Annotated in this window: 52 protein-coding genes (2 of these 52 running past the window's edge); 15 read left to right on the top strand and 37 right to left on the bottom strand. The window is 49.4% G+C overall.

Features of this window, described 5'->3' with window-relative positions:
• Positions 1–481, top strand: the final stretch of a protein-coding gene (locus IE064_RS12055; protein ID WP_189618034.1) for a DEAD/DEAH box helicase. 926 nt of this gene lie to the left of the window's left edge; the window shows 481 of its 1,407 coding nt (coding positions 927–1,407); the start codon falls outside the window, past its left edge; it ends in the stop codon at positions 479–481.
• A gap of 72 nt (positions 482–553) precedes the next feature.
• On the opposite strand, the gene IE064_RS12050 is transcribed toward IE064_RS12055, so the two are convergent.
• The 6 genes from IE064_RS12050 to IE064_RS12025 all read right to left on the bottom strand — a co-directional run bounded on the left by IE064_RS12050 (position 554) and on the right by IE064_RS12025 (position 8,364).
• On the bottom strand, positions 554–1,240 hold the full coding sequence (locus tag IE064_RS12050; RefSeq protein WP_189618033.1) for a 2'-5' RNA ligase family protein: 687 nt from the start codon (positions 1,238–1,240) through the stop codon (positions 554–556).
• Between the two features lie 35 nt (positions 1,241–1,275).
• Positions 1,276–2,157, bottom strand: coding sequence for a VIT1/CCC1 transporter family protein (locus IE064_RS12045; protein WP_189618032.1), 882 nt, complete (start codon positions 2,155–2,157; stop codon positions 1,276–1,278).
• A 146-nt stretch (positions 2,158–2,303) separates the two neighbouring features.
• Positions 2,304–4,985, bottom strand: coding sequence for a M16 family metallopeptidase (locus IE064_RS12040; RefSeq protein ID WP_189618031.1), 2,682 nt, complete (start codon positions 4,983–4,985; stop codon positions 2,304–2,306).
• A 391-nt stretch (positions 4,986–5,376) separates the two neighbouring features.
• Positions 5,377–7,161: a gamma-glutamyltransferase gene (gene ggt / locus IE064_RS12035; RefSeq protein WP_189618030.1), complete on the bottom strand. Its 1,785-nt coding sequence runs from the start codon at positions 7,159–7,161 to the stop codon at positions 5,377–5,379.
• Positions 7,162–7,393: 232 nt separating this feature from the next.
• On the bottom strand, positions 7,394–7,816 hold the full coding sequence (locus IE064_RS12030; protein WP_189618029.1) for an organic hydroperoxide resistance protein: 423 nt from the start codon (positions 7,814–7,816) through the stop codon (positions 7,394–7,396).
• Positions 7,817–7,920: 104 nt separating this feature from the next.
• Complete coding sequence (locus tag IE064_RS12025; RefSeq protein WP_189618028.1) at positions 7,921–8,364, bottom strand: MarR family winged helix-turn-helix transcriptional regulator; 444 nt, start codon at positions 8,362–8,364, stop codon at positions 7,921–7,923.
• 182 nt (positions 8,365–8,546) lie between these two features.
• Between IE064_RS12025 and IE064_RS12020 the strand changes: the two genes are divergently transcribed.
• On the top strand, positions 8,547–9,059 hold the full coding sequence (locus IE064_RS12020) for a GFA family protein (protein WP_189618027.1): 513 nt from the start codon (positions 8,547–8,549) through the stop codon (positions 9,057–9,059).
• A gap of 18 nt (positions 9,060–9,077) precedes the next feature.
• On the opposite strand, the gene IE064_RS12015 is transcribed toward IE064_RS12020, so the two are convergent.
• Entirely contained in the window at positions 9,078–9,782 is a 705-nt protein-coding gene (locus IE064_RS12015; protein ID WP_189618026.1) for a DUF3581 domain-containing protein, read from the bottom strand.
• A gap of 119 nt (positions 9,783–9,901) precedes the next feature.
• Entirely contained in the window at positions 9,902–11,713 is a 1,812-nt protein-coding gene (locus IE064_RS12010; protein ID WP_283166122.1) for an ABC transporter transmembrane domain-containing protein, read from the bottom strand.
• Positions 11,714–11,834: 121 nt separating this feature from the next.
• Here IE064_RS12010 and IE064_RS12005 point away from each other — a divergent pair, with 121 nt between their 5' ends.
• Positions 11,835–12,161 carry a DUF2956 domain-containing protein gene (locus IE064_RS12005; RefSeq protein ID WP_189618025.1) on the top strand — a complete coding sequence of 109 codons (327 nt, stop codon included), beginning with the start codon at positions 11,835–11,837 and terminating at the stop codon, positions 12,159–12,161.
• Here IE064_RS12005 and IE064_RS12000 read toward each other — a convergent pair.
• From IE064_RS12000 to IE064_RS11990, 3 genes are all read right to left on the bottom strand, one after another.
• Positions 12,158–12,466 (bottom strand): winged helix-turn-helix domain-containing protein, encoded by a 309-nt coding sequence (locus IE064_RS12000; RefSeq protein WP_189618024.1) that lies wholly within the window; start codon positions 12,464–12,466, stop codon positions 12,158–12,160. The two genes, IE064_RS12005 and IE064_RS12000, sit on opposite strands and share 4 nt — an antisense overlap.
• A gap of 231 nt (positions 12,467–12,697) precedes the next feature.
• Positions 12,698–13,129, bottom strand: coding sequence for a universal stress protein (locus IE064_RS11995; RefSeq protein ID WP_133037986.1), 432 nt, complete (start codon positions 13,127–13,129; stop codon positions 12,698–12,700).
• A 94-nt stretch (positions 13,130–13,223) separates the two neighbouring features.
• Complete coding sequence (locus IE064_RS11990) at positions 13,224–13,607, bottom strand: SpoIIAA family protein (RefSeq protein ID WP_133037892.1); 384 nt, start codon at positions 13,605–13,607, stop codon at positions 13,224–13,226.
• A 163-nt stretch (positions 13,608–13,770) separates the two neighbouring features.
• On the opposite strand from IE064_RS11990, the gene IE064_RS11985 reads away from it, so the two are divergent.
• Both IE064_RS11985 and IE064_RS11980 read left to right on the top strand, forming a co-directional pair.
• Complete coding sequence (locus tag IE064_RS11985) at positions 13,771–15,204, top strand: coniferyl aldehyde dehydrogenase (RefSeq protein ID WP_189618045.1); 1,434 nt, start codon at positions 13,771–13,773, stop codon at positions 15,202–15,204.
• A 169-nt stretch (positions 15,205–15,373) separates the two neighbouring features.
• Positions 15,374–15,589, top strand: coding sequence for a hypothetical protein (locus IE064_RS11980; RefSeq protein ID WP_133037893.1), 216 nt, complete (start codon positions 15,374–15,376; stop codon positions 15,587–15,589).
• A gap of 62 nt (positions 15,590–15,651) precedes the next feature.
• Here the strand turns inward: IE064_RS11980 and IE064_RS11975 are convergent, their stop codons facing one another.
• The 9 genes from IE064_RS11975 to IE064_RS11935 form a co-directional block, all read right to left on the bottom strand.
• Entirely contained in the window at positions 15,652–17,532 is a 1,881-nt protein-coding gene (locus IE064_RS11975; protein WP_189618023.1) for a methyl-accepting chemotaxis protein, read from the bottom strand.
• Between the two features lie 272 nt (positions 17,533–17,804).
• Complete coding sequence (locus IE064_RS11970) at positions 17,805–18,668, bottom strand: cobalamin-binding protein (RefSeq protein WP_189618022.1); 864 nt, start codon at positions 18,666–18,668, stop codon at positions 17,805–17,807.
• A gap of 139 nt (positions 18,669–18,807) precedes the next feature.
• Complete coding sequence (locus tag IE064_RS11965; RefSeq protein ID WP_189618021.1) at positions 18,808–20,721, bottom strand: methyl-accepting chemotaxis protein; 1,914 nt, start codon at positions 20,719–20,721, stop codon at positions 18,808–18,810.
• Positions 20,722–21,393: 672 nt separating this feature from the next.
• The gene (locus IE064_RS11960; protein WP_189618020.1) at positions 21,394–22,713 is read right to left on the bottom strand and encodes a sensor histidine kinase; all 1,320 of its coding nucleotides are present in this window, start codon (positions 22,711–22,713) and stop codon (positions 21,394–21,396) included.
• The gene (locus IE064_RS11955; protein WP_189618019.1) at positions 22,710–24,041 is read right to left on the bottom strand and encodes a sigma-54-dependent transcriptional regulator; all 1,332 of its coding nucleotides are present in this window, start codon (positions 24,039–24,041) and stop codon (positions 22,710–22,712) included. The genes IE064_RS11960 and IE064_RS11955 overlap by 4 nt, the downstream gene beginning before the upstream one ends.
• A gap of 14 nt (positions 24,042–24,055) precedes the next feature.
• Complete coding sequence (locus IE064_RS11950; protein WP_133037899.1) at positions 24,056–25,261, bottom strand: ABC transporter permease; 1,206 nt, start codon at positions 25,259–25,261, stop codon at positions 24,056–24,058.
• Positions 25,262–25,270: 9 nt separating this feature from the next.
• A complete protein-coding gene (locus tag IE064_RS11945; RefSeq protein WP_189618018.1) occupies positions 25,271–26,629 on the bottom strand; it encodes an ABC transporter permease in 1,359 nt (452 codons plus the stop codon).
• A gap of 9 nt (positions 26,630–26,638) precedes the next feature.
• Positions 26,639–27,334, bottom strand: a complete 696-nt coding sequence (locus IE064_RS11940) for an ABC transporter ATP-binding protein (protein WP_189618017.1) — start codon at positions 27,332–27,334, stop codon at positions 26,639–26,641.
• Positions 27,335–27,452: 118 nt separating this feature from the next.
• Positions 27,453–28,721, bottom strand: a complete 1,269-nt coding sequence (locus IE064_RS11935; RefSeq protein ID WP_189618016.1) for an efflux RND transporter periplasmic adaptor subunit — start codon at positions 28,719–28,721, stop codon at positions 27,453–27,455.
• Positions 28,722–28,924: 203 nt separating this feature from the next.
• Here IE064_RS11935 and IE064_RS11930 point away from each other — a divergent pair, with 203 nt between their 5' ends.
• Positions 28,925–30,580, top strand: a complete 1,656-nt coding sequence (locus tag IE064_RS11930; RefSeq protein ID WP_189618015.1) for a methyl-accepting chemotaxis protein — start codon at positions 28,925–28,927, stop codon at positions 30,578–30,580.
• A gap of 32 nt (positions 30,581–30,612) precedes the next feature.
• Here IE064_RS11930 and IE064_RS11925 read toward each other — a convergent pair whose 3' ends face one another.
• From IE064_RS11925 to IE064_RS11915, 3 genes are read right to left on the bottom strand one after another with little or no spacing between them, the layout of a single operon-like run.
• Positions 30,613–31,317, bottom strand: a complete 705-nt coding sequence (locus IE064_RS11925) for an LrgB family protein (RefSeq protein WP_189618014.1) — start codon at positions 31,315–31,317, stop codon at positions 30,613–30,615.
• A complete protein-coding gene (locus tag IE064_RS11920) occupies positions 31,310–31,675 on the bottom strand; it encodes a CidA/LrgA family protein (RefSeq protein ID WP_189618013.1) in 366 nt (121 codons plus the stop codon). The genes IE064_RS11925 and IE064_RS11920 overlap by 8 nt, the downstream gene beginning before the upstream one ends.
• Positions 31,665–31,808 carry a hypothetical protein gene (locus IE064_RS11915; RefSeq protein WP_189618012.1) on the bottom strand — a complete coding sequence of 48 codons (144 nt, stop codon included), beginning with the start codon at positions 31,806–31,808 and terminating at the stop codon, positions 31,665–31,667. Before IE064_RS11915 ends, IE064_RS11920 begins: the two co-directional genes overlap by 11 nt.
• Positions 31,809–31,887: 79 nt before the next feature.
• Here IE064_RS11915 and IE064_RS11910 point away from each other — a divergent pair, with 79 nt between their 5' ends.
• Positions 31,888–32,430: a glutathione peroxidase gene (locus tag IE064_RS11910; protein ID WP_189618011.1), complete on the top strand. Its 543-nt coding sequence runs from the start codon at positions 31,888–31,890 to the stop codon at positions 32,428–32,430.
• A 217-nt stretch (positions 32,431–32,647) separates the two neighbouring features.
• Here the strand turns inward: IE064_RS11910 and cobO are convergent, their stop codons facing one another.
• The 6 genes from cobO to IE064_RS11880 all read right to left on the bottom strand — a co-directional run bounded on the left by cobO (position 32,648) and on the right by IE064_RS11880 (position 37,776).
• Positions 32,648–33,253: a cob(I)yrinic acid a,c-diamide adenosyltransferase gene (gene cobO / locus IE064_RS11905; RefSeq protein WP_229800012.1), complete on the bottom strand. Its 606-nt coding sequence runs from the start codon at positions 33,251–33,253 to the stop codon at positions 32,648–32,650.
• 21 nt (positions 33,254–33,274) lie between these two features.
• The gene (locus IE064_RS11900; RefSeq protein WP_189618010.1) at positions 33,275–34,066 is read right to left on the bottom strand and encodes an adenosylcobinamide-GDP ribazoletransferase; all 792 of its coding nucleotides are present in this window, start codon (positions 34,064–34,066) and stop codon (positions 33,275–33,277) included.
• Positions 34,066–35,121, bottom strand: coding sequence for a nicotinate-nucleotide--dimethylbenzimidazole phosphoribosyltransferase (cobT, locus tag IE064_RS11895; protein ID WP_133037909.1), 1,056 nt, complete (start codon positions 35,119–35,121; stop codon positions 34,066–34,068). Before cobT ends, IE064_RS11900 begins: the two co-directional genes overlap by 1 nt.
• 22 nt (positions 35,122–35,143) lie before the next feature.
• A complete protein-coding gene (locus tag IE064_RS11890) occupies positions 35,144–36,184 on the bottom strand; it encodes a FecCD family ABC transporter permease (RefSeq protein WP_133037910.1) in 1,041 nt (346 codons plus the stop codon).
• A complete protein-coding gene (locus IE064_RS11885; protein WP_189618009.1) occupies positions 36,171–37,016 on the bottom strand; it encodes an ABC transporter ATP-binding protein in 846 nt (281 codons plus the stop codon). Before IE064_RS11885 ends, IE064_RS11890 begins: the two co-directional genes overlap by 14 nt.
• Positions 37,017–37,113: 97 nt before the next feature.
• Positions 37,114–37,776 carry a histidine phosphatase family protein gene (locus IE064_RS11880; RefSeq protein WP_189618008.1) on the bottom strand — a complete coding sequence of 221 codons (663 nt, stop codon included), beginning with the start codon at positions 37,774–37,776 and terminating at the stop codon, positions 37,114–37,116.
• Between the two features lie 246 nt (positions 37,777–38,022).
• Between IE064_RS11880 and metH the strand changes: the two genes are divergently transcribed.
• On the top strand, positions 38,023–41,736 hold the full coding sequence (metH, locus tag IE064_RS11875) for a methionine synthase (RefSeq protein WP_189618007.1): 3,714 nt from the start codon (positions 38,023–38,025) through the stop codon (positions 41,734–41,736).
• Positions 41,737–41,878: 142 nt separating this feature from the next.
• On the opposite strand, the gene IE064_RS11870 is transcribed toward metH, so the two are convergent.
• From IE064_RS11870 to IE064_RS11855, 4 genes are all read right to left on the bottom strand, one after another.
• On the bottom strand, positions 41,879–42,199 hold the full coding sequence (locus tag IE064_RS11870) for a YceK/YidQ family lipoprotein (RefSeq protein WP_189618006.1): 321 nt from the start codon (positions 42,197–42,199) through the stop codon (positions 41,879–41,881).
• 139 nt (positions 42,200–42,338) lie between these two features.
• Entirely contained in the window at positions 42,339–43,493 is a 1,155-nt protein-coding gene (locus IE064_RS11865; RefSeq protein ID WP_189618005.1) for an energy transducer TonB, read from the bottom strand.
• A 108-nt stretch (positions 43,494–43,601) separates the two neighbouring features.
• A complete protein-coding gene (locus IE064_RS11860; RefSeq protein ID WP_189618004.1) occupies positions 43,602–43,952 on the bottom strand; it encodes a diacylglycerol kinase in 351 nt (116 codons plus the stop codon).
• Positions 43,953–43,979: 27 nt separating this feature from the next.
• Complete coding sequence (locus tag IE064_RS11855; protein WP_189618003.1) at positions 43,980–44,522, bottom strand: phosphatase PAP2 family protein; 543 nt, start codon at positions 44,520–44,522, stop codon at positions 43,980–43,982.
• A 346-nt stretch (positions 44,523–44,868) separates the two neighbouring features.
• Here IE064_RS11855 and IE064_RS11850 point away from each other — a divergent pair, with 346 nt between their 5' ends.
• Together IE064_RS11850 and IE064_RS11845 are read left to right on the top strand one after the other, a co-directional pair.
• Entirely contained in the window at positions 44,869–46,140 is a 1,272-nt protein-coding gene (locus tag IE064_RS11850; protein WP_189618002.1) for an MFS transporter, read from the top strand.
• Positions 46,141–46,269: 129 nt separating this feature from the next.
• A complete protein-coding gene (locus tag IE064_RS11845) occupies positions 46,270–48,300 on the top strand; it encodes a dipeptidyl-peptidase 5 (RefSeq protein WP_189618001.1) in 2,031 nt (676 codons plus the stop codon).
• A gap of 53 nt (positions 48,301–48,353) precedes the next feature.
• Here the strand turns inward: IE064_RS11845 and IE064_RS11840 are convergent, their stop codons facing one another.
• Positions 48,354–48,926: a TetR/AcrR family transcriptional regulator gene (locus IE064_RS11840; protein ID WP_189618000.1), complete on the bottom strand. Its 573-nt coding sequence runs from the start codon at positions 48,924–48,926 to the stop codon at positions 48,354–48,356.
• 88 nt (positions 48,927–49,014) lie between these two features.
• On the opposite strand from IE064_RS11840, the gene IE064_RS11835 reads away from it, so the two are divergent.
• The 3 genes from IE064_RS11835 (at position 49,015) to IE064_RS11825 (ending at position 52,540) form a co-directional block, all read left to right on the top strand.
• Positions 49,015–49,626: a glutathione S-transferase family protein gene (locus tag IE064_RS11835; protein ID WP_189617999.1), complete on the top strand. Its 612-nt coding sequence runs from the start codon at positions 49,015–49,017 to the stop codon at positions 49,624–49,626.
• Between the two features lie 16 nt (positions 49,627–49,642).
• Entirely contained in the window at positions 49,643–50,311 is a 669-nt protein-coding gene (locus IE064_RS11830) for a glutathione S-transferase family protein (protein ID WP_189617998.1), read from the top strand.
• 336 nt (positions 50,312–50,647) lie between these two features.
• Positions 50,648–52,540: a methyl-accepting chemotaxis protein gene (locus IE064_RS11825; protein ID WP_189617997.1), complete on the top strand. Its 1,893-nt coding sequence runs from the start codon at positions 50,648–50,650 to the stop codon at positions 52,538–52,540.
• A 53-nt stretch (positions 52,541–52,593) separates the two neighbouring features.
• On the opposite strand, the gene mtgA is transcribed toward IE064_RS11825, so the two are convergent.
• From mtgA to IE064_RS11810, 3 genes are all read right to left on the bottom strand, one after another.
• Positions 52,594–53,301, bottom strand: a complete 708-nt coding sequence (gene mtgA, locus IE064_RS11820; RefSeq protein ID WP_189617996.1) for a monofunctional biosynthetic peptidoglycan transglycosylase — start codon at positions 53,299–53,301, stop codon at positions 52,594–52,596.
• Positions 53,302–53,401: 100 nt separating this feature from the next.
• Entirely contained in the window at positions 53,402–54,061 is a 660-nt protein-coding gene (locus IE064_RS11815) for a response regulator transcription factor (RefSeq protein WP_165900074.1), read from the bottom strand.
• Positions 54,051–55,487, bottom strand: a complete 1,437-nt coding sequence (locus IE064_RS11810; RefSeq protein WP_189617995.1) for a PAS domain-containing sensor histidine kinase — start codon at positions 55,485–55,487, stop codon at positions 54,051–54,053. Before IE064_RS11810 ends, IE064_RS11815 begins: the two co-directional genes overlap by 11 nt.
• 377 nt (positions 55,488–55,864) lie before the next feature.
• On the opposite strand from IE064_RS11810, the gene IE064_RS11805 reads away from it, so the two are divergent.
• Together IE064_RS11805 and IE064_RS11800 are read left to right on the top strand one after the other, a co-directional pair.
• Positions 55,865–56,224, top strand: a complete 360-nt coding sequence (locus IE064_RS11805; protein ID WP_133037926.1) for a cytochrome c3 family protein — start codon at positions 55,865–55,867, stop codon at positions 56,222–56,224.
• Between the two features lie 24 nt (positions 56,225–56,248).
• Positions 56,249–57,671, top strand: the 5' portion of a protein-coding gene (locus tag IE064_RS11800) for an FAD-dependent oxidoreductase (protein ID WP_189617994.1). 104 nt of this gene lie beyond the right edge of the window; the window shows 1,423 of its 1,527 coding nt (coding positions 1–1,423); it begins with the start codon at positions 56,249–56,251; its stop codon lies off the right edge, out of view.

The following is a 57,671-nucleotide window of genomic DNA, read 5'->3' as shown; positions in this document are numbered from 1 at the left end:
TGACCTGTTGCCACAGGTGGTGAATTTTGACTTGCCCAACGTCGCCGAAGACTATGTCCACCGTATCGGTCGTACCGGTCGCGCTGGCGCTTCTGGACATGCCGTATCGCTGGTGAGCGACGACGAGCAGAAACAACTGGCTGACATCGAAAATCTGATTGGACAGCATATTCTGCGGGAAACTATGGCAGGATTTGAGCCCAACAAACCGCTGCAAGAAACGCGCTTGCGCGCCGATGGGCCGAAAAAACCCAAGAAGCCGAAGCAACCCAAACAGCCAAGAGAAGTGCAAACCGGTGAAACCACGGCTGAACGCCATGCAAAAACTAAGGCACCACGGCGCAAACCCAGCGCTGACGGACAACAACGTCCGCCCGCTAATAAGCCGAGAAAACCCGGAGAGCAACAAAGCCGACCTGCGGCAGCCCATCGCAATGGTAATAATCCCCGCCGCGGTAATCACACACCATCACGTGGCTGATGACTGACGCAAAACGTGTTGCGCTGATTTACAGGGCAACACGTTAATTCGCGATGCCACAGATGACGATACTCAGCGTAACGGCACGGTAGCCAACAGCCTCGAATGTTGCTGCTGTTGATACCAATTATTGAATACCAATGACAGTTGCGTCACCGCATGCCGACCAAAATCATAGTCACGATACTGTGCCAGATAATTCAACAGCCGCTGAGGTTGCTGCAGCGGCGCATTAAAACGAACTAAAGTGGCATGAGCCGTGGCAATTTTATAGCGACTGTCGATACTGCAAAGCAAACCTGAGTCTCGATACGCTTGGCGTAAACATTCACGCAGCGCCGATAATTGTCGCGCATCAGCCACAAAGCCCTGCAACAAAATGCAACTCGGCGATGCGGTAATGCCGTGAAACGCTACCTCAAAACTATCAACCTCAACCAATACCCGCTGAAACACCTCACAATAAGCCTCAACATTAAGATCTTGTAGCTGCAATCCTGAAATACAAGAGATTATCGACAGCATGGTCACATGCAAATCTGCGACGGGTTGCCGGTATTGCTGTGGTTCAAGCTCGCTCACACCCTGTAAAAAGCCATTAATCTCATTGACCAGTGGCTGACTCGCTTGCAGATAAGACAGTACAGTAACCCCACGCCTGTCATCGGCGGGATTGTTGATTAATGTATCGGTTTGATACTTGCCGTGGTCAATGGCAGCGGTAGCCTGTTGCCATAGGCGTTGATAAATTGCCTGCATCTAGCCCTGTTTTACTGCAATGATTAAGGTTGACGCTATACCTCAACCCCGAGGAAATACTTCACCGCGTAACCGATAAAGAACGAGATAATCGCCACCCCAAAGGTGATCGATGACATCTCCAACACGCGACTTTTGAAACTCAGGTCTTTGGCAACCGAGATGTAAAAGGTGTACAACACAATAGCAATCAGTGCTAAGACAAACATCAGCGCTAATGCCGCCACCATCGAGTGCAATACAAAAAATGGCAACACCAATACTGCGGTGGTGATGATGTACGCCCCCCCCGTATACGCTGAATAAGACAGCGCGCTGATATCTGGATTAGGATTTTCTTTAGACTCAAGATAAGCCGATCCGGCCATCGACAGCGAGGCGGCGATCCCCATGATCAAACCGGTCGCTCCAACCACTAGCGTTTTATCAAATGCCAGCGCAATACCACTAAGTGTCCCGGTCAGTTCCACCAGCGCGTCATTCATCCCCAAGACGATAGCTCCGGTATACAGCAGCTTTTTATCGTGGAGCATATCAATAAGCTCCAGCTCATGACTAACTTCTTGGTGATAAATGGCCTTCGCCTGCGGGTAGAGATCAAATAGCTCTTTGTAAAACGCTTCAGCGCCGCACTCTTTTTTCTCCAGACTTTTCAGCGCAAAAGAAGTACCGAGCAATTTCACCAGCAACACATACCACATCACCAGCCAGTTCTGTGGTGCCAACTGCCGTTGCGTAATGCCAACCCAGAACTGGTAATGCTGCTGTTCTTCTCTGGCAATTTTTTCAAAGATTTTCTTGTTTTTATCTTCGCGCTGCAGTGCCGCCAGTATGCTGTAGATGGTGAAATCATTAATTTCATTCTGCTGTTGTCGCAAGGCTTTTTTGAGATCGGCCGGGCCGAATTCTTGGGTCATTGAGTTCACCATTGGTGGTTGTCATCAGATACGATTGTTGGCCTGATAAGCGCACAACCTGTTACTTGTGATATTGCGGCGAGATCGCCTAGAGATAAAGCGCCTTTGTGCGAAAAGGCGCTTTAGAGACCAGATAATTGCCAGACTTATGCCTGCGGTGCTGGCCCTTTGACGGCAGTGACAAAGTCGTTAGGACGAATGTATTGCGCATAGGCTTTGCGAACATCTTCCGCCGTTAACTGAAAATAGGCTGCGGCGGCTTTTGACATGGCATCCAGCGGTTTACCTTCAATAGACAACTGCAATAATTGCTCAGCGATCCCCTCGAAGCTGGATTCCCCCAAGGGGATCTGGCGCAGCATAATGCCTTTAGCCTGTTTAAGCTCAGTTTCAGTGACTGGTGTTTGCTGCATCTGTTGCAAGTTTTTCACTACCAGCGCCTTAGCTTTCATCACTTTGTCAGGATCACAGCCGTATGCCACCTGATAAGTGCCACGATGTTTGTCCAGTGAAAAACCGGAAGCGACAGTATAAACCAAGCCATTTTTCTCACGCAGATCTTTCACCAACCGTGAGGCGTAAAAGCCACCGCCTAGCACTTCATTCCCCAGATTCAAAGCAAAACGCGCCGGATCATTCTCAGTGACGGCAACCGTCTGCACTAAGGCAACACTGTCTTGTACCGCCGATTTATCCGGGGTATTAAATTGCGCAGCTTGATTATTGGGAACCGCAGGATAATCGACATTCGGTTTAGCGCCGCTGCTATGCCAGTGCCCAAAATACTGACTGACCACCTGTTTTACTTGTGCCGGCTTAACATTACCAACCACTACGAGGGTCGTCATATCGGGGCGGAAAGTCTGTTGATAATACTGAACCACATCTTGATAAGTCAGTTGCATCAATGACTGCGGCGTTGCATAGCGCAGACTCGGGTCAGTTTTAGGATACAGTGCCTGTAACAGGTGTTGATGATTCAGATAATCTGGCGATTGCAACTCACCAGCGGTACTGGCGGCTTGTTGCTGCTGCACAATCTTAAACGCCTGTGGAGGCAACGCCGGATGCAGTTGGTTATCTGCCAGCAATTGCATACCTTGGGTAAAGTTAGCTGCTGGCACCGACAAGGAGAAATGACTGCCTGCCATCGCCTCAGCAGAAATATTGTCTAGTGCTTGCTGGTATTGCAACCGATTGAGATCTTTTGTACCAAAGCGGAATAAACCATCGAGAATATCGCTGATCCCTTCCTGTCCGACCTTAGCCTGCAGATCTTCATTGGTCTTAATTTCCCCCGTTACCAATACCGTATCACTGACAGTTTCCGGCTGGACGATCACCCGTAAACCGTTGGGTAAAGTGAAATCATCAGGATGTAAATCGGAGTTTGGCACTGATAGTTTGGCAAACGCCTGTTGCGCCCAATCGGGCAATACCACAGGTTTATCTGGTGCACTACTAAAGTTTTCCGCACCACCAAAGCCTTTACTAGCAACCGGTTTACCGGAACTTTGCGGTGTTAAGGTGGCGCTGATCGTTGCACCGGCTTTAAAGGTGCGCGCCGCTAATGCATTGACTGCCGCGGGTGTGACGGCGGCAATGGCATCACGAATAGCATCCGGTGACGACAATCCTTGCTCGACCAGCGCATCAGACCACGCATTAGCTAGACCATCGACAGAATTTTTAGCAAATTCTAGGCTAGCGATGGCATTTTGTTTTGCCGCTTTGATCAATTCAGGATCAATCCCCTGAATGGCGGCAATATGCAGAATACTGTCGATATGATGCCCCAGTTTGACGGCATCGGCACCTTTGGAAAAAATGCCAATGGCGTAACCAATCCCCGCATGAGGCAAGAACTCGGTATCAAAACCACCCGCCAGTGCGCTGCCATCCATACCCATGCCATACAATGCGGCACGTTGAGAACCCAATGCCCGACTCAGCACCAGTGCCGTAGCGTATTCGCTGGAGGTTAATCCTGGCATACGAAACGCTCTGATCTCATACCCGTAGGGCGTATCGGTATCCAGATGAATCTGTTTTGCCGCTACCGGTTGGAAATGGAATTCCGCTTTTGCCGGTAATGCCCCGGCAGGAATATCACCAAACAACCTTTGCACTTCCGGCAACACATGCTGCGGCTCAACATCACCAGCTATCACCAACACGGCATTGTTTGGCACATACCAGGTATCACGAAACTGCTTGAGTGCAGCGGCAGTGGTTTTATCAAAAGAGGCACGGGTTCCTAAGGGCGAATGCGCATAAGGGGTATCGGCAAACAACGACTGACGAATGTCGGTCATCGCCTTAAACACCGGACTGGACATATCCCGAGACACTTCCTGCTCAATGGCACCACGCTCATCTTTCCATTCGGCAGGACTCATCTCCACACTCTTCATCCGAATGGCATGAATACGTAGCGCGACATCCAGATCCTGCTTCGGTACGGTAAAAAAGTAGCGCGTCAAGTCCTCGCGGGTTTCGGCATTAAAATGGCCGCCCATATTGGCTGCCAATGCAGAAATTTGCTCTTTGTTCAGTCCTGGACTCCCCCGGAACATCATATGCTCGACCGCATGCGCGGTACCCGGAAAGCCGTCTGGCACTTCATTGCTGCCGACTAAGTAATTCACTTGGGTGGTGACGACAGGGGCCAATTTATCCTGCACGATCACTACTTGCAGGCCATTTTTTAACGTAGTGCGGGTGATTTGCTGCTGTTGAGCCTGAGGTTGCTCCGCGGCCAACGTTGGAACAGTAATGGAGCCAAACGCCAGCGCAATGGCCGCCGCGAGTTTAACTGATGTATGCATAATTCTTCCTTTATGGGAACCGATGCAGAATGGCGAAGTGACGCACCAATTACCGTACGGCGTTTTGTGATGACCAAGTTTAAGCCTGATACAGACGGTTGCTGCGGACACTATGTCACCACAAGACGCTCAAACACTGACTTAATGGGTAAGCAACAACTTACTCACGGTATTGCCCAATATCGCCGCATCGATTGCTATCTCATCCAGACCCACTTCAATAAACTCAGAAACACCTGAATCTTGTCTTAGGTCCATGTGATCTACGACCAATACAACCGCCGTCAGTTCATCCAAGAAAAAATTTGTTGCAATTACAAGACGAAGAAGTGCGCTGCATAAAAAAAGCCTGGGTCACAATGCCCAGGCCTCAATACTCAAAATTTCGCTATCAGTAGCCGACTGCAGCGCCTTGAGGCCGACGCGCATCATTGGCACCGTAGATATAGCCTTCACGGATTTTACCGGATACCGACGCATCGCTGACGTTCGAGTGTTCGTCACCGCTGACCACGCTGGGTAAACCGATCATTATCGCTTCCGCAGCACCCCATTGGCCTTTTTCAACCATGTTGTAACCACGCGTTTTGAGAATTTTCAGCGTGTCAGGGGAGATGCCGTTCTTTTCATACAGCACTACATCTGGCAACCACTGCTGATGAATCCGTGGCGCGTTTACCGCTTCCTGTAAGTTCATACCATAGTCGATCACGTTCATTACCGTGTTCAGCGTGATAGTGATGATCAATGAACCGCCTGGAGAACCTACCACCATAAAGGTTTTACCATCTTTGGTAACAATGGTCGGCGACATAGAGGATAGTGGCCGTTTACCAGGGGCAATGGCGTTAGCCTTGCCCTGAACCAGACCGAACATGTTTTTCTCACCGACTTTTGAGGTGAAATCATCCATCTCATCGTTCAGCCAAAAACCATAACCCGGAGCCATCACCCCAGCCCCAAAGCGCCCATTGATAGTGTAAGTAGTAGACACCGCATTCCCCGCTTTATCCAATACTGAATAGTGCGTGGTTTGTGGCTTTTCATGGGGAGGCACCCCAGATGCCAGTTCGCTAGAAGGCGTAGCTTTCACTGGATCGATGGTTTTACGGATCTCTGCCGCATATTCCTTACTCAACAACTTCTCCATCGGGATTGTTACGAAATCCGGGTCACCTAACAGACTGTTACGGTCAACGAACGCATGACGCATCGCTTCGGCAGTAAAGTGAATCGCATCAGCAGAACCATAGCCCATGGACTTCAGATCGTACCCTTCCAAAATATTCAGGATTTGACACATGGTCGTGCCCCCTGAGCTTGGCGGTGGCGCCGAAATGAAGTCATAGCCGCGATAAGAACATCTGACGGGAGTACGTTCTTTAGCAACATAGTTGGCAAAATCTTTGGCTGTGATATAGCCGCCGTTGGCTTTCGAGGCTTGCTCGATAGCTTTGGGGATATCTCCTTTATAGAAAGCATCTGGGCCATTTTTCGCAATCTTTTCCAGTGTGTCTGCCAGCGCTGGCTGTACTAGGCGATCACCAGGTTCTAACGGCGTCCCATCCGCGTGTAAAAAGATTTTTGAGGCTTGTTTATCACCGCGCATCTTGCTTAAGCTGGAGTCGATGACATCGGTATCACCGCGGGTCAGGATGAACCCTTCACGCGCTAATTTGATCGCTGGCGCCATAATTTGTGCCCGCGTCAGTTTGCCAGAACCATATTTGGTTAGCGCCAATTCCATACCGCGCACCGTACCGGGTACGCCTACCGCGCCCCAACCTAGTGTGCTGGCATGTGGAATCAGATTTCCGTATTTATCCTGGTACATGTTGGCACTTGCAGCTGCCGGTGCCATTTCCCGGAAATCGATAAAGTGATCCGAGCCATCAGCCAGATGCAACGTCATAAAGCCACCGCCGCCGATGTTACCGCAACAAGAGTTCACCACTGCTTGGGCGTAACCCACAGCGACAGCAGCATCTACGGCATTGCCACCCATTTTAAGAATTTCCACTCCCGCTTCTGAGGCAAAGCGTTGCGAAGACACCACCATGCCGTTTTTGGCTTCAACAGGCGGTAATGAGGCAGCCAAAGCATAGGTAGTGACAAAAGGTGAAATAGTGGACAGAACCAACAGTGAAGCCTTTAACAGGCGTTTTTTATAATACATTCCTTATTCCTGGCAATGAACTCAGATAGCCAACCCTATGGCAGCGCGTTCCAAATAGCAATAAGGCATTATTTATTTAACAGATAATAAGCAGCACTGGCAGGATATAGTTCAGTCAATCAGTAAATTAACGGGTATTTATTCAAATTTACTACAACGTTATTGCATGCTCATCAGTGACGTTCCCTAATCTTGGCTGGCACCGAGATTAGGGGTACGCCAAGACCATCGATTATTCAATGATCAGTTCAACCCGAATATTGCCGCGAGTGGCATTGGAATAGGGGCAAACCTGATGGGCTTTTTCCACCAAAGCTTGCAACTGGGCTTTATCCATCCCGGCAACGCTGATATGCAGTTCGACATCAATGGCAAAACCTACACCGCGTGGATTAGCACCAATCCCCACATGCGCGGTAATTTGCGGTTCTTGCGGCAAACGGAGTTTGTCCTGTGCTGCCACAAATTTCATGGCGCCGATAAAACAGGCAGAATAACCTGCCGCAAACAGCTGTTCTGGGTTAGTCCCCTCACTACCAGCGCCCCCCAACTCTTTAGGAGTACTGAGTTTCACATTCAAATGTTCATCAGAAGAAACTGAGCGACCGTCACGGCCACCGGTAGATGTTGCTTTAGCGGTATAAAGAATGTTCATAAGATTTGCTCCAATTAATTATTGCGATAACTATGTGCTTTAAAAAAATAGCCAGCCCGGCTTTACGACATAAAGTTATCGCAATAATTGTTATCGCGCAAACATTATTTTGAATGCTGTTGTAAATTATCCCGTAGGGAAATTATTTTATCTTTTAATTCAATCAGTTCAGATTGATCCATGGCGCATGCCTGAAACAGGCACTGATTGATATGTAATGCTTGTGTCCGCAAAGCACTCCCAGCCTCAGTTAAGCCTATGCGCAGTGCCCGCTCATCCAACGGATCTTTTAGGCGTTGCACGAGTCCTTCCTGCTCCAAACGTTTGATCACCGGAGTTAACGCCCCAGATTTTTGTCCCAATTGCGCTCCGATATCCTTGAGATTTAACTTATCTTCTTGCCATAGGATCAACATCACTAAGTACTGTGGGTAAGTCAGGCCTAATGGTTCCAATAGTGGTTTATACAGTTGCGTCATTGTCAGCGATGCTGAATACAGCGCAAAGCAGAGCTGATTATCCAGCGCCAGCGGATCTTTACTGGGCATGTGCGTTCTCTCATCACCTATAATGTTGCCTATCTTACCTTTGAATTCGCTTGTCACAGAAGCGCTAAAACGGGGAAAGCGTAACAACTTTGTACCAAAGTTCAGCTTGAGATCGCACTAGATAACCGCCTATGGTGTTATTTTGCACAACGCGGAACTAACAACAACTTAAGGGAATTAGCATGCCAACACCATATCCACTACAAGGAGGTTGTGATTGCGGTTTTATCCGTTATCGCCTCAACTGCAAACCGCTGATAGTCCATTGTTGCCATTGCAGTTGGTGTCAACGTGAAACAGGGTCGGCCTTTGCGGTGAATGCCATGGTGGAATCAGAACAGGTGGAACTGCTACAGGGCGAACCTGAGCTGATCAATACCCCCTCTGCCAGCGGTCAAGGGCAGCAGATTGCCCGTTGTCCTAAATGTCATGTGGCATTATGGAGCCACTATGCGGGCAGCGGTCCTCTGACCAAATTTGTCCGCGTCGGCACCCTCGACCAGCCACAGGTACTGCCGCCAGATGTCCATATCTTCACGTCAACTAAACAGCCCTGGGTAATACTGCCAGAGCATATTCCTGCGTTTGCTGAATATTATGATCGCCAGTTGGTGTGGAGCGCTGACAGCCTGCAAAGGGCAGAGGTGTTGATGCCGAAGCTCAAAGCCTATCGGCAATCCCTTAAACCGGCGTAATCTTGATGGACGAAGCCCTTATAGCCGGGCTTCGCTACGACGTTGATACTCAGTGATCATGCGGTTAATGGCGTCTTGGTCATACGGACGCAAGCCACTGAGTACCATCGTTTTACGGCCGGTACCGACCTGCTTGTCGCCGCTGAGCAAGGCAAATTCCAGCAATACGTCACCCCGCTTGCCATCAACCTGCAACTGCTTGTTAACAAGTTCCAGCGTCATCTCTTCAAACGCTAAGGTATCCAGTTCAAAACTCATGGTTTCGTAGATAACCAGTGGCCGCTCGGGGTTGATCATCACCTGATATTCCTGCATCAGCGGCACCAGCACATGGATAAAATTGAGTCCAGAAAAGGCCACATAACTACGAATAAACGCTTCTAGCTGCTTTTCGCAATAACGCTGTTCTCCTTCACGATGAACTTTAAGATAGCTTTTGCCTTTTTCATCTTCGATACATATCTGCCCGTCGCTGGCTTCAGGGAAATGCAATGCGACAACATCACTCACCATACCTTCAAAGCGAAACTGCATCTTGCGGCTAAGACCATATTTATCCAGCACCAAGGCAAACAACAAGTCACCCGGAACGCAAAAACGCTTGGCGTCCTCGTCGTGCAACGGATTAAAGTCGCCAGCGATGTCTTTGGCGAAGTTACTGGCCTGCGTTCTGCTGATGACAATATTATTATTTTCTTTTTTAAAATAATTAGTTAGAAACATCTATAATCAATACTCTATGACGGGTGGCAATACTTACAACGAAAACTGCTGCACAGTTTATACGTAAACGGCCTGATAACTCACCCGATGACTTAACAGCAATCGCCACCTGATCCACGCTAACTCGCGGCTACTTCAGGAGCCAATAACTGCAAGCTGGCAAACTCGCGATACAGAGGACTTTGTTCCAGAAGTTGTTGATGAGTACCGCTTGCCACTAAACGCCCTTTATCGAACACCAAAATACGATCGGCATTCAAGACGGTTGCTAGTCGATGCGCTATTACTAGGGTGGTACGTCCGACCATCAACCTGTCTAAGGCTTTCTTCACCATGACTTCGCTGACGGCATCCAGCGCACTGGTTGCCTCATCCAATAGCAGCAAGGGTCGATCGGCTAAAATTGCTCTGGCAATAGAGATACGCTGTTTCTGTCCACCGGACAAACGCACGCCTCGCTCACCCAAATAGGCCTGATAACCATCAGCAAATTCGCAAATGAATTCATCGGCATGCGCCGCTTGGCAAGCGGCAATAACTTCCGCTTCAGTCGCATCAGGACGCCCATAGCGCACATTTTCCAGCACACTATCGGCAAAAATTACCGACTCCTGCGGCACCAACGCAAACTGTGCCCGTAGCTGCGCCAGTGACACCTGTGAAATATCCACGCCATCCAAGGTTATGCGACCTGAGGTTGGCAGATAAAAGCGTTGTAATAGTTGGAATAGCGTCGTTTTACCCGCGCCACTGGGGCCAACCAGCGCCACCCGCTCTCCAGGTTCTATAGCAAAATTCAATTGCTGAAGTACCGCCTCTCCTGACTGATAAGCAAATTGCAGGTCCTTTACTGCCAAAGCGCCGCGTAAAGGTTGTGGCAACGGTAGCGGATGCGAAGGCTCAGTAATCACCACCGGCGTATTGGCTAATTCCAACAACCGTTCAGTAGCACCGACAGCACGCTGGATATCCCCCACCACTTCGCTGATGGTGGCGACCGCGCCAGCGACCATCACCGCATAAAACATGAAAGCCGAAAGTTGTCCAGCACTGATGCGTCCCTGCATCACATCATGAGCGCCCACCCAAGTGACAAATACGATGGCGCTGATACTCAACAACATCACCCCAGAAATCAGTAGTGACCGATAGTAGATGCGGCCGCTTGCCGCCTTTAACACCTGCGCCAGATGCTGATCAAAATGGGCTTTATCACTGGGCTCGTGACCATAAGACTGCACCGTATGGATCTCATGTAAGGTCTCATCCACAAAAGCACCGAGATCGGCTACCTTGTCTTGACTACTACGCGCCAGTCGCCGCACTTTACGTCCTAGAATGCCCACGGGTACTAGCACCAACGGCACCGCTAATAATACCAGTGCGGTCAATTTCCAACTGGTAATACCCATCATCACCAAGCCACCGATAACGGTCACCGAGGAGCGGAGCGCCATGGACAGACTCGACCCGACGACGGTTTGCAGTAACGTCGTGTCCGCAGTAAAACGTGAGATCACTTCGCCGGTACGCAATTTGGCAAAAAAATCTCGGCTCTGCCCTAGCAACTGTTGATAAACCATGCGCCGAATGTCGTTACTGACTTTCTCGCCGAGCCAAGTCATCAGATAAAAACGGCAAAAGACTGCGGCGGCACTCACCGCCGTAATTCCCAGAATAAACACAATAATCTGGTTCAGCCGATGTGGATCTCCGGCAGCAAAGCCTTGGTCGACCATCATCCGTACCCCCTGCCCTAAGGACAGCCAGGCCAAGGAGCCAATCAATAGGCAGACAAGTGCAGTCACCACCCGCCAGCGATAGGGCTGCAAAAAGCTTAAAATCCAGGGTAATACCTTGGCGGAAGCGGCTGAAGGGAAGTGATTATTGGCTACAGTATCAGTAGCGTCGGAAATGTTAGTGTCGGACAAACGAGTTCTCTCACCAAGAAGGCCTGTTGCGATTGTCGCGGGAATTTGCGCTGACGTCCAGCAAGGCGAGAAAAAGCCCGTATAATGGAGCGCAATTCAGGATCACCGGAGACCCTACATTATGCTGAGTAAAACGCCCATTTCTGCAGAAACTCAAGAACAGGCATTGCAGATCGCCCGTGCGACACAAAAACCAGGGCAGACGAAGGAACAGACAAAACTGATCGCGCAAGGCATCGAGAAAGGCATTGCCGAATACAAAAAACAACAGAAAGCCAAAGCCAGAGAACGCGATAAACTTGCCAAAAGACTACGTGCCACCAAAGCCAGCGTAACCCATGAGCCAATGGCGACCGAGGAAATGACCTATACCACATCCCGCCCATGGCTACCCTGGATATTACTGTTACTGAGTTGGTTAGTTTTCGCTGCCAGTTGGCTGTTTTAAGCCTTTGGCAACTGCAATATCAAGGCAATCTGGGTGAGATGGGTGCCAACCCAGGCACTGTTTATCGGTCCCCAGGTTTTGATGTGGTAATGACCAGCATTATTACGACCACCATCCTGCACAAATTCCACAGTAATACCAATGTCGCTGAAAGCCGCAATGGCATCCTGCAACGTACGCCGTGGCATACCAGTCTGCTTTTGCAAAGACAGCAGGTTGTGCTGCTGATCATCAATCAGATGGGCCAGATAAAGTTTCCGCAAAAATGCGATTTGCTGTTTGGTGACATGCTCAGGTTGCAACATACACTCGTTCCGTTGTGTGCCATGGTGGCAACAACCTATTGTTATTCGTTGATTTGCATAACGCTAATTGATAAGACCGTGGTGAGACAAGCATCATATCGCGCCAGTAAGCGCTGGCTCACACCCACGCACCCACCGCCCAGTGAAATTGACGCACCAGGAATACATTATGGCAATAGCGCCATCAGGCATGGAACCCAGAAGCGAATTTCTGGGTTCAGCCCACAACAGCTATTTCACCACCAATACCGGACAGATCGCCTTATTAGCGATTTCCTCAGACACATTGGTATTGAGGAAGTGGCTCAGGCCACTGCGACCGTGGCTAGCAAGCACTATCATGCCAACATCGGCATCTTTGGCTTCAGTGAGGATTTCTTCCACTGGATCACCACGACGGATGATAGTTTCCACATGCAGGGATGTGTCTAACTGCGCCAGCAACTTATGCATACTGTCCGCTGCCGCTTTTTCCATGCTCTGTGCCAACTCTTCCGGTGTCACTATCAGCAGTTGGTAACTGGCGTCAGCTACTGGCTGATCCACTACATGTAGAATACGTAATCCCACTTTGTAATGGTTTGCCATATCAATTGCGTATCCAAGCGCATGCGATGCCGTATCAGAAAAATCTGTCGGCCACAGGATATCTTTGTCGCGCATCATGACCTCCTTGCGGGAATAACTTCCCAGAGTATCAAATCGCAGGATTACAGAATGAACTCCAGCATTCTGCAAACCAGTTTCTGGTTACGGCCTACTCCCGTAACCAAGCCACGGCTTCCTGCCGATCTTCGAAAAATTTCACAGCAGAAGGGGTAAACCAGTCTGCCATCCGCGCCATCCACTCATGCCACCCATGGTGACCAAAGACAGCAATTTTTTTAAATTCGCGGCCATGCTTGATCCCTAACTTCAGATCGTCCCACATCGCCCTGGCTTCCCAGCCATCCATCTCGGTAACGTCCAGCAAGGCAAAAATCTGCGGTTGGGTCACCCCATCAATCGCAGCTTCCAATACGGGTACCATGCACTCGTAATCCTCGTGAGTCAAAGTACCGGTAGCTTTGATAAACAGCACAAAATCAGCACCGCCATGATTCTCAATACCAATGGAAATTCCATGTACTTTCATATTCATAGTGAACTCCTTGTGCATCACTTTTGCAACTCCTTTACAGTTAAGTCTAGTAAGCGGATAGCAGTTTTTCTGTGATCGCGATCAATATCGCTGGGCAGTTGTCTGGAAACGCTTGCTGACTTAGCATGGAGCCATCAAGGACTGTTATTTGAGTGCTGGCACCATGGAATCGTCATCGACTTCAGCTTTATCAACCACAGAAATACTGCCGCAAATATTGCAACAGCAACAGCAGGCGTTTGTGCAACAGCCCTATCCTGAGAGGGAACAACGTCTAGCGGCGTTGCAGGCGCTAAAGCAGGTACTACTTGAGGGGTATCCGCAATTGCTAAACGCCATGAGTCGTGATTTTGGTCATCGTAGTGACTACGACAGCCTGTTGGCAGATATATTACCAGTGCTTAATTATCTCAAATATTGTCAGCGCAATCTGGCACGTTGGATGAAACCGCAGCGACGCCATAGTGGACTGTTGCTGGCGCCTAGCAGTATAAAAGTACATTACCAACCCAAGGGGGTATGTGGCATTTTAGTACCGTGGAATTTTCCAGTGATGCTGTCGCTCAGTCCATTAATCAGTGCCTTGGCTGCGGGCAATCGGGTAATGTTGAAACTTTCAGAATTTACCCCCGCCACCAATCAAGTGCTGCGGCAACTGCTATCACAGGTGTTTGATGAATCACAGGTAGCCGTGGTAGAAGGAGATGCCAACGTCGCCGCCGCGTTTGCGGCACTGCCGTTTGATCATCTGCTGTTTACTGGCGCCACCGGCGTAGGTAAATCGGTAATGCAAGCAGCAGCTCATAATCTGACGCCAGTGACGCTCGAACTGGGAGGAAAATCCCCTGCCATTATTGCTGATGACATGCCGCTAGCCGTAGCGGTTGAACGATTGTTGTACGGCAAAACCCTCAATGCCGGACAGACCTGCGTCGCGCCGGATTACATTCTTTGCCCGCAGGCCAAAGTGGCCGAATTTGTCCGTCTTTGGCAAACCGCCTTTCAGCAGATGTATCCAGATTTCGCTGGCAACGCCGATTACAGCTTTATTATCAATGATCGCCACCAACAACGCTTGCTGGGGCTGCTCAACGATGCGCAAGCCAAAGGCGCCATATGCGTGCCTGCATGTGGCAAGCTTGAGGCGCTCACACAACAACGCCAATGGCCCACGGTTTTAGTTACCGAAGTGACCGATAAGATGGAAATCATGCAACAAGAGATTTTTGGTCCTCTACTTCCCATTATCGGTTACCAAACATTACCGCAAGCCGTGGATTATATCCGGCAGAAACCCAGACCGCTGGCGCTGTATCTGTTGACATTTTCACGGCAATTGCAGCAACAACTCCTACAGCAGACCCATTCTGGTGGAGTATGTATTAATGATTCGCTTTACCATGTAGCGGCGGATGATGCGCCTTTTGGCGGTATTGGTCCTTCGGGAATGGGGCATTATCACGGTGTAGAGGGTTTTCTAGAGTTCAGCCATGCTCGAACCGTGCTGTACAAAGGTCGCTTCAATCCCGCTAGACTGATGCAACCCCCTTATCATCGCTGGTGGCAAAAGCTGCTGCTGCAATATTTGTTGCGCTGAACAGATGCCAAGTTATGCTTGCTGTGTTAACTATATGGTGGATTTGACAAAATTTTAGCTAAAACCCTAAACCTACCTAGCTGGGTAAAATTAACATATTGATATTTAACATCTATTTTTATGGCATCTGTTTTGCTTAATTTCAGTTTTAATTCATAGGGAGTCAACCATGGGACCATTTGAAGTTGCTGTTGTCGCGATTGTGTGCGGCATCATCTACAAGCTTGCCAACACTTATCTTGAACATAAAGGCGCGATTGTAGCGGAACAGGAACTAAGCAAAATGCGCCAAGAGATGGACGAGATGAAACAGCGGCTGGTCACGCTAGAACAGATTGTGACGGATGAAAGCTACCAACTAAAAAGCAAAATCGACAGTCTCTGAAGGTAGCGAGGCGTCTATGCCAAACTCCCATCAAGGGTTTCGCAATAGACGCCTAAGATAATTTACAGGCTGAAATGTCTGACCATCTGATGCAGTTCTTGACCTAATTCAGCCAGATTTCCACTAGAACTAGCAATCTCATTTGAGGTCTCCGCTGATTGTTCAGTGATATCCCGCATAGAGATAACATTGCGGTTAATCTCCTCGGCAACCGCCGATTGCTCTTCGGAAGCCGCCGCGATTTGATGGTTCATATCTCTAATAGTCGACACGGCGTCAGTGATTTGCTCCAACATCTCACCAGCCGAACGTGACAGCGCGACAGCGTCAGTACATTGCGCTGTACTTTGTTGCATCATCTTTACTGATTGCTCACTACCGTTTTGTAAGTTGTTGATAAGATTTTCAATTTCAATAGCCGAACTTTGTGTACGACTTGCCAAGCTACGGACTTCATCGGCTACAACTGCAAATCCACGCCCAGCTTCACCCGCTCTCGCCGCTTCAATTGCAGCGTTCAACGCCAGTAAATTAGTCTGCTCAGAAACCGATTTTATCACGTCTAGCACTGCATCTATCTGTTCACTATCTGCCTGTAATTTGTTCATTGCCTCAGAGGTGTTAGCTAATCCCGTCGCCAACCGTTCAATCTGCTGGATTGCATGGTCCACCAAGGAGTTACCCTCACTGGTTTTGTTATGTGCCATGGTGACAGCTTGCTCTGCTTTAGCGGCATTATCAGCAACCTCTTGCACTGAAGACGTCATCTGATTAACGGCTGCGGCAACTTGCTCTGTTTGGCTGCGCTGTTCCTGCATACTGACACTGTTCTGCTCGGTTGCAGCGGACAGACGTGCCGCCGACTCGGTCAGCTGGCTCACAGAGGTATCTATCTGACCCAGTACATTTCTCAATGTCTGGTTCATGTCACCAATTGCCCGCAACAGTTCACCTAACTCGTCACGTCGCGCTGATGCAATATTCTTCGACAGATCACCTGCCGCAATCGTCTTTGCAATAGTAACCGTTGCCTGTAGTGGCTTGATGATCTGCACACCTATCCATCTAGCAACGAATAGTCCCAGTAACAAGGCGATGCTAACAATCGATATCAGCAATATTTTGCTATTGTTCTTGTTAGTTGCACTCAACTGTAACTGATGTGCAACCAGCCCACGGATCAACACTTTTAAGGCATCTCCAGTATCAGCCAAGTTAGTGCGGGCGTGCTGAATATCGTTATTGAGTGTGACCAGCGTATCGAGATCCTGCCGATATCGCCCCAATACATCGACTGCGGCACGAGTATCTATGCCGCGAACGGCGTCTACCTGCTGGTTCAATTCCGCCATCGCGTTTTTTGCCGTGCTCAGTGTTTGCTCAGACGGTGCATAAACATAACCGCGAATGTAGTATCGCAACATGGTCATCTGCTGGCTGATTTGCAGCGCCTGCGCCGGACTGCTTTGGCTCAGCTCGTTTACTAACTCAGCATAAGTACTGACCAAATTGGCCCCCACTTGCGCCCCGGTTACCATCATGTTTTTTTTGCGTTCAAAGACTTGCTGTAGCTGGTTAATAGAATCTATGTATTTAGCCAGAACCTGTTTAGCGTCATCTAGTTGCTGTTGATTCTGTTGATCTGCCAGTATCTCCGCTTGGGTATCGAGAATAGCTTTGGCCTCATCGCACACGCTGTTTAACGCCGCAAGCGACTTGCTGTCTCCAGAGGTCAGATATTCCATTCGCAATATTTTTGCTTGCAACAGCTTCATATCCAGACTGCTGATATCACCAACCTTCTGGTAACCATCGCTCATATCCGCATTAGCACGATAACCGATGAAGGCAACAAGCAGCAGCAACATTAATATCAGCCCAAAGCCCAAACGCAGTTTGTTGCTTACTGACAGATCTTCAAAACGATTTGCCAAAGCCCCCATTCAACTATCCTCTTTTAGCGAATTTGATATATTTGCCGACTTTAGCATCAAGTATTATTGTAATACTTTGAGGGAGTTAACTAAATTAACTAGTAATGTAATACATATGACTTATTTGTGATCTACCATGTTGATTACATAAATTTCGTGACTGAAGTGGCGTGCTGAGTCTTCAAGCCATAGCGGCTTAAGCAAGTTAACAACAGGTAAGGCATACGGTTAAAAACAATAAGAGGTGACGCGTTATACCGCCAGAAGCCATAAAAATATCGCTATTGGGCGGGTTGCCCTGACAATACACGGTGGTGGTTACTACGAGCTCGGTCCAGCACTTGGCACAACTGTGTTAATCCCTGTACTAAGCGTGGGGTTGGTCGTTGCAATAAATCGGCATCAATGGTGTAAATTTGCTGGTTTTTTACGGCGGGGATTTCTGGCCACTGCTGCCAATTCAATGATTGTGGATTACCGGTTTCAGCCGTTTTGATAATCACCTGAGGCTGCCGCATCAGCACCGCTTCGAGACTCACTTGCGGATAGGCCGTCGCCGCATCAGCAAACACATTGTCACCGCGACAGACTTGCAACAACTGCTGCATCCAACTGCCGTTGGCCACGGTCATTAATGGATTTGACCACAGCTGATAAAACACTTTCACCGGGGTTTTGCTGGCATTGCGCTGTTGGATAGTTTGCAGTTGCCGCTGATATGTTGCAGCAACTTGTGCCGCTGTTGCCTCATGTCCAGTAAGCTTTCCCAGTTGCAGCAAGTCGTTGGTCACATCCTGCAAAGTACGAGGTTGGCTGATATACAGCGGCAATCCCAGTTGGCGGATCCTAGCAATGTCCTGAGCCTGATTGCCATCGCCCCACACCACCACCAGATCCGGTGACAACGACAGCAACTTATCCAACTGTACGCCGTAATTGCCGCCGATACGCGGGATCTGTTTGGCCGCGTCAGGGTAATCAGCGAAGTCGGTAGTCGCAATGATCGCATCGCCAGCACCGATGGCGTAGAGCAGCTCAACCGTATGAGGGGATAATGCGACAATACGTTTTGCTACATCAGCAGGTGTTGCCGCCGCCAGTGCTGAGGCTGAAAACGTTATCAGCAGCAAACATAACCATCTCATCGCAATTCCCCATCAGCGTTCGACACAGACTAAAACATTCCTAAGACAAACGCGGGGAAAATATAGCGATATCGGCAAAAGATCAACAGCGGCAGGCGCTAAACCGTTGATAGTGTTCAGCCGCCTGCCAATAGTCCCTTTACAGTTTGAAATGGCCGAGCAGCCCTTTCAGTTGCAATCCGAGTGCCGCCACGCCTTCGGTAGCTTGTGCGGTTTCTTCCGTTGCCTGAGCGGTCTGCTCAGCAATGTCCCGCACCCGTACCACACTCTTATTGATATCCTCAGCTACAGCACTTTGTTCTTCCGCAGCGGCAGCAATCTGATGGTTCATATCCTGAATTTTTGCCACGGCACGCGCAATATCATCCAACATGCTCCCTGATTTACGGGATAGACTTACCGCTTCTTCACTTAGCTCACGACTGCGTTCCATCTTCTGTACCGAACTCTGGGTACCGTGTTGTAGATTGGAGATCAGCTTTTCAATCTCTTCAGTAGACGCCTGAGTACGGCTGGCGAGGCTACGGACTTCATCGGCGACCACAGCAAACCCGCGGCCAGCCTCACCCGCTCTGGCAGCTTCTATGGCCGCATTCAGCGCCAGTAGATTAGTCTGTTCCGCCACCGATTTAATGACATCGAGTACTGAACCAATGCTGTCGCTTTCGGTTTTCAGCTCTGCCATCGCCTCTGCAGTACTGGCAATTTCAGCGGATAAACGTTCAATATGCTGCACCGCTTCTGATACCATTTTATTACCGGTCGCAGTGACATTATCGGCTTCAATTGCCGCTTGTGCCGCCTGCTCGGCGTTACCGGCAACTTCCTGTACCGAGGCGGTCATTTCGTTGATAGCGGCAGCAACCTGATCGGTTTCACTGCGCTGACTCTGCATGCCGACACTGTTTTGTTCAGACACTGCTGACAACTGCTCGGCGGAGCTGGCAAGTTGTACCACACTGCCATCAATCTGACTCATCATATCCTTAAGGGTGTCGTTCATCTCACCCATCGCTCGCAGCAGTGTCCCTAATTCATCTTTACGCTCGCTGTGGATACTCTGTGTCAAATCGCCGCCAGCAATCCGCCGGGCAGCACTGACCGTCAAATGCAAAGGTGAAATAATCTGCTTGGTGATAAGCAGCGAACAAGCAATGCCCAATATGAGTGCCAGCACTGCGACCACCAGCACCAGTAGTTCCGCCTGTTCCCCATCAGCCAAACGTTTTGCCGATTGGGATTCCACTAAACTGGTGACACTGGACAATAGTTCCGAAGCGTCCTGCTCCAGAGTCGTCTTGGAGTCTGCAATACGTTTATCAATATCGACCAGGCCATCAAGTTTGGCTTCATACTCATCAAGCCCTGATAATGCATTGCTGAGCAGATTCTGTTCTGCCGCTGGAACTGTTAATGCTTTGCCCTGACGCCGGATATCAGCAATTTGCTGTTTGGCGCCATCTAAGTTTTTCTGGCTTGGTTCGAAGATGTAACCCCGTACATAATAACGCATCAGCGCAATCTGCTGATTGATGCGGGCAACCGCCAACGATGACTGCCAGTTATCTGCTTGCTGCACAAGTTGCTGGTCTAACTGAGAAAAACTATTGATAACGCCATTACCGATTGCCACCCAAGACTTACGCAACACAGATTTATCCGCCTGCAACTGTTTTACTTGGTTGAAACCTTTTTCATAGTTGGTTAGTGCAGTCTGGGCATCTTGGATATGCTGCTGATCATCTACATCATTTACATATGTTGTCGCTTCATGCTGCAGTGATTTATGGGTTTGGGCTATCAATTCATCGAATTTCGGCAGTTGCTGTTGATTACCCGTTTGCAGAAAATCCTGACGGATAATTTTTAACTGATAGAGAATATCTTTCAGTTCCGACGCCACCGCCACTTTTTGACTGCGGTCAATCATCATTCCTACACCGCTGTGGCCAACCCAAGCCACCGAAAATGTCAGCAACAAAACCAGACTGAAACCCAACCCGAGTTTGCGAGAAACGGTCATGTTATCCAATAAACGGTGCAATAGTGTCATAACAATATCCCTTTGACAGTGATTAATACTTGTACAGATAGAAGCAACCTACCGTAATAAATTATTTTAAGTATGAATTAGTTAGAAATTCCTACTGTGGCAATCATCACACTAAAGATCATCATCTACGTGAACGTCTGCTTACTTATATAGTGCCAATTATAAAGAATGTGTATTCGCCACAAGGCTAAAGTGACCGTTTTCTCAATGGCTCATAATCGCTAGCGTAATGCGCCGACGCCGCGTCTAACATCTCAGCAAAACTATAAATATTATTTACACTCAATAAGTTGTAATCATTATTCAAATATTCACAAACGCATTACTCATACATCGTCATGCAGTTGCTGAAAAATGATCTCATTAACGTTAAAAAGACACATCAAAGGGTAGCACGCAAACCACAATGCGTTAGAAATCAGCCAACGATATACCGTGGGTGAGTTGACGGAGAGTCTGAGATGGAGCATTGGATGTCGGCGGTCCCACATGGGCTGATGGTGCCCAATAGCGTGATAATCGCCTGCCGGATGCATCGGAAAATTTCAAATATATCCGTTGGCGACAGGTGTTGTCGGCACTAATGCACTAAGGCACTAAAGTTAGCTTAACGTGTGCAACGAGTTGGAGTGGATGAGGACAATCACGATGAGCATTCCAATCGATTGTTTGTCAACGTCCCACATTATCATCGGCGCTACAAGGTAACCAGAAGCGCACCTGTAAGCCGCCATCCTCACGATTGCTTATTGCCAGTTGTCCACCGTGGTTTTCGATGATTTCCCGACACAACGCCAGCCCCAATCCGGTGCCCCCGGCTTTGGTGGAGTAAAAAGGTAACAGCGCTTGGCTTAGCGCCTCTGGGGCCATGCCGTCACCACGGTCACTGACCGTAAGCCATTGTCGATGGGGCGTAATACGCAGTTCCAACAGAATATCTGCTGTGGCAGAGCCCGCTTCCGCAGCGTTTTTTAACAGATTGAGCAATACCTGCCCGAGCTGTCTAGCATCGCCCCAGCCCAACGCATCCGGTAGTGGTTCGACGATGGCGAAAGGTTGCAGACTTTGCAGCGTATTGAGTAGTTCCGGCCAATGAAAATGGCTGCATTGCGGTAACGGCAACCGCGCAAAATCGGCGTATTCCTGCAAAAAGGTATTGAGATGCGCACTGCGCTCACTGATGGTGTCGAATATTCGCCCCAACACTTTGGTATCGGCCTGAGTCTGCAATAACCGCTGGCCGGAATGGGCCATCGAACTGATGGGGGCCAGCGAATTATTCAGTTCATGGCTGATGACCCGGATCACTTTTTTCCAGGTTTGGATCTCGGCCCGTGTGAGTTCCTGGGTCAACGGTTTGAACTGATACAGATGATGCTGCACACCGTTCATACGCATTACCGCGCAACTCAGATGCCAAATCTGCTGTTGCTGCTCTCGATTGATAGAAAACACGCCGGTTTTTGCTTGTTGCAACAAACTGGCAATCTCATCCTGATCACCCACCAATTCCGGCAAACGCTTACCTTCAAGTGGTAAACCATGTGCTAGCAGATGCCGTGCGGCCAAGTTGCCATACAGCACCCGCCGAGTGTCATCAGTTAACACAATCGCCAGACTGGTGTTCTGTAGCACCGAATCCAGTAGCAATTCCCGTTGATAGATGTGTGCCCGTTGCTCACGTAACCGTGAGGTAGCAGTATTGAACAGTGTCGCCAGCTCGCACCATTCATCGCGACCGTCCAGCGTCAGCGACACCGAAAAATCGTTATCCTGAAAATTGAGCAGCCCGGTGGTTAGCGCCTGTAATCCGCGATTAATACGTTGAGTAATGCGACGTCCCAGCAACAACGCCAGCAGCATTGCCGCTAATCCGCCCGCAATCAACGACAGCAGCAGCGGCCATTGCCAAGTTAACAGTAAGTCTGTCACCGCTGCCATCAGCAGCAATGCCAGTATCAGCACTGATGTCAGTTTGCCTTCGATACTCAAGCTGAAGGGATCCCGTATTTTTCCATGCGCCGATACAACGCCTGTCGTGATAAGCCTAACTGCCGCGCCGCTTCCGCAAGGGAACTGGTGTTGGCCAGCATTTCGCGGATCTGGGTGACATCCGGCTCAAAAACTGGGCGCGGTATCACCCCGGTTGCCGCCGGTAATCCGAGATCCGCTAAGGTAATCTGCACCCCCTGAGACAGCAAATCGGCGCGGATCAGCGTGTTTTGCAACTCGCGGACATTGCCGGGCCAACTATAAGCTTCCAACGCCCGCGCCGCTTCGGTGGTCAATGCCCGTCCCTGCAAAAAATGCCGGGCCAATGGCAGAATATCATCCGGCCGCTCGTGTAACGGTGGCAGTTTCAGTTCAATCACATTCAACCGGTAATACAGATCTTCGCGAAATTCACCATTTCTGATGGCTTGCGGCAGGTCGCTGTTAGTGGCTGAGATCAACCGTACCCGACAGCGACGGGTTTGGGATGAACCAAGGCGTTCAAATTCACCGGTCTGTAGCACCCGTAGCAGCTTCATCTGCCCGGACAGCGGCAGATTGCCAATTTCATCCAGAAACAAAGTACCACCATCAGCCGCCACAAAACGGCCAATACGGGTTTTGTTAAGGCCAGTATAAGCGCCAGGTTCAGCCCCAAACAGCTCAGCTTCCATCAGTTCATTAGGCAATGCGCCAGCATTGACACGGATAAACGGCCCACTTTTTACCGCCGAATTACGCTGGATTAGTTCAGCGATTTTCTCTTTGCCTGCACCGTTGGCCCCGGTGATCAGTATTGGCACATCGGCCCGCGCCACCTGTAGTGCGGTTTCCACCAGTCGCTGCATAGCATCTGACTGGTAGATAAGGCCACTGAGATCAAAACGCTTTGCCAACTGTTGCCGCCGCTCTGCCAGCGCTTGTTGCTGCTGGCGTTGTTGCCGCGATAGCTCCGACAACTCCAACAGATTGGTCACAGTCGCCAGCAGCTTGGCGTCATCCCAAGGTTTACCCAGATAATCGGCGGCACCAGCTTTCACCAGTTCCACCGCCATTTCCAGCTCCGTCCAGGCAGTTAGCAGAATTAACGGCAGGTCGGGATGCCGCTCCCGAATTGCATAAAACAGCTGCCGACCTTCCTCACCACTGCTCTGGTCGCGACTGAAGTTCATATCCTGGATCACCAAGGCAATATCTTGCTGTGCCAACCGCTGCAAACCAGCAGCTGGCGTAGCAGCAGTCTCCGCATTGAAACCATGTACTGCCAACAGCAAGGACAGGGCATCGCACACTGCGGGATTATCATCAATGATCAGAATGGTATCCATATACGCCACTTGTATCAGATATTACGGGTTGCCAACGCTGGTGAAATCCGTATGGTGCGCCAGGCTGGCATCAACGCTGCCAAAAGTCCCAGCAGCCATACGGCCACCATGCCACTGAGCAGATAGGATACTGGCAGGGCGGTCATGCTGTAATGCTGCACCATCAGTTGATTAATCGCCAATGATATAATCACGCCAACCACAATACCAATACCGGTAATAACCACGTTTTCCAGCAGAAAATAACGGATGATGGCTAATTGCGTCGCCCCTAGTGCCCGACGAATCCCTATCTGTTTTCGGCGCTGATTTACCCACAACAATGTCAGCCCGACAATTCCTAATCCGGTCACCGCTGAGACCAGAATAATGGTGGCAGTCATCATCACCACCATTGAGCGGTCACGACGATAGGAGTTGTGTTTGTTATCCGCCATAGTGCGGACATTGCGCACCATCCGGTTAGGATCGAGTTTTTCAAGTAATTCAGGCACCTTAACCATCAGTTGTTCACACTGCTGCGGCTGACAACGAATCACATAGTTAGGCGGATAATTTGTGGCAAAACGCGGAATAAAGGCCACACCATCAGTGTATCCTGGAGCAACATATGACACCATGGCCGAAGCCACCACCCCCACTACTGGCAATCCGTTCAGCAGTTTACCGGTAGGATCCACGTCTTTGCCATAGAGTTTGTCTGCCAGCGAACGGCTCAACACTACCGCCTTGATGCTATTAGATCCATCCTCAAACGATGAGCTGGCAGTCACCTCCTGCTCCTCCAGAAAACGGCCTGAAAGCAACGTTAACCCTAACGTATTGAGACCATGACTGTCAGTCGAATACAGATCGACCATCGCTGCCATCGGTTTCTGAGGATCTTCCTCATTAGTCATATCGCTAGAACTGCCAGAGTTAGACAGCGGTGAAGTGTTACTGAATGACGCATCAATCACGCCAGGTAGCCGCCGGATCTCATGCAGATCCCGCTGCACATCCTGATAACTGAAGCTGGTTTCACTCAACGGTGCCAACTGCAGTGAAAACAGGTGTTGATCATCGATACCGGTCGGACGCTCAATAATCTGCCGCCGCTGATCGACCACAAACGCAGCGTTGGCGACAATACCCAGTGTCAGTGCGGTCTGAATAATAATCAGTATCGCACCGGTCTTGTTGCGCCACAGGGTACGCACTATGGGGCCAAATTCAAACATGGTGCTCTCCTATTGATTCTTCAGATAGTAGGCTGGGGAAGTTCGGCTGACGCGCCAAGCGGGGTAACAACCGGCGATAATACTTGCCAGCAGCGCCAGCGCGATGGTCAACAGCAGCGTCAAACCATCGCTGTATACCACAGCGGCTTCATCACGACTGACCAAGGTTCTGACCAATCCCAATCCCAGCTGGCTGAGCGCAATACCCAGCAATCCACCGAGCACACCTATCACGCCACTTTCCACCAGATTTTGAATGAAAATGGCGCTGCGACTGGCCCCCAATGCGCGGCGAATGCCGGTTTCTGGAGCCTGCTTCAACAATTTGGCTAACAGCAACGCTATAGTGTTGATAATACACACCGCCAGAAATACCAATGCCAGCCAAGTCATCACTCGGGTATCGTTGCTGACCACTTGATTAAGTGCCAGCCATTGCGATGGTGTCGAAAGTGCATATTTGAAGTCGCGTTCAAAAAAATCCGTTTTCCGCTGCTCGTCAAAGTAGTTACGTAGATAACTGACAAATGCATTCTTAGTGTCGGCATCCGGTAATTCCACCCAGTACTGCATCCAGAAATAACGCTCCTGAAGGATCTGCTCGTACTGCTGCTCCGGTGTCAAGGGCTCTTGCGGCTGGGGTCGAGGGTGACTGGACGAATAGGTCATACTTCCATAGGGCATCATTTGTAATGCCCGATGTAAGCCAAAGGGCAGATAGATACTGGCATTGCCCCCAAAAGCACCCTGCGTCAGATCCTGCACCGAGGGCAGTGGATTGAAATCTTCAACCACACCTACGACTTGGTAAGGGCGACCATCCAGTTGCAGGCTGCGGCCAACTGAATTTTCACCATTAAACAAGCGCTGATTCATGGTCCGGTCAATCACCACCTGATAACGGGCGTCGTTATCGGCACTTTTGTCCCACACCTGTCCATAGATAAATGGCACGCCAAACAACGCAAAGAAATCGCGACTGGTAACTCGCACCAGTTCTTTGCTAGGCCGTACCTGATTGTTCTCCAGTGACAACGCTGCCGCCCAACGATGCATTGCCACCTGATGCAACGGGATGTCAGAGCGCAACAGTGTGGTCACGGTACGATAAGACAAAAGATAGGGTAAACCGTTAGTTAATTTGTTACCGCTGCTAGTGCCACCATCCCCTGCAGAGGCATTATCGATCTGCAAGGCGTACAGGGTATCGTTCTTGGCGGCTAGACCGTTAGTGGACATCACATGTTGCAGTGTCAGCATGGTCATGGAGACCGCTACCCCTACCGCCAATGTCAGGATCATCAGCAATGACATCACCGGGGTGCGCCGCACCGATAGCCATGCCAATTGCAGGTAATAACTCAGCATGGTGCCTCCTTATACCGCTGCCGCAGTCGCGTTGAAGCCATGAAAATCCGCGACCTCACCATCCACTATCTGGATGTTACGCTGGGCGCGATGCGCCAGATCCGGGTCATGGGTTACCATGATGATAGTGGTTCCTTGGCTGTTAATCTGTTCCAACAGTTCCATCACCTGCCTTGCCATAATAGAGTCGAGGTTACCGGTCGGTTCATCCGCCAGCAGGAAAGCTGGCTCTCCCGCTAAGGCTCTGGCAATGGCGGCACGTTGCTGCTGACCACCACTGAGCTGTGATGGCAGGTGCTTTTGACGGGCGGCTAGCCCCACCTGTTCCAATGCCTTATCAATACGCCGTTGCCGCTCCTTACGACCAAAACCGCGGTAACGTAACGGCACATCCACATTGTCATAAATATTCAGATCAGGAATAAGATTAAATCCTTGAAATATAAATCCTATTTTTTCATTTCTGAGTTTGGAACGAGCGCTGTCAGACAAACCGCTGACACTGATGCCATCCAGCATATAGCGGCCGTTATCAAACTGCTCTAGCAGTCCGGCAATGTTCAAAAAAGTAGTTTTTCCCGCACCGGAGGGGCCGGTCACCGAGACAAACTCGCCTGATTGCACATGCAGATTAAAATCCCGTAACGCATGTGTGGCAACGGTTTCGGTACGATAAACCTTGCTGATGTTTTCCATCTGCAGCATAGCTGTGTTCTCCCTGTTGTTTCAGGTCGTCAAAAATTCAGTTAGCGGCATATTGCGCCGCAGCGTAAAAAAATACGGCACACTCCTTGTGCCAACGTCGGGAAGTCTCCTTAAAAACTCAATCAGTTAGCAGTAAGCTATCGGCCGTTTTAAAACGACTGGTATCAGACACTATCACCTGCTGTCCGGGTTTAACGCCGCTGGTAATTTCAACATATTTGAAACCACTGGCACCCAGCGTCAGCGGCACTCGTCTGGCCTGATTACCCTCGACCACAAACACACTGCGACCGTTATCTGAGTCGACAAAACTACCGCGCTCAACGCGAACCACCTGCAGACGATTCTCCAGCAGGATCCGTCCTGACAGCCGCTGGTTCTGGCGGATCTGGGCGGGGGTTTCTGCCGAGAAACGTAACCTTGCCACCACCTGCCCGTTGGTAATTTCTGGACTGATTGCGGCGATTTGCCCAGGATACTGGCGACCATCGGAGGCGATCTCTACCGGCATACTCAGTGCCAGCTCGTTGGCATAGCTTTCGGGCACCATCACCTCGACTTCATAGCCGGATAAATCCACCACTGTCAGTAACGGCTGATAAGCGGGTACGGCGGCTTTCTGCGCTTCGGCGAGACTCCCCACCATGCCATCCACCGGCGACAACACTTGCAGGTTATCGGCTTGCCGCTGCCACTCTGCCACCAGCAGTTGCTGTGCTTTGATCTGCTGCGCCAGCGTTTCCTCTTCATAACGGATAGATTGCCGCACCAATTGCAGTGAGGCTTCGGATTGCTTGAACACCACCTCAGCACGAGCCAGCTCATCTTTGCTGCGCTGGTAGTCGCGATCGCTGATCACCTTATCCTGCCGAGCATCAGCGTTGCGCTGCAACTCGCGTTTGGCAGCGTTAAGGTCCACCTGCGCTAAATCCTGAGCCTGCTGTTTTTCCAGTAGATCCCGCTGCGCTTTAATACGGTGCTGCTCCAATTCCCCTTGCAACTGCGCCAGTGTTGCCTGCTGCTGTTTAAGCTGTGACGTGGTCTGGGGGCTGTCGAGCTGTGCCAACAGCTGGCCACTCTTTACTCGGTCCCCAGCCTTCACTTCATAGGTCACAATCCCTTGTGCAGTGCTATAAAGCGTCGGACTGTTCGCCGCGACGACTTTGCCCTGCACACTGAGATCCCGCAGGACATCGCCAGTAGATACTGTAGCGATCTGCACCGAAGCCCTAGGCACGGTCATATCGGTGGCGGCAGCTCTCTGCCAACGTTGTACCAACATCACTATCAGCACCACCACGAGCAGTGCAACGGCTGCGTACATGCCATAGCGGGATTTTGACTTCGGCTGCAGTATCACATCCTGGCCGGCGGTATCTCTGATCATATCGTTCCCCGAAAGTTGTCTGACAGTGATTAAACAAATCTCGGGCCAACATTTAACATATTGTTTTATATTGTTTTAATTTATATAAAGTGTCCGTTTTAGGTGTCCACCGTCCGCCCGGCGTCCGCGCCATTTTAAAGTCAGATTTCTAGTCTATGCTTAAAAGCAGCAGATACAGGTGCTTTTGAAAGGGGAATCTCATAATGAAATTTTTCAAACACTTACCTATTCGGGTACAGATAGCAACGCCAATTATGTTGCTGACCTTGCTGATACTGCTGCTGGCGGTCATTGGTTGGTATAACAGCACACAATTAGTGCTTAAAATCCGTATGCTGACAGACCATTTAGCGCCAGCTTCTGAGTTGGTGCTAAATGCTGATCGCGACCTGTATCAGGCAGAGGTGGCATTACGTGATTACAACACCCAAGCCCAGCAAAAGCTCGATAATGCCATTATTAAAAAGAGTCGTGATGCCATAGTGGAAAACCGGCAACAAGCTTATGATCGCATGCTGCAGTCGCGAGCCAAGGCGTCCATTGAAGGCGTGAAGCTCTATCCAGAACGGGATGCCGACTTTGAGCGGGCTTATAGCGAATGGAAAGCCATCACCGAGCAGATAATGCAAGCCGTGGAGCAACAGAATTACGACCAGGCATACCAGTTGTTAGTTGGCCCACACGAGCAGTTATTCAGTACTCTGCGCAGCTTTTACGACAAATTTGAGGAGGAGTTGACCGAGCAGCGCCAGCGGATCTCCGAGACCACATTGCAACAGGAAGCGCGACAGCTATACACCGTTCTCGGGATTGCCTGTCTGGCAATTATCTTTGGCGTACTGTTTACGCTGATTATTCCTAAAACCATCAGCGACACTATTAATGACGTCACCACTAAAATGAGCCAACTGAGCCAGTCCGGTGGCGATCTGACATTACGTTTACCCTCGATGGGAGATAATGAATTAGGCAAATTGACCAATGCCATCAACGGCTTTATTCACTATCTGCAACAGTTAATCCGTCAGGTAAACGAAGAAACTGGCCGTATCCATGCGCATACGACGGCACTGGTTGATGCCTCATCGTCCACCGGTAGCAGTGCTACCGAACAGTTTCGTCATATCGAAGATGCAGTCAGTGCCGTGTCGCAGATGAATAGCGCCGTAAAAGAAATCACTCATCAAACCCAGCAGTCTTCAGATAAAGCCCATAACGCCCAGCAGGAGATGGAACATTCGCACCAGCAGATCACCGGCACCATCGAACAGGTCTCCAGTTTGGTCGAAGACATGAACAATGCCATTAGCACCATCAAACAACTTGAGCAGGAAAGCAAAAATATTATTTCGGTACTGGATGTCATTGGTGGCATTGCAGATCAGACCAACCTATTGGCGCTAAACGCTGCTATTGAAGCCGCTCGCGCCGGAGATTCTGGTCGAGGCTTTGCCGTGGTTGCGGATGAAGTCCGGGCACTAGCGATGAAAACCCAAGAATCTACCCAGAATATTCAGGGGATGATCGATCGGCTGAACCAGGGTGTGAAACATGCCGTGGAGGTGATAAACCTCAGTTCTGAACGGGTTAATAGCACCGCTGACAAAGCGTCAGCGGCAGGCAACGCCCTAGATCAGGTCGTGGTATTGTTAGACGACATGTTAGGAATTTCTATCCAGATTGCCGCCGCAACCGAACAACAAAGTACCGTTATTGACCACATCAACCGCAATATGGAAAACATCAGCGAGCATTCCCATAACGTGCTGGCTAATGCCCGTAACACCTCGACCGCCAGTAGTGAAGTCTATGAATCATCACAACGACTCAGCCAGCAAATGCAGCACTTTCATGTGTAATAGCTAATTGGGTGCGCTGCCTTTGTGAACAACTACAGCAGCAAAGGCAGCAATAGCGCCAACGACACGCCAAACAAGCTCATCCCCAGCGCGGAAAACGCACCACATTCTTCGCTTTCTTCCAATGCTCTGACGGTTCCTATGGCATGGGCATTAATACCATAACTCAGACCTCGTGCAGCAGGTTCTGTCACCCGTGCAAGTTTCAACAACCAGGGCGCCAAGGCGGCCCCAAAAACACCGGTGATCATGACAAATGCTGCCGTCAACGACATGCTGCCACCGAGACTGTCTGATACCAGAATGGCTATCGGCATCGTGACCGAGCGCGGTGCCAAACTCATCTGCAACATCTCAGACCCGCCTAGCAGCCAGCAAAACAGCACACTGAGGATGACCGTCAGACTGCCGCCACAGAGCAAAGTTATCAGGATCGGGCCAAACAACTGGCGGATACGCCGCAGTTGGCTGTATAACGGCACCGCCAATGCTATCGTTGCCGGACCGATGAGAAATGCCACCGGCTCCGCCGCCACCTGATAGTCGCTATAGGGAACATCCAACAATAGCAACACCGTAATCACCATAGTGACCGCCACAATGACTGGCTGTAACAGCACAATTTTGCTTTTGCGATAAAACAGTAGTGCCACTTGAAAGGCGACCAACGTCAAGCCGACCGCAAATTCTGGCGTAGATTTTAATGCTTGCAGACTCGCCAGCAACGACTCAATCATGACGACCTCTTTTTTGCTGCTGACGGCGAATTAACCACTGCATCAACCAACCACTGAGAGGGATGGTGATCAGCATAGCGCCAAAGAGTGACCCGGCAATCACCAGCCATTGAGACTGCAGTGTGTCTAAGTTATTCATCAGCCCAACGCAGGGCACCACCAGCAGCAACGGCAGATACTGCAATAACGGTGACGCAGCGGCTTCTAACGACTTAGGCAAGCGCCCATAAAATAGCAGCCAGATAAACAGTAACAGCAACCCAATGATTGGGCCGGGCAAAGTTGGCAACAACCATTGCTGCAACAAGGCGCCTAATAATTGCAGTACTACCAGCCAAGTTAAACCATTAACAGGCAATTTGTCCTCCGGTGACTAACATCCGCAACGTATTGCGGTAAGGCTCAAGACTACCCTGTTTATCAGCATCTGCGAAGATAGCATTGAGCATCTCTGACGGCCTGAAAGCAACGGTTGATGATTGTTGCAACAAACAATAGCAATCCGGACTTGCAGATGACAATCAACTGAGGCAGTGTGATCTTGATCAAATATCAACAAAGGGAAGTATCATGAGTATTTATGACATCCAAGTCAAAACCATTACTGGAGACAATCAACTGCTAGCTGACTTTCACGGCAAAGTACTGCTGATTGTCAACACTGCCTCTAAGTGTGGCTTGACTGGCCAGTACGAACACCTGGAAGCGCTCTACAAAGCAAAAGCTGCTGATGGATTAGAAATCCTCGGTTTTCCCTGCAATCAATTTCTAGGTCAGGAACCTGGCGATGAAGCGGAAATCCAACAATTCTGCAGTATGAACTACGGCGTGACTTTCCCAATGTTCGCCAAAATTGACGTCAATGGTGAGCACCGCCATCCCTTGTACAAAGCATTAGTTCTGTCACAGCCTGAGGCGATAGCTGCCGCAGATGGCAAACTCAAAGCCAAACTTATCGAACTGGGCCAGGCACCAAAACACGATGAGGATATTTTATGGAATTTCGAGAAATTTCTTGTTGGCAAAGATGGCACAGTGCTGGCGCGTTTTGCACCGGATGTGACCGTTACTTCTGAGGTATTTCTAACAGCACTTAATAAAGCGCTTGCCTAAGTGAGTCACAAAGGATGGCATTGCCATCCTTTAAAAAAACGCATTCGAGCGTTATTCAACGCCAACCACCACCGCTGACGATGAGTATGAATCTCGCTGGGAACAGGACGATGTGTTCCGGTGTTATTGAGTATTCAATTATCAGCAGCAATTCGCTGACCGCTTGAGAGGTAAGGCATAACAGCTCGTGGAATACTCGGTAGCAGTCGTGCAACTTTCAGTAGTCAAACCCCGCCTGCGCCTTAACACCATGATCAAAGGCATGTCTGACATTCTGGATTTCACTGATCGTATCAGCCAGCTCCAGTAACTGCCGATGGCAATTACGGCCGGTGACGATCACATGTTGCAACGGCGGGCGATTTTTCAGCGCCAGCAACACCCGTTGCAGATCCAGATAGTGGAAGCTCAGCATGTAGGTCAGTTCATCTAACAGCAATACATCAATTGCGGGGTCTTGTAACCACCGTTCGGCTACCGCCCACGCCTTTTCTGCCGCTAGAGTGTCATTGGCACGATTTTGGGTATCCCAGGTAAATCCAGTTGCCATCACTTCAAAGCGTACACCGGCATTTTCCAGTAACTTACGCTCGCCACATGCCCAGTTACCTTTAATAAACTGCACAACTGCGGCATTTTTACCGTGGCCAACCGCCCGCGCCACCGTACCAAAACCTGATGTGGACTTGCCCTTACCATTGCCGGTCAGCACCAGCAAGATCCCCTTTTCATCGGTAGCAGCAGCGACTCGTGCATCGACCGCTTGCTTCAATTTTTGCTGCCGCGCTTGGTGGCGGGCATTGTCATCATGATTGTCCGTCACAATATTATCCTGGAAAACAAATTAACTACGGGTGGCAGCATTCCAGCCAGCTAACACAATTATGTAAACCAATACTTCGGCCAGTTGCTGTCCGGCACCGAGCGTATCACCGGTATACCCATCAATCTGATGGCGGAACCAACGCGCCAGAATAAAACGCAACAGTAGCAGCCCCACCACTAGAGGAATGAGCTGCCCGCGGGAAAACAACAGCATCACAATTAACCCGGTAACCAGCAGAAAGCTCAATTCATTAATGCTTTGGCGTTGCACCGGATGGCGGTTCAGCCCCTCTTCATGGACGCAGGTTTCACCAAAAATAAGGCTGGCGGCAGTGACTCGACTGAGCGTGTGTCCCAACACCAGCGCCAATGCCGTCAGTGTCGGATCATATAACGCCAACTCCATTAACAGCTCAAACTTGAGCAGCAATACCAACACCAATGCTAACACGCCATAACTGCCAAGCCGCCGTTCTTTCATCATTTGCAGTTTCTGTCCGGCAGAATCGCCAGCACCAAAACTGTCTGCGGTGACGGCCAGCCCGTGCTCGTCAAAACCACCGGTCAGCCAGACGCTGGTGATCATCGACAACACTATTGCAACCGACAATGGCAGGTAGAGCGACAACAGCCACAACACCAGCGCTGACAAACCGCCCACCAAGGTTCCGACCAACCCATAATAACGGCTGGCGCGATTGATGGTATCGTTGTCAGGACTGGTGCGTCGCAATAACGGAATACGGGTAAAAAAGCCAACGGCAATGACAAACAGCCGTAGCTGCTCCAGCCAGAAAGCCCATTTACCCATTAATTTGCTCCCGTTCCGTTGCTGTTACTGGCATCAACACCATCTACAGCCGCCATTTCATTGTAGAAGTTCACCGCAGAGTGCAGCAGTGGCATCGCCAGCGCAGCACCGGAGCCTTCACCCAGACGTAAATTCAGATGCAGCATAGGATGCGCATCTAGCCGTGCCAACAATTGCTTATGGCCATAGACCGCCGACTGATGTGCAAAAATCAGATATTCACGGACACCTGGAGCCAATTTTACCGCCGCCAATGCAGCTACCGATGAGGTAAATCCGTCGACCACGACAGGCACGCCAAACTCCGCAGCGGCTAGCATGGCACCGGTCATCTGCACAATTTCATAGCCACCGAGACAAGCCAATACCCGCACAGGATCTGTTAGATTGGCATAGTGTAGCTGCAAAGCACGCTCCACTATCATACGTTTGCGTTTCAGCGCTTCTTCATCAATACCTGAGCCGCGGCCAGTACATTCTGCGACCGGAATACCGGTGAGTGCAGCCATGACGGCGGAAGCCGAGGTAGTGTTACCAATGCCGATTTCCCCAACTGCCAACATATTGCTGCCGTTATAGATATGGCGCTTCACCAGTTCTTTCGCCATTCTGAAACCTTCAAAAACGGTTTCAATAGACATGGCTTCTTCTTGATGTATTGGTTTAGTGGCATCACCTAGACGCTGATTTACGACCTGGGGTAATGCCAACTGATGTCGGGTACCACAGTCAATCACTTCCAGTTCCAAGCCATTCTGGCGGCAAAATACGTTAATTGCCGCACCGCCTTTGACAAAATTCTCAATCATTTCGGAAGTGAGTTCGCTGTCACCCACTGATACGCCGAAATCGGCTACGCCATGATCAGCGGCAAAGACCAGCATCACCGGCTTCTTGATAGCAAGTTTATCTTCAGGAGATTTAAACTGGATACGTGCCAGCTTCAAGGCGACTTCTTCCAGCTTGCCGAGCGAACCACGTAACTTGGTTTTATGGTGTATCCGCGATTTGATGGCATCATCAAATGCGTGATTGACGGGAGTTACCGAATACATAATAGCTTGACCTTAATCTAGGTTAATACTGTCTGCGCTGATGCAGAACAGCCAAAAAAAATACACTGCCGATTGCCGACGTAATAATGCCGACCGGTAGTTCCTGGGTGGGTAACAGGCTGCGCGCTACCACATCTACCCACACCATAAATAACCCGCCTGCCAGTGCCGTTAGCATCATTGGATGCCTTCCCGGCAATAGCAAACGCAGCAGATGGGGCACCATCAGCCCCACAAAACCTATACCACCGCACTGTGCCACCAGTGTTGCAGTAATCAGTGAACACAATAACAACATTCCCAGTCGCATTTGCATCACCCTAACCCCCAAGGTGTGCGCGGTCTCATCGCCGCTCAGCATTGCTAGGATTTGTCGTCGGTAACCGACTATCAGTACCAGTGCCACTAAAACCACCACCACCGGCATCCACAGGGTGTTCCAGTCGGCTCGAGCAAAACTGCCCAAGGTCCAGAACAACAATGATGCGGTCGCCTGTGGCGTGGAAAAATACAATAATAGGCTGGTAAAGGCACCGAACATAAAAGACACCGCCACGCCGGATAACAACAAGCGTTCTACCTGACGTTCTGCCTGGCTCCCTGCCATTATCAGTACCAACAATACTGACAGACAGGCACCGGCAAATGCCCCTAATGGTAACGATACCCACGCCAGCCAAGTGCCACCGAGTAGCGTCATTGCCAATACGCCACCGAAAGACGCACCGGCACTGATGCCAAACAGATATGGGTCAGCCAAAGGATTCCGGGTCACACTTTGCAGCACATAGCCACATAGCGCTAGCCCACAGCCAGCAACAAACGCCAGCAACACACGCGGGAATCGCAACTCCCACACAATCCGTTGGTCGATAGCAGACACTTGCCCCATGCCTGCTATTTTGTGGCCCAATACCCGGGCAACTTCCAGTACCCCGATATTATCGGCAGCACCAAAAGCGGTCGCGGCCAGTGGCGTCACCAACAGCCCTAACAACACCACTAACCAGCAGCTCTGTAATCGCCTATCCACGCGTAATGGTGGGCTTTCACTTAGCGACATAAAGCGCTCCGCTATCACGTCGGGCTGCATCAACTTCAGCTTTATCCGCCACTAACGGCGAATAACCATAAAAATATTGGATCAACGGCTTGCCTGTCTGCGGATGCTGACTGATCCGACTGCAAACACCGAAGACATCACTCAGCCGCTGTTCTGTCAGCACAGCTGCCGCCTCCCCCACTGCTACCACTTGTCCCTGATGCAACAACAGCAAGTCATCGCACATCGCTGCCGCCAGATTGAGGTCATGGATTGAAGCGATAACACTCACACCAAGGCTTCTCACCAGCTCAAGGATCTGGATCTGATAACGGATATCCAGATGATTTGTCGGCTCATCAAGCAATAGCAACAAAGGTTTCTGCACAATAGCTCTGGCGATCAGCGCCCGCTGTTTTTCTCCGCCAGAGAGGTGCCGAAACACTTCATCCGCCAGCGAGCTCAGGCCCACCTGAGTCAATGCTGTGGCAACAGCATTATTATCCTCTGCTGAATCGCGCTCGAAAAGTCTTTTATAAGGGGTCAGACCGGTTGCCACCAATTGTCGTAAACTTAGCTCTAACTGAGGCGGAGTATCCTGCAGTACAACTGCAACCTGACGAGCAAAAACTTGCAGCGGCATGCGGTTGATGTTTTCACCAAACAACTGGATATGACCGGTATCTGGCCGGATGTAGCGGTACAAACATCGCAGCAAACTGGATTTACCGGCGCCGTTAGGGCCTATCAGGCCCAGCACTTTTCCTTTGGTTAAACTAAAGCTGACACCAGACAGAATCGATTTTTCGGCTACCGACCAGCAAATATTATCAGCCTTCAGTGCCGGCTTCATAGGCCGTCTCCAGCAACTTCATCATCTCAGGCTCAATAGGCTAACAGGATATGGTAGTCTGCCGCCAGTAATCAGCGCGGCAGACCACTGGTGATGTTTATAATTGCCAGTGTAGTTTTGGTAAACATTGCCATTCGCCATCAACTTCATGGGCATCCACCACAATTTTCAACAATGAACCATAAGGCAACTCTAGGCTGCTGAACACACCGCTCAATGGTGCCTGTCCCGGATTAAGCACTTCGCTGATAAGAGTGCGTATTACCCCGCCATGAGTGATCAACAAGGCATTGTCCTGCTGGCTACTCAGCAGTTCTTCTACCAAATCTTGCCAACCACGGTTAACACGCTGGTACAGTTCATTCACGGTTTCGCCATGAGGCGGCGTATGATTAAGGGGGTCAAGGGCATAAGCCGCAGTGGCTTTAGGATAGTCGGCCTGCAGCGCGACCATAGATTTACCGTCCCACTCACCAAAATTCAGTTCCTGCAACCAGTTAGCGGTTTGTAGCGGACGTTCAAAAAACTCCGGCATTTCGCTGGCAAGACTGTCGGCAAATAGGCTGCAACGCTGTAATGGTGAACTTAATAACAGCAATTTGCCTTCCGGCAGATGATCACACAGCTCACGCCAAGCGTTCCACATCTGCTCTTGTCCCTGTTCGCTCAGTGGCGAATCGGTACGGCCTCTTAGAATATCGCCATCGGCGCAGTTGCCGTGGCGCATCAAATATACTGTCAATTTTCTGTAGCAGGACATGATGGTTCCTTCGATTTAACTACCCGGGCTAAAGGGCAACATTTTCACCTTGCCGCAGAACGTTGTAATCCTTATTATGGACGTCTATACGTATAAACATCCAAAACAGCCCTGTAGTTATTCCGCAGCCATACTATGATGCTCGTTTACTGTCATAATCACAGTAATGTGATCTGGATCATAACTCAATTTTAAAAGTTTGTATTTGTTAATTTTTATTTTAGTAATAGGTAATTAAGGCTTCGAATGATTAACACTTCTTCCACCGTTGCAGCCCGACAAATTCATGATGCGCTGGCGCAACGAATTTTGATTATCGACGGTGCGATGGGCACCATGATCCAGAGCTTCAAGTTGGAAGAAGCCGATTATCGTGGCGAGCGTTTCCGTGACTGGCACTGTGATGTCAAAGGTAATAATGATCTGTTGGTATTAACTCAGCCACAGCTCATCAAGTCGATTCACCACCAATATCTGCAAGCCGGTGCCGATATTATTGAAACCAACAGTTTCAACGCTACCACCGTCGCCATGGCGGATTACGACATGCAGGCGCTGGTCAGCGAAATTAACGAACACGCGGCCAGACTAGCACGAGAGGCCGCCGATGAAGTGGCAGCAGCGACTGGAATACCCCGTTATGTCGCCGGGGTTCTAGGCCCCACAAACCGTACCTGTTCCATCAGCCCCGATGTCAACGATCCAGGATTTCGCAATATCCATTTCGATGAGTTAGTGGCTGCTTACATACAAGCCACAGAAGCGCTTATCAAAGGCGGCGCGGATATACTGATGGTGGAAACCGTCTTCGACACCCTCAATGCCAAGGCGGCGTTGTTTGCTATCGATGAAGTGTTTGAAAAGCTCGGCATACGACTGCCAGTGATGATTTCCGGTACTATTACCGATGCCTCCGGCCGCACCCTCACCGGCCAGACTACTGAAGCTTTTTACAACTCACTGCGCCACATCAAGCCGTTATCGTTTGGCCTCAACTGCGCGCTTGGGCCGAAAGAATTACGCCCCTACGTAGAAGAATTGGCCCGCATCAGTGAAACCTTTGTTTCGGTGCATCCCAACGCGGGGCTGCCCAATGAATTTGGCGGTTACGATGAAACCCCTGCGCAGATGGCCGAAGTCATAGGTCAGTGGGCCAAAGAAGGGCTGGTTAACTTAGTCGGTGGTTGCTGTGGGACAACTCCGGCGCACATTAAAGCCATCCGTGAAGCCGTCAGTCAGCATCAACCCCGGCAGTTACCCGAATTGCCCGTTGCTTGCCGTCTTGCCGGGCTGGAACCGCTGACCATAGACACCAACAGTCTGTTTGTTAACGTGGGAGAGCGCACCAACGTCACCGGCTCTGCTAAATTCTTGCGGTTGATTAAAGAGGGACAATTTGAAACCGCGCTTGATGTGGCTCGCGAACAGGTAGAAAGCGGCGCGCAGATCATCGACGTCAACATGGATGAAGGCATGCTGGACGGCGTGGAGATGATGCAGAAGTTTCTCAATCTTATCGCCTCTGAACCCGACATCAGCAAAGTGCCAGTGATGATCGACTCCTCCAAATGGGAAGTGATTGAAGCCGGATTAAAGTGCATTCAGGGAAAAGGCATCGTCAACTCTATCTCGCTGAAAGAGGGCGAAGCAACGTTCATCGAACATGCACAACTGGTAAAACGTTATGGTGCCGCGGCAATCATTATGGCGTTCGATGAACAGGGCCAAGCCGATACCCACGCACGCAAAATCAATATCTGTACCCGCGCCTACCGCATATTGGTCGATAAGGTAGGCTTTCCGCCAGAAGATATTATTTTCGACCCAAATATTTTTGCCATCGCCACCGGCATTGAAGAACACGACAACTACGCGGTGGACTTCATCAATGCCGTGAAAGATATCAAGGCTACCTTGCCGCACGCCATGGTATCTGGTGGGGTGTCTAACGTCTCCTTCTCATTCCGCGGCAACAACCCGGTGCGCGAAGCGATTCATGCGGTATTCCTGTATCACGCCATCAAGGCGGGCATGGATATGGGCATCGTCAACGCCGGGCAGTTGGCAATTTACGACGATATCGACCCCATTCTGAAGCAGCGCGTCGAAGCGGTAGTATTGAACCTGCCATGCCCAGTTGCTGGCTCCAGCAATACCGAACAGCTGTTGGATATTGCCGAAAAATTCCGTGGCGGCCAAAGCGGTGTTGGCAAACAGGAAGATCAGGCGTGGCGGCACTGGCCAGTGAACAAACGGCTGGAACATGCGTTGGTCAAAGGCATTACTGAATTTATCGATGAAGACACCGAAGCAGCCCGCTTGGCCGCGACTCGTCCGCTCGATGTGATCGAAGGGCCGCTGATGGATGGCATGAATGTGGTCGGCGATCTGTTTGGTGCCGGCAAGATGTTCCTGCCGCAAGTGGTGAAATCGGCGCGGGTGATGAAAAAAGCGGTAGCCTACCTGAATCCGTTCATTGAAGCAGAAAAAGTGCAAGGCTCCAGCAACGGTAAAGTCTTGATGGTCACCGTTAAAGGAGATGTGCACGACATAGGTAAAAATATCGTCGGCGTGGTACTGGCCTGTAACGGTTACGAGGTAATAGACCTCGGCGTGATGGTGCCAGTAGAACAGATAATCGAAACCGCCCGTAAAGAGCAGGTCGATATTATCGGTATGTCTGGGCTTATTACCCCCAGTCTGGATGAGATGGTACATAACGTCAAAACCTTTGCCCGGGAAGGCCTGACCATTCCGGCGATCATCGGTGGTGCAACTACCTCAAAAATTCACACGGCGGTGAAGATTGCCCCGCACTACCCACATGGAGCCATCTACATTCCAGATGCCTCCCGCGCCGTGCCAATGGTCAGCAAACTCATCAACGATGACACCCGCGCTAAGACCATCGCGGATATCTATACCGAATACGAAGTGATGCGCGAGAAACGCCTAGCACAGACCAAGCGCAAAACGCTGGTGCCATTGCAAGCCGCCCGCGACAACAAAGTGCAGCACGACTGGCAGGCCAATCCACCAGTGAAGCCAAAGCAATTGGGCATTCAGGTATTTGAGGATTATCCATTGGAAGATCTGGTCGAGCGCATCGACTGGACACCATTTTTCCGCGCTTGGGAGCTACACGGCCACTTCCCGGAGATTCTAGATGATATGGTGGTGGGGGAAGAAGCCCGTAAGGTATATGCCGATGGCAAAGCTATGTTGCATAAAATCATTGATGAAAAATGGCTCACCGCCAAAGCAGTATTTGGCTTATTCCCGGCCAATACCATCAACGATGACGATATCGAACTGTACGACAGTGAAGCGCGTCAACAAACTTTGCTGACCACCCATCACTTACGCATGCAGCTAGAACGTGTGGGTAATCATAACTTCTGTCTAGCAGATTTTGTTGCCCCCAAAGACAGCGGTGTTGCCGACTATATGGGTGCCTTTGCGGTCACTGCGGGTCACGGTATTGAGAAACACTTGGCAAAATTTGAAGCGGCCCACGATGACTACAGCGCTATCATGCTGAAATGTCTGGCAGACCGACTGGCTGAAGCCTTTGCTGAACGCCTGCATGAAAAGGTGCGTAAGGAGTTTTGGGGCTATGCCGCCGATGAAGACCTCAATAACGATGCGTTGATCCGCGAAAAATACAAAGGCATTCGCCCTGCCCCCGGCTACCCCGCTTGCCCTGATCACACTGAAAAAGGCTTGTTGTGGCAGTTGCTGCAACCGGATCAACGGATTGATCTCCGACTCACTGAAAGCTATGCCATGTATCCAACCGCAGCCGTTTCCGGCTGGTATTTTGCCAATCCGCAGTCACGCTATTTTGGCGTCACCAATATTGGTCGCGATCAGGTAGCGGATTACGCCCAGCGCAAGGGCATGACAATCGCAGAAGTGGAAAAATGGCTGGCACCTGTGCTGGATTATGACCCAGAGTAATCGGCGGCAACGCAAATAGTTGCCGTCTATCAACAACAAAGAAGGCGTCCACAGGTGCCTTCTTTGTTTGTCAGCGGACAGTCACAAATATCATTTATGTATGCCTGAAGAGTGACAAATCCGTTGTGTCATAACAAATTGATTAACGCTGAGCACTGTCTTTTGACGGGGCTCTTTCCCCCACGGAATCCGCTGTCAGTGTGACGGGTAACAGCAACGTATCGATAATCATGCTAGGAAGAAAGTCAGCCATTGCTAAATACCCATACAATTCCCAGTTACCATTGCAATTCGGTAAACCACAGCGGCTGTGTTCACCACTAGCAGCCTTAATTGCTTGAATATTCTGAGCAGTTCCAGAATAAGGTGCGGCTTCGCCGTTAGAAATGGAATACACCGTAGAGCAAGCTGCTGTCATAAATACACTAATAATCGCCACACTTATCATCCATGACTTTTTCATATCCATTCCCATATTTCATGTATTTTGGTGTTATACCAAGTAATGTATCAACACAAGTGTTTGCACTGGTATATCAAGTCGCTACAACTTTTTTACTCACAACATACTATTTCAACTGAATCCTATTACTACCTTGCCGTTAGCGGTTAATCTTGTAGTCTAGCTGGACGCGACTGGTCGCGGCTACTGGTTCACCGTTCTCAAATTTAGGCGCATATCGCCAGCGCTCCAGTGCTTTGATGCTGCTGGCTTCAAATGCTTTGCTGCCTTCCCATTGCAACACCTTAGGATCTTTAACAAAACCGTCCTTGTCGATAGTAAATTCCAGTTGCACCCAGCCATCTTGCAACCTTTTGGCCGCCGTACGCGGGTATTCAGGTGGGACTCTAAACAATGGCGTTTGCTCTTGGTTCTCTTTCCACGGTGTCATACGGCCAATCGCCTGGCAGTGCTCTGTAGCTTTATCAGGATTATTTTGCTGTTGATAGAGCCTGACTAACATCGCATGCGCCGAAAGCGCGTAAGGGTGGGAATATTTCAGTACTGAAAACTGCTTAACGACGTCCAGAAAGAGTGGTTCTGCCGCCGCGTACTTCCTTTCAATAAAATATATTTTGGCAACTTCAAATTCAGTTTCAACGCGGCTGACAGCATCAACCGCTAATTTTTCCTTAAATACATCGTAGGCCTCAAATGCATAATCACGCACGCTACGGGTATAGGCACTGGAACCATAAAGATCATGAAACGCTGTCATCTTGATGCTGGCTGCTAACAGTTGATCATGATTATCTTCAGCAATATCGATGGCGTTACGATACACACTGTCAGCATGAGCCGGACTTTGTTCGGTTGCAGCCATTCCTAGCAGAGCGTCAATTAACTGCACCGAGTCGTCACCATAAAGGTGTTGGTAGATCTTTAGCGCCTGTTGATACAAGGCATTGGCCTGTTGACGCTTATCGTTATCCCGCGCAAACGTTCGTGAGGTATTGTGGCTCAGTGCTCGTGCCCAATTCATGGTGAGTGCGGCAAAATCGGCGCTGTCTTTGGCGTAAACGGATTCACCCAGCTTATAAACCTGCGCTGCCATCAACAGGATCTGCTGGTTATCCTTAGCGTCAACCGCTGACTGATATGCTTGATAGGCCACATGAAACTTATCACTATTACTGTCAGCAAACACCGGAGAAGACACAGCAACTGCCGCCGCTAAAAGACCGCAGTAAAAGGTTTTACGAGGAGAAAAAAACGAATGATTTAACAATGAAAACGCATCAATGCAACCTTGCACAGCTATATCCTTATGATAACAACGACCATGACAAGCTAACGCAATAATGGCAACGCTTCAATGAGATGTTTCATAGCAGTTGCTAATAAACAGTAACAGAAAGTTAGGCTATAGGCAGGAGTATAATGCTAGCAGACCAACGATCACAGCTGCCACACTGAACACCAGCACCATCGCGGCTAGCATGTCTTTCACATGTTTTATTTGCAGATGGATCTGAGGGTGTAAATGATCGATCAAGCCTTCTAGTGCCGAGTTAATCAGTTCTGCCGCCCACACCAGCGCAATACACAGCACAATAAGCGCCCACCATAGCGCTGCAGGCTGCAACCAGGCAAACACCAACACCACCAATAGCGCCGCCGCCAGATGACGGCGCATATTATGCTCTTGCTTTACCGCATAGAAAAAACCATCAACAGCGTATGTTAATTTCTTGATGAAAGACTGATTTTTCACGCAAAGTTCCGACAAAAAACTATCGCTCTAGAATGCCATATGCAAGTTCAAGCCGATACTCCCGCCTTCCGCATAAGCAGAAACCTGCACACCATGATAAGGCTCAGTAAAATAACGGGCATTAAGATAACCTATCAGCGCCCCAGCGAGTACATCTTTGGTGTGATGACGCTCTGATTGCACGCGAGTCCAACCAACATAACTGGCGGCCGCATAAAATGGCAGTGCGCTTTTCCAACCATAACGCTGCTGGATATAGGTGGCCGCCGAAAAGGTCAACGAGGTATGGGCCGAAGGAAAGCTATCATTACCGTCACCGTCCGGCCGCCGTTCATGGATGGTGTACTTCAACAGTTCGGTCGTCAGTAAAGTGCTGCCCATTGACCAGTAAAACTGCTGCTGGCCTTCATCATCATTCCACCATTCGCTCATTCCCCAAGCCAGCGCTGGCACCAGCACCAAACCAGCATCACCGGATATTTCAATAGTGCTAGCGGCCTGAGCACTAACGTTGTACATCATAGCACCACCCAGCAGTGCGGCGGTAAACAGTGATTGAAAAGGTTTCATCGCGTTCCTTGTGTTATCCATAAATAGCACGGCAGACCTAATCCTATGCTGTGCTGAGAGTCAAACTCGCCAAACTAAGGTGCAAAAATTAAGTAACAATTAACGCTAGGGAAATATCTCGTCACACTCGTAAAATTGTTACTGCTGAAAACTATCGTTTGGGAAATACAGCTGTATCGATGTCTGCACACAGAAAAGTGCCGACAATAGCAAAAAGAACTTACCTCCGCAGCCTAATTGCGGGTGATGGGATGAAAAGCTTTCGACTGACTATCTAAAATTACGCCAGATCGCTACAATCCTAAATCTACTCATTTCATTAACATTTCAGGTTAAAGCAACTCAGGTGTACAGTGATATTTCTCTGGCCCGCATCCGGCAATTTCCGCCACTGATGTGGATACTGCTGCTGGGGTCTTTCTTTACCCGTGGCAGCTACTTCATGGTGTGGCCGTTTCTCGCGGTGATCCTATATGAAAAATTTGCGCTGACGGCGACGCAGGTAGGCTTGGTGTTGTCCAATGCCGCAGTAATTGCCGTATTCACCAGTTTTATCGGCAGCGCGCTCTCAGATCACTTTGGTCGCCGTACGCTGATGTATGTTGCTGGCGGGTTGTACATCATCTCATTTTCACTGTTGGCGCAGGTCAATTCGGTCAGTGGCTATGTGGTAGTGATGACACTTTGTGCCGTTGCGACCTCGCTTTGGCGGCCACTGACGGCTACGACCATAGGTGACATTATTGCCGAGCCACAGACCCGTGAACTGGCAATGCAAGCATTATATTTTATGGTCAATGCCGGGTGTGCCGTAGGCCCCATCGCAGGTGTTTGGATGGGATTGACCGGGCAACAATCCAGTTTTTATATCACAGCGGCGGCCTTTGCCTTGTTGATGTTGATGTTGCATTGGGGCTTTCAACATCAGCCACCAAAACACCCGACGCAGGTCGATGATACACCACCGCCCGCCCGTTACGGTGTGGCCATGACGCTAAAAGTACTATTGGCGGACAAACTGCTACAGTGTCTGATCCTTGCCAATATTCTCTGCATGTTTATTTATGCTCAGACCGACAGTTCACTGATCCAATACCTGACCCGAGCGCAAGCGCCTGAACTTTTGTCGTTGATATCCAGTATTATCTTTACCAACGCCTGCGTGATCATCTCATCGCAGTTTCTGTTACTGAAATTGTTGGCAGGTTATCCACTAACACGACGCATTCAAATGGGTTTACTGTTATTGCTGATATCGCAACTATGGCTGGCACTGAATCCCATTGAACTATTCTGGGGCTGGATTGGTGCCATAGTGGTACTCAGTTTGGGTGAAACCATTCTATTTCCTACTATGAATGTGCATATCGACAGACTGGCACCGGATCATCTGCGCGGCGCGTATTTCGGCGCGGCGTCAGCCTATGATTTTGGCTTTGCACTCGCGCCCTTAGGGGGCGGGATTATTCTTGACCATTGGGGCGGACCCGCACTGTTCGCCACCGCCGCGTTGCTAACTGTATTGGTTATTGCACTTTACCGCATCTTGGATAGCTTACCGCGCCCAGATTTCAGCCGTTTCGACAAGCCCGTATCGAAGACTCCTCGCGCCGACTGATTGATATCAGCATGCGGCGAGTTACTCTCCGTACTATCCGCTCAGTTTATTTTCAACATTCGCAACTATAGTTAACACCGGAAATCACTGGCAGTTACGCTGCCACTCATTATTCCAAGGAGCCTGCGAGTGAAAAAAACAGCGTTAATTCTACTCTGTCTACTGCAACCAATGACGTCAGCACTGGCCGAAGCCAATAAACCGTTATCGGCAGAAGTCCTATGGCAGCTTAAACGAATTGGTACACCGGTGGTGGCCCCGGCCGGCAATCACATCATTGCCCCGGTCACCGAGTACGATGTTAAAACCGATAAAAGTTCGACCCAGTTATGGTGGTTTGCACCGAATGGCAACCAACAACGACCATTAACTATCGCCGGAATGAAAGTCAGTGAGCCGGTATTTTCACCTGATGGCAGCACACTGGCATTTATTAGCAAGCGCAACGACGACGAAGCGGGTCAGATATACCTATTACCGCTGAACCTGCCAGGTGAAGCGCAGCGGCTGAGTGATGTCCCCAGCGGCGTTTCAGGTCTCAAGTGGGTCGGCAAGCATCTGTATTTCATCAGCCATGTTTTTCCCGGTAAAAACTGGGAACAGATGAAAGAACAGCTGAAAGCTGACAAAGACAATAAAGTCAGTGCCCATCAATGGAATGCCTTGCCCTATGCCTATTTTGATCACTGGCTGGACGAACGCCGTGAGGCTCATGTATTTCGGATCCCGGCAGATGGGGGCGAAGTTACTGCGATTACCCAGCCATTAGGCCATGAGTTGTTCCGTTCTAACCAAGGACGCAGCAGCTACGACATTTCAGCTGACGAAAAATGGATTGCATTTTCCAGCTATGGCTCGGCTAACCGCGTCGATCCCAACTTGGACCTGTTTCTGGCGGCAATTGGTAGCAACAACGCCGAAAATATCACCCCGGATAACCCCGCGGCCGATGACGTTCCACAGTTCAGCCCGAACGGAAAGACACTGGCCTTTAACCAACAACATATCCCCGGATTTTATGCAGATATCGCACGACTGGTGTTGTTGGATCTTAGTAGCCGCAAACTGCGCAGTCTCTGCGACAACTGGGATCGCTCCATCAATAACTGGCGCTGGACACCTGACAGCAAAGGCTTTTACGCCAGCATAGATGATGCCGCGACCAATCGTATCTACTACATTGATGCCCAAAGCGGTCAGCACCGTGCTGTTACACATGACACCAATTTCAGCCTACCGTCAGTGAGTGACACAGGACTGTTGGTCGCCAGCAATGAAAGTTTCCTGCAACCACCACAGTTAGTCAGTATTAATCCCCAAAATGGCAAAGTGTCACGTCTGGATAAGTTCAACGATGACGTATTGCGCGATGTGCGGCTTGGTAGCTACGAATCCGTCACCTATAAGGGCTACAACGGGGATGATATTCAGATGTGGGTGCATTACCCGCCTGGATTTGATCGCAGTAAAAAGTATCCGTTGTTTCTGTTGATCCATGGTGGGCCGCACAATGCCATTGGCGATGGTTTTCACTTTCGCTGGAATGCCCAGACATTCGCTTCTTGGGGTTATGTCACTGCTTGGCCTAATTTCCATGGTTCCAGTGGTTTTGGTCAGGCCTATGCCGATGCCATCAACCCGGACTGGAAAAGCAAATCATTGGAAGACGTGCTGAAAGCTGCCGACTGGTTTAAAAATCAACCCTGGATAGACAGTGAACGTATGGTTGCTGGAGGTGGCAGTTACGGGGGATACCTAAGTTCTATCATACTTGGCACGCCACAACAGCCATTCAAGGCGTTGCTAATCCATGCGGCGGTGTACGATATGTATTCACAAATGGCATCAGACTTTGCCGTACACAGCACCCGCTTTGGCAACTACTGGGACAACCCAGCGTTGTACCAAACTATCTCGCCTCATTACTTTGCAGCTAACTTCAATACCCCAACATTAGTCAGCCATGGGCAACTGGATCTTCGCGTGCCAGTTGGGCAGGGATTTGAGCTGTTTCGCACCCTACAAAGCCGTGGCGTAGAATCACGTATGCTGTATTTCCCGGACGAAAATCATTGGATACTGAAACCCAATAACTCCATCTATTGGTACCATCAAGTGCAGGAGTGGATGGCAAAATTTGCTCCACCAGGGCCACAATAATACGCATATCCACTTAAAAAGGCGGCTGTGGCCGCCTTTTCGTTTGCAAGCATTTAACTGCGCAAGATCTGTAACAAGCTGTCGACAGCACGGCTGATATCTTGGTAACGCTGGGCTTTACTCAGCACGCGCATCCCCTGCATCTGCACTAACATCAACGCTGCCAAATCGTCTGCTGATAGTTTGAGGCTAATATCTCCCTGCTGCTGACCATTCTCGAGGGCGCTTCGTAGCGCCACTTGCACCTGACTAAACAGCTGCTGAGCCTGTGCCGTTACCATCGCATCGGTTCCTGCATACTCAACCACCGCATTTTGAATAAAACAGCCGAACGGATTGTCCTGCTGCCGTTGTTCAAACTGCCGCAAAAACACCTCTATTTGTGCTAACCCAGCGTCTGGTTGCATTAACGGCTGCAGGTGTTGTGTCGCCTTAGCCAAATAGCGCTGCAGTGCTGCTTCGTATAATGCCTGTTTATCACCAAAACTGTTGTACAGGCTGAAGCGGTTGATCCCCAATCGCTGCACCAAATCGGCTATTGAGGTGTTGGCAAAGCCTTTTTGCCAGAACAACTGCATCGCCTGTTCCAGTTTTTGCTCGCGGTCAAAACCGCAACTACGTGCCATAACATTTCCTCAAGTTATTCTTGACTGATCGTTCTGATATTATCTAGAGTGTAATCTAACCGATCGTTCCGAAAAAGGTCAGCGCTTGATGAAACTCTATGAAGTTGCCACCACCCCCAGTTGTCGCCGGGTTAATATCTTCTTGAAAGCCCTTGGTGTCGAAATTGAAAGAGTCACTGTTGATATTCGCGGTGGTGAAAACCTCTCGGAAACCTACCGACAAATGAGCATCAACCTGAAAGTACCGCTGCTGGAAATTGATGCCAATACCCATCTGTGTGAGAGCTTGGCCATCTGCCGCTACTTTGACGAAGTTACTCCGAATCAACGGTATCTGTTTGGTCAAACGCCATTAGAGAAAGCTCAGGTAGAGATGTGGAATCGCATTGTGGAGTGGCAGGGGTTAATCCCAGCCTTCCAGGCATTCCGTAATCTTTCCGGCGTCTACCGTGACCGAGAAACCTGTGTCAGTGCCTGGGGTGAAGAAAGCAAAAAGCGCGTCGCTGAGTTTATGCCATTGCTAGAGCAACAGCTGCAAAGCCAGCATTACCTAGCCGGAAAACACCTCACAGTCGCCGACATCAGCGCTTATGTATTGATCACCTTCTGCGAAGCCCGACTACAGTTAGTGATCATCGGCAACTACCCGCGTATCAGTGACTGGTATCAGATGTTGCAGCAGCATGATGCGTTTTTATAATCGTAAAGGAGTTCCCATGATTGAGTTGTATACCGCCGCCACGCCTAACGGCCACAAAATCTCGATTGCTTTAGAAGAACTGGGACTGGACTATCAAGTTCATGCGCTGGATTTAGCTGCCAAGGAGCAGAAACAGTCTGCGTTTCTAAAAATTAATCCCAACGGCCGTATTCCTGCCATTGTGGACCATGACAACGATGATTTTGCCGTGTTTGAATCGGGTGCCATCTTGCTATATCTGGCGGAGAAAACCGGAAAATTGTTACCGGTAGAGGCCAAAGCACGGTCACAAGTGCTCCAGTGGCTGATGTTTCAAATGGGCGGTGTTGGCCCAATGATGGGTCAGGCAAACGTGTTCTACCGTTATTTCCCAAAAAAGATCCCCGAAGCCATTGAGCGTTATCAGAATGAAGGCCGTCGTCTATTTGAAGTGATGGATAGTCAGTTGGCACACAGCCAATACCTTGCGGGTAACGACTACAGCATTGCCGATATTGCTAGTTGGCCTTGGGTCAATATCCATGAATGGAGCGGTATCAGCATTGACGGGTTACCGCACCTGCAACGCTGGCTGCAGCTAATCGCCGCACGTCCGGCAGTACAGCGAGGCTTGCAAATACCCGCGCCCAGCAACGAAACCGCTGAGGAGAAAGCTGAACGTATCCGCAATATGGTGAGCCGTTAATCCCAACCGGAGACAATCGGCTATCTCCACGGTTGTCTCCGGATTTTTTATACCACACCTTTTTGCTATTTTCTGCAAAAAGCAATTCATCATCATTCATTCAAGATTAATCATGTATTCATAGCATTTGTGAATACACCTTTATTTCACAGATAAATAAGCATTGAATATCCAGCTTATAGATTCTGCCATATAAATTTAAATCTAATTAAAAGCTAAAAATTATGTGATCAACAAATAATATCTAACACAATTAAATATGCACAAAATGACTAATTAGAGATTATCAATAAATACTATTAATTTATTGTTATTTCCCTAATTAAGGTAATAGGCATGTATTTTACATTAAAGTCTAGGCTTCTTATTTTTTGTGTTGTTTCTATATTGTTAATATTAACTTTGATGGTAGCACTGTCATCTTATGTCATTCGTGATACTTCACTTTCAAATACCAAAAGAGAAGTAAGAGAATTATCCAATACCTTTGCAGTGGACAAAGGACAATGGATACTTGACAGAAAAAATGCGGTGCAAAGCCTGGCAAAAACCCTTGAACAACATCTGGATGAATCTCCGGTGCCCTATCTGGTATTGATTCACGAAGCGATGCAATTCGGCTTGACCTCCATGGGAGATGAACAGGGCAATATGATCCGTCAGGATCCATCTATTGTGACCCCAGGCTTCGATCCACGGGTTCGCCCCTGGTACAAAGGTGTGAAAAGTACAAATGCAATGTTTGTGACCAAGCCTTATGTCAGTGCCGCCATGAAAAAAATGGTCGTCACCATTGCCACTCCCATCAGGAAAAACAATGTCTTTTATGGGGTAGCAACCGTAAATGTTGCCATTGATGAACTGACTGAAGCCGTACGTAAATTACACCTGCCAGGAAACGGCTACGGTATTTTATTTGATCATGATGGAACAATTATTAGTCATCCGGACGCCTCGTTCAACGGTAAACAGATGCGCGAGATCAATGACAGCTTTACCTCCTCTGAAATGAATTTAATGGCCAATTCTGACGATTTATATGAGAAAAATATTAATGACTCTGAACAGCTGATATATGTTGTTAACCTGCCAAATACTGAATGGGCTTTAGCCTTCATTATGGATAAAGACATTATTATGAGTGAGGCATCAGGTCTGGCGTGGAAAATGATTGTTACCGGCATTATTTTCCTGGTTATATTTGCTTTTGCCTCATACATGGTCTTTAAATTTCAGTTCCAAGAATTAGAGAGTGTATCGACTGCACTGCAAAATATCGCCGAAGGTGAAGGTGATTTAACGGTCAGTATCAAGGTTAAAAACGAACAAGATGAAATTGGCAAACTGGCCAGTGGCTTCAACCGTTTCGTTGCAAGACTTCATGGCATGATTTCCAGAACCCGTGACATTGCAGAACGGCTGCAGGAACAAGCTAAAACCACCACAACCTCCGCTGAAAATAACAGCCAGAATATCTCGGTGCAGCAGAATGAAGTCACCATGGTCGCCACCGCAGTGACCGAGATGGCAAGCGCTACCGAAGAGATTGCCAGCAATGCTGAGCAAACCGCGAATACTGCCAAAGAAGCGGTACTGCTTACCGATGAAGGTAAACAGCAGGTGTTAAAAAGTCACTCATCGATTAATGGCCTCGCGACTGAGGTCGAACATGCTGGGGTCATCATCAAAGAACTGAATAACCAATCCCAGGCCATCAACAGCATATTGTTGACCATCAGCAACATCGCTGAGCAGACGAACCTACTGGCGCTTAATGCCGCCATCGAAGCGGCCAGAGCGGGAGAACAAGGTCGCGGATTTGCCGTAGTTGCTGATGAAGTGCGAGTGTTGTCGCAGAAAACTCATGCCTCTACCCAAGAAATACAAAACATGATTGAAACCTTACAGCAAACCGCATCGAAAGCGGTGGACTCTATGAACTCCAGTTACGGCCTCGCCGAAACCAGTGTGTCGGATGTTACCGTTGCCAGCACCAGTCTGGAGCATATCTCAGAAGCAATCACACGTATCTCTGACATGGCCAGTCAGATAGCCACCGCAGCCGAAGAACAGACATCAGTTACTGGCGAGATAAACCGTAATACTGAATCCATCAGAGAAGTTTCAGAGCATTTATCCGATGAAGCGGTAGATGCCACTGGCAAAGCCCAGCAACTTGCTGTACTTGCCCAGTCATTACATCAAGAAGTGTCGCGCTTTAAACTGTAACGATGCGTGTGCCAGATAGCGGATTGACCAATCCTTAATCCGCTATCTGTGACTCAATCTAGCTTTTGCAACGTTACCTGCCCCAACTGCTGCATCTGGGTGCTGATCCAGTCCGCCCGTTCAGCCATATAAGCGGATGGTGGGGTGATGCGGTAATGCCATGGATTCGGTAATATTGCCGCTAGCAACGCCGCTTCGTAACGACTCAGTCTGGCAGCGGGTTTGTGAAAGTAATGGTGTGCGGCAGCATCGGCACCATAGATACCGGGCCCAAATTCCACCACATTGAGATAGACTTCCAAAATCCGTTGTTTGTCCCAACACAGTTCAAGTAACAGCGTAAACCAGGCTTCCAGCCCTTTACGCACAAAACTGCGCGAAGGCCACATAAAGAGATTTTTTGCCGTTTGCTGACTGATTGTACTGGCACCACGCAAACTATCACCTTTACGGGCATCGGCAATAGCATCGCTAATCTGTTTGAAATCAAAACCAAAGTGTTCAGGGAAACGCTGATCTTCGCTGGCGATCACCGCCAGTTGTAAGTTGCGGGAAATGGCAGAAAGCGGTTGCCATTGCTGCTGCACTTGGGTGATTTTTGCTGGCGGATCAATAGTCCGAGCTAAACGCCAACTCCAATAGGGCGGATCCACAAAACGCAGTAGCAGTACAGCAGTCAACGAAAGCAGCAACCACAGACACAACAGGCGCCAGAACCAGCGCCACAACCCTCGCCACCATCCGCTTCCGGCTGTCGCCATTAAAGAACTCCAGTTTCCTACTCATCAAGAGTGAAAAAGCTTATGCCGTTCGTCGCTAGCTGGCAACAGTCAGGGTATAAGCTTTTAGGAGCACAGCGGACTATCCGGCATTAGCATACTCAATGGCAAATTTGACCATCTGCGACGCGCACTGGAATCCTAATTTGTTTTTAATATTCTGCCGCACCGCATCAACAGTTTTGACACTCAGTCCTAAATTGACCGCAATTTCCTTGCTGGGGATCCCTTTGCCCACCATGGTAAAAATTTCTAGTTCTCGGTCTGTTAACGACTGGATGCCGAATGAAGTGGTTTGGTGATTGCGACCTTGATGTATGGCCTCGCAGAGTAACGATTTCGTCATACGATCGCTGAGAAAAATGCCACCTTGCTGCAGTTTGCGGATCGCAACAATCAAGGTATCTGGCGACTCACTCTTCATCAGATAACCTTTCGCACCAGCCCGTAACGCCCGCTCGGCATAAATCTCTTCCTGATGCATAGAAAAAACCAGCACGGCGATGCCGTTATCATGCTGCAGTATCGCTTTAACCAGTTCCAGACCATTTTGTTGATCCAGAGACAGGTCAACAATAGCCAGATCGACCTGGTGCAGGTTCAGTTGTTGCATCGCCGTTGCGGTATTCTCCGCCTGAGCACATACCCGTAAATCTGGACTCTGCTCGATTAGTCGAGAGATCCCTTCACGCACAATGGCATGATCATCCACCAGCATAATGTTGAGGGTATTAAGGTTCATGATTCTCTCCATTCTGGCCCGCGGTTGTTAATGGGACTTCACAGCTGATGCAGGTTCCCTGCGCACCGGTTGCAATTTTCAATTCGCCACCCATCATGGTGGCACGGTACTGCATTATCTTTAGCCCCATCGCACCTCGACGCTGACTGACATCCGCAATGCCACAGCCATTATCCTGAACCTCAAGCAATAGCCAGTGCCCTGTTTGTTCAAGCGTTATCCGCAATTGCGAGCACTGGCTGTATTTCATGGCATTGCTGACCGCTTCGCTGGCAATGTTGAATAAATGGGCGCTGATCACTTCATCATTAATCAACACGCTTTGTGGCTGATAAAAAGTACAGGCAACCCCATAAAGTTCCTGTACGGATTGCTGCAAGGATGCTAAAGCTCTGGTCAGCCCATCAGGCCCCTCTGGCACATGGCTGAGTCCTTGCAGTACGTTATACATGCGTTGGCGGGCGCGCCCGACTGTCTCAACGATTTTCCCCGCCAGTTCACTCAAGGGATCGCTGCGGCTTTGCAACTGATTTGCCATGGCACTAGCGAGGAACGACAGGCCCGTGAGTTCCTGCCCAACGCCATCGTGCAAATCGCTGCCAATGCGTCGCCGCTCACTGGTGCTCAGTCGCAGTAACTCATGCTCCAGATCACGTTGTTCGGTAATATCGCGGGCGACCTGCACCACCCCACTCAATTCACCATTTTCCTCCAGTACTGGATAGGCCGACACCTGCAGTAAACGTCCTTGGTTCTGCACTTCACCGAAGGCCGCCTGATGATTTTTAAAAACGCGATTTACCGGGCACTTATCGCAGGAATCCAGCTCATTGACACAAGGTTGCTGAGTTGGCATACATTCAGGAGCAGCATTGGAGCGAGCATTTTTGTTGGCCCATAGAACATGATGCTCACGATCGTGAAATGTGACACGCTCGGAAATAACATCAAGAATTAGCTGTGCTTTTGACTCCGCTCGCTGACATTCTTCACGGGCTAAGCGCTGCTCCGTGACATCGACGATTAAACAGTGGGTCTGAATAAAACGCCCATCAGTATCGTAGCGAACATTACCATGGACAATGACATAAATTTCACGTCCTGACTTGTGTTTTAATTTCCAAGGTTGATTACGAGCAAATCCATTACGTTTGAATCGGGGGAAAGTCACATTAACATGATATTCAATATCTTTCTTATCATATAAGAAAAATGAGAAAGGCTTCATATAAACCTCCTCACAGGAATATCCAGTTAATTCTGAAAAAGCATTATTAAAATCAATAATAGCTGCATTTTCATTCATGGACATATATGCCAAAGGAATATTATCAAACATCGCACGGTAACGTTCATGCGATATTAATAAATTATTATACTTATCCAGTAACGGCCCTTCATGAAAAGAACTAGCAAGAATGCTCATACGTCCCCCAACGCCAGCTTTTGCTTACGGCCATTTTAGCGTGGGATTAAGGCCCTGTCTGGTTTGACACCACCGACATTTGGGAGTCCAGTCACATATCTAAAATCTACCGATGAGATTTTATTTTTGAGTACCGTGACATGTCCTAATTATTAATAGGTAGTATTACCTATAATTTAGAATTAATTAAAAAATGATAATACATAACATACTGTTAAAAATAAAAATTATAAATCACAAAAAACAGCTTAGGTAATTTCACTTAGCAATCACTAGGTATTAAACATCTGGTTACTCAAATCAAACAAAATAAAATACCCATTGCAAAATAAAACTATGTCAAACCATTTTGCATCACCTAGAGAGGGTAAACCAAGATGAAATTAATCACTATCGCATTTTCTATGTCGCTATTGATATTAAGCGGCAGCAGTATTGCGCAAGCTCAGGAATTCCAGTGGCAAGCCTACCATTTAAAAAATGGCGTTAAATGCCAAAACTGCCATGGTGCTGATACACAAGCCGCTGTTAAAAACAGTAGTTGTCTGGCCTGTCATGGTTCTTATAACGAACTGGCCCAGAAAACTAAAGATATGCAGCAGAACCCCCATATGAGTCCGCACTTTGAGAATCTGGAATGCAGCAGTTGCCACTCCAGCCATACCCAATTAACCAACTTCTGCCAGAACTGCCACGGTCCTATCGTCAGGGACGCCAAGTTCAGCAAAATCAAGTAATCCGGGCCATAGAGGGTGACACATATGAAAGCAACATTGAATAACGTATTTGCCCTAGGCATTTTGGCCCTTGCCTGCCAGACTGCTTATGGAAAAACCATTGAATACACTACTGATATTGCCGTTGTCGGTGGCGGCTCAGTGGGATTAGCAGCGGCCGTCACAGGTGCAGAAGCCGGTGCAAAAGTGATTGTAGTAGAAAAAAATCCTTACCTTGGCGGCAGTTCCAATTTCGCCGAAGGCTTGTTTGCAGTTGAAAGCGACTATCAACGCGCAAAGTCTTATGGGCTCACCAGAGATCAAGCCTATGAACACATCATGGAATATTCTCACTTCAAAAACGACGGTGCCATCGAACGTGAATTTGTTGATGAATCTGCCGACAATCTGCGTTGGTTAAACAAACATGGCGTTGATTTTGAAGTGGTGCAGATTTCCCCTAAAGAACCGGAAACCTGGCATCTGATCAAAAACCGTGAGCATTTCGTGCATGGCGCAGCCCTGGTCACAGCGCTGCAGGAACATGCGGAAAAAGACGGGGTACAGTTTTTGATGCGTACCCCCGCCAACACCCTGATCTATGAAAACGGCAAAGTAACCGGCGTGAAAGCGAAGGATCACAAAGGCAATGACATTGTCATCCATGCCAAGGCGGTCATTATCGGTACTGGCGGTTTCGGCAATAGCCCGGAAAAAATCGACAAGTGGACCCACTTTGACGGTAAAGACTTCAAACCTACCCTGCCGCTAAACAAAACCGGTGATGGCATTGAGATGGGCCGTGAAATTGGTGCTGCCCACGAAGGTGAAACCTTAATGTTGCATCCAGGCACCGACGGGAAGGGGATTATTCCGCTGGGTAATATCTATACCATGACCTGGCAGCCCGCCAATATGTGGGTCAACGCCCACGGTAACCGTTTTGTGGACGAAACCGTTGCATTCAGTTTTGCTCATGCCGGTAACGCCATCGGTCGTCAGAAAGGTCATTACGCTTGGGCCATTTTTGATGATGCCGAGTTACAACACGCCAAGAATGATGGGGTTGATAATGGCGTAGGGGTATTGGTTCCGGTGATGACCAAGTTGAAAAACATCGATACCGAAATCAAAAACGCCCTGGCGGCTAAGAGCGAAAGCTTCAAGTCAGCGAGCAGTATTGAGCAGTTGGCCAAAGCCATCGATGTCCCTGTGGCCAATCTAAAACACGCTTACGACAGCTACAATCTGGCCGCAACCACTCATTACGATGAAGCCTTTAATAAGGATCGCATGTGGACACGGCCACTAAATCACGGTCACTTGTATGCGGTGAAGCTGATGCCCTATCACTTCACCTCTGTCGGCGGACTGCGCATCAATACTCAGATGTCCGTGGTGAACACTGATGATAACCCTATCAAAGGTTTGTATGCCGGTGGTAACGATGTAGGAGGTATTTACTCAG

The organism is Shewanella fodinae (assembly GCF_014651955.1).
GTDB classification, from domain to species: Bacteria; Pseudomonadota; Gammaproteobacteria; order Enterobacterales; family Shewanellaceae; genus Shewanella; species Shewanella fodinae.
This window is presented reverse-complemented; position numbering and strand designations above follow the sequence as displayed.

What these genes read in the sequence shown, in the direction of transcription:
- IE064_RS12050 (WP_189618033.1), bottom strand. Translation starts at nt 1,240, where the DNA reads ATGCAGGCAATTTATCAACGCCTATGGCAACAGGCTACCGCTGCCATT.
- IE064_RS12045 (WP_189618032.1), bottom strand. Translation starts at nt 2,157, where the DNA reads ATGACCCAAGAATTCGGCCCGGCCGATCTCAAAAAAGCCTTGCGACAA.
- IE064_RS12040 (WP_189618031.1), bottom strand. Translation starts at nt 4,985, where the DNA reads ATGCATACATCAGTTAAACTCGCGGCGGCCATTGCGCTGGCGTTTGGC.
- ggt (WP_189618030.1), bottom strand. Translation starts at nt 7,161, where the DNA reads ATGTATTATAAAAAACGCCTGTTAAAGGCTTCACTGTTGGTTCTGTCC.
- IE064_RS12030 (WP_189618029.1), bottom strand. Translation starts at nt 7,816, where the DNA reads ATGAACATTCTTTATACCGCTAAAGCAACATCTACCGGTGGCCGTGAC.
- IE064_RS12025 (WP_189618028.1), bottom strand. Translation starts at nt 8,364, where the DNA reads ATGCCCAGTAAAGATCCGCTGGCGCTGGATAATCAGCTCTGCTTTGCG.
- IE064_RS12020 (WP_189618027.1), top strand. Translation starts at nt 8,547, where the DNA reads ATGCCAACACCATATCCACTACAAGGAGGTTGTGATTGCGGTTTTATC.
- IE064_RS12015 (WP_189618026.1), bottom strand. Translation starts at nt 9,782, where the DNA reads ATGTTTCTAACTAATTATTTTAAAAAAGAAAATAATAATATTGTCATC.
- IE064_RS12005 (WP_189618025.1), top strand. Translation starts at nt 11,835, where the DNA reads ATGCTGAGTAAAACGCCCATTTCTGCAGAAACTCAAGAACAGGCATTG.
- IE064_RS12000 (WP_189618024.1), bottom strand. Translation starts at nt 12,466, where the DNA reads ATGTTGCAACCTGAGCATGTCACCAAACAGCAAATCGCATTTTTGCGG.
- IE064_RS11995 (WP_133037986.1), bottom strand. Translation starts at nt 13,129, where the DNA reads ATGCGCGACAAAGATATCCTGTGGCCGACAGATTTTTCTGATACGGCA.
- IE064_RS11990 (WP_133037892.1), bottom strand. Translation starts at nt 13,607, where the DNA reads ATGAATATGAAAGTACATGGAATTTCCATTGGTATTGAGAATCATGGC.
- IE064_RS11985 (WP_189618045.1), top strand. Translation starts at nt 13,771, where the DNA reads ATGGAATCGTCATCGACTTCAGCTTTATCAACCACAGAAATACTGCCG.
- IE064_RS11980 (WP_133037893.1), top strand. Translation starts at nt 15,374, where the DNA reads ATGGGACCATTTGAAGTTGCTGTTGTCGCGATTGTGTGCGGCATCATC.
- IE064_RS11975 (WP_189618023.1), bottom strand. Translation starts at nt 17,532, where the DNA reads ATGGGGGCTTTGGCAAATCGTTTTGAAGATCTGTCAGTAAGCAACAAA.
- IE064_RS11970 (WP_189618022.1), bottom strand. Translation starts at nt 18,668, where the DNA reads ATGAGATGGTTATGTTTGCTGCTGATAACGTTTTCAGCCTCAGCACTG.
- IE064_RS11965 (WP_189618021.1), bottom strand. Translation starts at nt 20,721, where the DNA reads ATGACACTATTGCACCGTTTATTGGATAACATGACCGTTTCTCGCAAA.
- IE064_RS11955 (WP_189618019.1), bottom strand. Translation starts at nt 24,041, where the DNA reads ATGGATACCATTCTGATCATTGATGATAATCCCGCAGTGTGCGATGCC.
- IE064_RS11950 (WP_133037899.1), bottom strand. Translation starts at nt 25,261, where the DNA reads ATGTTTGAATTTGGCCCCATAGTGCGTACCCTGTGGCGCAACAAGACC.
- IE064_RS11945 (WP_189618018.1), bottom strand. Translation starts at nt 26,629, where the DNA reads ATGCTGAGTTATTACCTGCAATTGGCATGGCTATCGGTGCGGCGCACC.
- IE064_RS11940 (WP_189618017.1), bottom strand. Translation starts at nt 27,334, where the DNA reads ATGCTGCAGATGGAAAACATCAGCAAGGTTTATCGTACCGAAACCGTT.
- IE064_RS11935 (WP_189618016.1), bottom strand. Translation starts at nt 28,721, where the DNA reads ATGATCAGAGATACCGCCGGCCAGGATGTGATACTGCAGCCGAAGTCA.
- IE064_RS11930 (WP_189618015.1), top strand. Translation starts at nt 28,925, where the DNA reads ATGAAATTTTTCAAACACTTACCTATTCGGGTACAGATAGCAACGCCA.
- IE064_RS11925 (WP_189618014.1), bottom strand. Translation starts at nt 31,317, where the DNA reads ATGATTGAGTCGTTGCTGGCGAGTCTGCAAGCATTAAAATCTACGCCA.
- IE064_RS11910 (WP_189618011.1), top strand. Translation starts at nt 31,888, where the DNA reads ATGAGTATTTATGACATCCAAGTCAAAACCATTACTGGAGACAATCAA.
- IE064_RS11900 (WP_189618010.1), bottom strand. Translation starts at nt 34,066, where the DNA reads ATGGGTAAATGGGCTTTCTGGCTGGAGCAGCTACGGCTGTTTGTCATT.
- cobT (WP_133037909.1), bottom strand. Translation starts at nt 35,121, where the DNA reads ATGTATTCGGTAACTCCCGTCAATCACGCATTTGATGATGCCATCAAA.
- IE064_RS11890 (WP_133037910.1), bottom strand. Translation starts at nt 36,184, where the DNA reads ATGTCGCTAAGTGAAAGCCCACCATTACGCGTGGATAGGCGATTACAG.
- IE064_RS11885 (WP_189618009.1), bottom strand. Translation starts at nt 37,016, where the DNA reads ATGAAGCCGGCACTGAAGGCTGATAATATTTGCTGGTCGGTAGCCGAA.
- IE064_RS11880 (WP_189618008.1), bottom strand. Translation starts at nt 37,776, where the DNA reads ATGTCCTGCTACAGAAAATTGACAGTATATTTGATGCGCCACGGCAAC.
- metH (WP_189618007.1), top strand. Translation starts at nt 38,023, where the DNA reads ATGATTAACACTTCTTCCACCGTTGCAGCCCGACAAATTCATGATGCG.
- IE064_RS11870 (WP_189618006.1), bottom strand. Translation starts at nt 42,199, where the DNA reads ATGAAAAAGTCATGGATGATAAGTGTGGCGATTATTAGTGTATTTATG.
- IE064_RS11855 (WP_189618003.1), bottom strand. Translation starts at nt 44,522, where the DNA reads ATGAAACCTTTTCAATCACTGTTTACCGCCGCACTGCTGGGTGGTGCT.
- IE064_RS11840 (WP_189618000.1), bottom strand. Translation starts at nt 48,926, where the DNA reads ATGGCACGTAGTTGCGGTTTTGACCGCGAGCAAAAACTGGAACAGGCG.
- IE064_RS11835 (WP_189617999.1), top strand. Translation starts at nt 49,015, where the DNA reads ATGAAACTCTATGAAGTTGCCACCACCCCCAGTTGTCGCCGGGTTAAT.
- IE064_RS11830 (WP_189617998.1), top strand. Translation starts at nt 49,643, where the DNA reads ATGATTGAGTTGTATACCGCCGCCACGCCTAACGGCCACAAAATCTCG.
- IE064_RS11825 (WP_189617997.1), top strand. Translation starts at nt 50,648, where the DNA reads ATGTATTTTACATTAAAGTCTAGGCTTCTTATTTTTTGTGTTGTTTCT.
- mtgA (WP_189617996.1), bottom strand. Translation starts at nt 53,301, where the DNA reads ATGGCGACAGCCGGAAGCGGATGGTGGCGAGGGTTGTGGCGCTGGTTC.
- IE064_RS11815 (WP_165900074.1), bottom strand. Translation starts at nt 54,061, where the DNA reads ATGAACCTTAATACCCTCAACATTATGCTGGTGGATGATCATGCCATT.
- IE064_RS11810 (WP_189617995.1), bottom strand. Translation starts at nt 55,487, where the DNA reads ATGAGCATTCTTGCTAGTTCTTTTCATGAAGGGCCGTTACTGGATAAG.
- IE064_RS11805 (WP_133037926.1), top strand. Translation starts at nt 55,865, where the DNA reads ATGAAATTAATCACTATCGCATTTTCTATGTCGCTATTGATATTAAGC.